Below are 54,875 nucleotides of genomic sequence, written 5' to 3'. Positions count from 1 at the left end.
GCGGTGTGATCAGCGCTTCTTAAACGGCTCCATGCCCTTGCGGGCCAGTTCGTCGGCGCGCTCGTTTTCGGGATGGCCGGCATGGCCCTTGACCCAGTGCCACTTGACCTTGTGGCGCTGGTTGGCGGCGTCGAGCGCCTGCCAGAGCTCGCCATTCTTGACCGGCTTCTTGTCGGCGGTCTTCCAGCCGTTCTTCTTCCAGCCGAAGATCCATTTGGAAATGCCGTCCATGACATATTTGCTGTCGGTGTGCAGATCCACCTCGCAGGCGTCTTTCAGCGCCGTCAGCGCCGAAATCGCCGCCAGAAGCTCCATGCGGTTGTTGGTGGTCTCGGCCTCGCCGCCGAAGAGCTCCTTCTCGGCCTCGCCATAGCGCAGCACCGCGCCCCAGCCGCCTGGGCCGGGATTGCCGGAGCAGGCGCCGTCCGTATAGATCTCGACATGTTTCATGCGTGCGCCTTCACTTCGAGGCCATATTCGCGGGCGTGCGCCACCTTCTGATGGAAGCGCAGCTTGCGCAGATATTCCTTCGGATCCTTTTTGGTGACCATGGCGCCCGCAGGCGTCATGATCCAGTCATAGAGGCGGGTGAGGAAGAAGCGCAGCGCCGAGCCGCGCGCCAGGATCGGTAGCGCCCCAATTTCCGACTCCGAGAGCGGCCGCACCGACTGGTAACCGGCGATCATCTCCATGCCCTTGGTGAGATTGAAGGAGCAATCCTTCTCGAAGCACCAGGCATTGATGCAGACGGCGAGGTCATAGACCAGATAGTCGTTGCAGGCGAAATAGAAATCGATCAGGCCCGAGAGCCTGTCGTTCAGGAAGAAGACATTGTCCGGGAAGAGATCGGCGTGAATGACGCCGGACGGCAAATCTTTTGGCCAATGCGCTTCGAGAAAATCGAGTTCCGCCGGAATTTCCGCCGTCAGCCCCGTCTCCACATCATCGGCGCCATCGACCGACTTTTCCCAAAGCGGCCGCCAGCCGGACACCGACAGCGCATTTTCGCGGCGGATCTGAAACCCCTCGCCGGCCAGATGCATGCGGGCGAGCGCCTCGCCGACATCGCGGCAATGCCGCGCCTCGGGCTTTCTCAGCCACATGCCTTCGAGGAAGGAGATGAGCGCGGCCGGACGGCCCGCCAATTCCCCCAGTTGCGCGCCGTCCTTGCGCGGCACCGGCAGCGGACAGGACAGACCACGATCGGCCAGATGCTGCATGAGGCCGAGGAAGAACGGCAGATCGTTGCGGTCCACCCGCTTCTCATAGAGCGTGAGAATATAGGGCGCCTTTGTGGTGTGCAGCAGGAAATTGGAGTTCTCGACGCCCTCGGCGATGCCCTTATAGGACATCAGCTCGCCAGCATCATATTGAGTGAGGAAGGACTTGAGTTCGTCCTCGGAAATATCGGTGTAGACGGCCACGGCGGCGTTCCCATGCTGAAGGCTCGGATGCCGCACGCATAGCGCGGGCGTGGGATGATCGCCAGTCCCGCTGCGACAATGCCAGCGATAAATCAGTGTATTGGCCGCCAATCGAGATATCGCCGTCAAGCGATGTTGACCAGGCAATCCAAGCCACTAAACTTATAAGTGCAATCACCCTGCATCAAGAGCACAAACAATGGAGCCAGAATTTCCAATCGAATTCATCGTGCAGGGAACACCTGTGTCATTTCAGAGAGCCAATCCCCGCGCCAAGGAGGAGTGGAGAGACCTTGTGCGGCGCGCAAGCGCGCCCCGGCTTCCGCAAATGCATTTTGCCAGCTCTCAGCACCTATCCGTCACGCTCTTTTACTATCCCGACGGGCTCATGATCGGCGATCTGGACAACATCATCAAACTGACGCTCGACGCTATGAGCCAGCATGTCTATGTGGACGACGAACAAGTCGAAAGGGTTGTGATACAAAAATTCGAGAAAGGGCGTATATTTGCGTTTCAAGCGCCTTCGGAGACACTGGCGGCGTGCATGTTGGGTCCGAAACCGGCGCTGTATATCCGGGTTTCCAACACCCCTTACGAGGATTTGTAGGAATGGCCTTGGCTCTGAAAACCGAGACGGACATCCTTGAGGCGACGGCTCGATCGCTGGAAGAAAAAGGGTATGACGTCTTCTTCGATCCAGCATCGCCGTTGCTGCCGCCGGAATTGAGGGCGGTGCGGCCGGATGGCGTCGCCACGGGTCGGGAGCCGAAGCTCGTCATCGAAATAGCCCAGGAAAGCGCGAGCGACGCGCAACGAATAGCGAATATCCAGCGGATATTGCGATCATTTCCAGAATGGAAACTTCATTTGGTCGTCGGGTTTGCGTCCCAAGCTGCTGACCTGCCGCAGATAAATGCGGCCGACATTTCGGCGGTTGTCGAACGGGCCGCTTTGCTGGCGCAGGATGAAACCCAAGCGGCACTGCTTATGGCGTGGGCGGCAATGGAAGCGGTCGCGAGGGCGCGAATGCCGGAAGCATTCTCCAAACCGCAGTCACCGGGTCGAATTATCGAAATCATGGCCTCTGAAGGCTCGATCGCCCCATCAGAAGCAGCATTTCTTCGGGAAATGGCGGCGAAGCGAAATGCATTCCTCCATGGCGGCCTCAAGCAGCGTGTGGCCACGTCGGAGATTCAAGCCTTTCTGACAATCGTGCGCAACCTGATAACCCAGCCGGACGAATGACGCCGGAGGGCTATAAGCACAGCTATCCGTTCACCCAAGCCATATCCTCATGCGTCAGTTCGATATGGCGGATCTCGCGGTTGACCGGGAAATGTTCGTTTTCCTCGGCCATTTCAGCGAGTTCCACCGTCGCGTCGTAACGCTCGCGGAAGGCTTCGATGATTTCGTTGACGATGACTTCGGGCGCCGAGGCGCCGGCGGAAAGGCCGACGGTGGTGAGCGGCCCATAGGCTGCCCAGTCGATTTCGCTGGCGCGCTGGACGAGCGCCGCGTGGCGGGCGCCGGATTTCAGCGCGACTTCCACCAGACGCTTGGAGTTGGACGAGTTGGGGGCGCCGACGATGAGGAACAGGTCGCAATCGGGGGCAGCCATCTTCACCGCGTCCTGGCGGTTGGTGGTGGCGTAGCAGATGGAATCGGCGGCCGGATCCTGCAGATTGGGGAAGCGCTCCTTGAGCTTGGCGATGACGCCTTCGGTGTCGTCGACCGACAGCGTGGTCTGGGTGACATAGCCGAGATTGTCGGGATCGGCGGGCTGGTATTTTTCCGCGTCCTCGACCGTGTCGACCAGCGACACGGCGCCTTCGGGCAATTGGCCCATTGTGCCGATGACTTCCGGATGGCCCTCATGGCCGATCAGGATGACATGGCGGCCGAGGCGGCGATGGCGCAGCGCCTGCTTGTGAACCTTCGACACCAGCGGACAGGTGGCGTCGAGATAGAACAGATTGCGCGCCCTCGCATCCGCCGGCACCGATTTCGGCACGCCATGGGCGGAAAACACCACCGGCTGGGCGCGATGCTCCTCGGGGATCTCGTCGAGTTCCTCGACGAAGATCGCGCCCTTGGCCTCGAGCCCCTCCACGACATAGCGATTGTGGACGATCTCGTGGCGGACATAGACGGGCTTGCCATAGGCTTTCAGCGCCAGCACGACGATCTGGATCGCGCGGTCGACGCCGGCGCAGAAGCCGCGCGGAGCGCAGAGGCGGATGGTGAGCGGCGTCTTGGTCATGTCGGGGCGTGCCTTAGAAATCTGTCGTTCAGCCGGAGACCGGCGCAACCGCCATATAGGGATTGGCGAAGGCCAAGGTAATAGCCAGCGCGACAAGAGCGGGCAAGCCTTGAATGATCAGGATGCGGCGGGAGACCGACCAGGCGCCGTATAGGGCCGCGACGATGACGCAGCCGAGGAAGAAGGCTTTCAACTGAAAAGCTATGACCGGATCGGGGTGAACGAGCGACCAAAAGAGGCCGGCGGCAAGGAAGCCGTTATAGAGCCCCTGATTGGCCGCCAGAACTTTGGTCAGCTCGGCTTTTTCCGGCGTATTGCGGAAGGCCTTGAGGCCCGGCGGCTTGGTCCAGAGGAACATTTCGAGGATCAGGATCCAGACATGCAGCAGCGCCACGAGCAAGACGAGGATGGTGGAGAGGTGGTGCATGCGGGGCCTTTCGTAAATGGATTCGGGTGGAACAGTGGTAAGCTGGGTCGCTTCGCTGTCCAGGTCGTGCGCCGCCCCTCATTTTGTCCCGCCCCGCCGCTTGCGCCAGCTCAGCGCCCCGATGACCAACAATACCGCAGCCAGTCCGTACCAGGTCAGCGCATAGCTCAGATGGTTGTTGGGAAGGTCCACCTGGGTGACGCCGCCTTTGGGCCAGCCGCCGGGATTGGGGCTCGCGTCGGCGTCGATGAAATAAGGTTCGAGCTTATCAGCCGCGACGCCGGCGGAGGCCGCCATGGCGTGGATGTCCTTCCAGAAATAGATGCGCTTGGCGGGCTCGTTTTCCGGCGTCACCCAGGAGGGCTTGGCCGATAGCGGAGCGCGGTAGAGGCCTGTGATGGTCACCTCGCCAGAAACCTGCCCCTCGGCGCGCTTGGCCGGATCTATCAGCGCTTCAGGCACGAAGCCGCGATTGATGAACACGACATGGCCATCGGGCCGGATCAGCGGCGTATAGACGTGATAGCCGACATCGCCATCGAGGGTCGCGAAGAAATATTGCTCATGGGCGTGATCGAAGCGCCCCGTCGCGGTCACGCGGCGATATTCGCCTTCGACATCCGGGTTCGGCAGAGCCCGGATCGTCTCGACCGGGACAGGCGCGGCGTTGCGGTTTTTCTCGATCTCGGCGAGCAGCGCCTGTTTCCATTGCAATCGCTCGACCTGCCAGGCGCCGAGGGCCAGCAGGGCTGCGAATGCGACGAGGAAGGCGGCGATCCAGCCGATCGGCGGGGAACGGCGCTCAGCCATGATCGATCTCGCCGGGGCGCGCCTTGTTCTTGTATTGCAGCGCAATCAGCAGGCTCTTCATCACCCGGAGCAGCCATAGGCTGAGGCCGATGGCCAGCGGAATCCACAAGAGGAGATGCAGCCAGATCGGCGGATTGTAGTTGACCTCCATCCATAGCGCGAGGCCGACCACGAGGAAGCCGATGATCAAGATAACGAAGACGGCGGGTCCGTCGCCGGAGTCGGCGAAGGAGTAATCCAGCCCGCAGGCCGTGCAGGCGGGTCGCACCTTGATCAGCCCGTCATAAAGCTTTCCCTGCCCGCAGCGCGGGCAGGCGCAGGAAATCCCCGCCTTGACGGGATCGATGGGCGCGAACAGGGCTTTGTCTTCGGTCATGTTTTGGTCTCCCCTCGCCTTGTCCTATGATAGCCGCGCGCCATCAGGAAGGCGGCAAATCGCATCATCGGCTGATGATGTCGGCCCAGTCCGGATGCCGCTCCACTTGCGCCTTGAAGAAGGGGCAGAGCGGTATGATCTTCCAGCCGCCGGCGCGCGCCGCCTCGACCGCGAATTCGGCCAGTTTCGCGCCGACGCCCTGGCCGCGATAGATGTCGGGCACGCCGGTGTGATCGATGATGATCAGGCGCGGCGAAGCGCGGGAGAAGCTCATCTCTGCTTCGGCGCCGGCCTCGCCGGTCACGTAGCGGCCGCCCTTCGGTCCGTCTTCGGTTCTGATATCCATGTCGAAATCCTCCAATGAAAAAGGCGTCCGGCATGTCCGGACGCCTCGATGGTCAGATGCAAGCGGCGCTCGCCCCTGATGTCTCAGCCATGCACCGGAGCGCCCCAGCCGCCCCAGATGTAGATCGAGAAGAACAGGAACAGCCAGACGACGTCGACGAAGTGCCAGTACCAGGCGGCGGCCTCGAAGCCGAAATGCTGCTGCGGCGTGAAGTGGCCCGCAGCGGCTCGGAACAGGCAGACCAGCAGGAAGATGGTGCCGACGAAGACGTGGAAGCCGTGGAAGCCGGTGGCCATGAAGAAGGTCGCGCCGTAGATCGACTCCGAAAAGGCGAACGGCGCATGCATATATTCATAGACCTGAACGAAGGAGAACAGAACGCCGAGCAGCACGGTGAGCACGAGGCCCTGGATGACGCCTTTTCGGTCATTGTGCAGCAGCGCGTGATGCGCCCAGGTGACTGTCGTGCCCGAGAGCAGCAGAATCACGGTGTTGTAGAGCGGGAGGTGCCAGGGATCGAGCACTTCCATGCCCTTGGGCGGCCACTGACCGCCGGTGAAGCCGACGCGGCTGGCCTGGATGGCTTCGGCGGGGAAGAGGCTGGCGTCGAAATAGGCCCAGAACCAGGCGACGAAGAACATCACTTCCGAAGCGATGAACATGATCATGCCATAGCGCAGGTGGATGGCGACCACGCGCGTGTGATGTCCCTGATGCGCTTCCTTGATCGTATCGGCCCACCAGGCGAACATCGAATAGAGCGTCAGGATCAAGCCCACCACGAAAGGCCAGTAGGCCGCCTTGGCGAAATCGACGCCGAACAGGTTGAACGGCGCATCATGCACCCAACGGAACAGGCAGACCGCGCCGAACATCATGACGAATGCGGCAAACGAGCTCAAGATCGGCCAGGGGCTAGGATCTATGATGTGATAGTCGTGGTTCTTCTGATGCGCGGTGGCCATGTCTCTTCCCCTCTTCCAGTCCCTCTGACGACTGCCTGCAACGGCAGTGGTCGATTACAATTTCGCGGGCGCCGTGTCCTTTACGGGCGTCATCTCGGCGACAGGCTTCGGCTTGTCGCTGGGATAGAAGGTGTAGGACAGCGTCAGCACCTTCAGGTCCTTGGTCTCCTGCGTCGTGACGATCTCCGGATCGACGAAGAACACCACGGGCATATCCCGCGTTTCGCCCGGCTTCAGCGTGATGTCCGTGAAGCAGAAGCATTCGAGCTTGTTGAAATAAGCGCCGGCCACCATGGGCGTGACGTTGAACACGGCCTTGCCGGTTTCCGTTTCGCTGTTGGTGTTGGTGACGCGGTAGTTGATCTGCACCGTTTCGCCGATTTTCGGCGTCACGGCCTTGTCGACGGGCACGAAATTCCAACCCAGCGTCTGGGCGGAATTGGCGTCGAATTCGACCCGGATGCTCTGGTCCAGGATGCGGTCGGACGCTTGTTCGACGCGCTGAGTCGTGCCGTTATAGCCGGTCACCCGGCAGAACATGTCGTAAAGGGGCACCGCGGCATAGGCCATGCCGACCATCGCCGTCACGAAAGCGCCGCAGGCGATCACCACCGTACGATTGCGCCTGGCTGCAGCTTTTGCCTCCGACCGAACCACGCTCTCCTCCTGCATGGTTCAGCCTCCCGCGCCGGGCGTCATCTTGATGATGGTGATGGCGTAGAAGATCACCACCAGTGCGGCGAGAGACACACCGAGCGCGATGTTGCGGTTTCGGCGCGATCGCCTCTGCAGTTCCGTCAGTTCAACTCTGTCCATTCTCATACCTCCCCGGTAAGACCTGAGATCAGCGACATCGCGAAATGATCGAGCATGAGACACGAGAAGATCGCGAAGAGATAGAGGATCGAATAAGCGAACAGCTTCTTGGCCGGCCGCATGGCGTCGTCGCCATCCGGCATGCGCCGACAGAGGACGCCATACCAGACGAGGCCCGCGCCCAGCAGGCCCGCTGCCACGCCGTAAACGGGCGTGGCGAGACCGGTGAGCGCCGGCCCGACGCCGACAGCGGCGGTGAGCACGGCGTAAATCAGGATCTGGTCCTTGGTGACTCTCTCGCCGGCGACATTCGGCAGCATCGGCACGCCGACCGCGCCGTAGTCGCGCATCTTGAACAAGGCGAGCGCCCAGAAATGCGCCGGCGTCCAGAGAAAGATGATCATGAACAGGATGACGCTGTCGAACGACACGTCGCCGGTCACGCAGGCCCAGCCGATCATCGGCGGGAAAGCGCCGGCGGCGCCGCCGATGACGATGTTCTGCGGCGTCCAGCGCTTGAGCCACATCGTGTAGATGACGGCGTAAAAGAAGATGGTGAAAGCGAGCAGGCCGGCGGCGAGCGTATTGACCGCCAGGCCGAGCACGGCGATGGAAAAGCCCGACAGCGTCACGCCGAAGGCGAAGGCTTCGCGCGGCAGGATGCGGCCGGCGGGAATGGGGCGGGTGGCGGTGCGGCTCATCACCGCGTCGATATCGGCGTCGTACCACATGTTGAGCGCGCCGGACGCGCCGGCGCCGACGGCGATGCAGAGAATGGCGATCAGCCCGATGATGGGGTTGATGTGTCCGGGCGCCGCAACCATGCCCGCGACCGCGGTGAAGATGACGAGCGACATCACACGCGGCTTCAGAAGCGCGAAGTAATCCCGGAACGTCGCCTCGGAGATGACGAGCGGTTCGCTACCAACCAGATTGTCGCCGTCGACAAGCGCCATTGTAATTCTCTATTCCTGACTTCGGGAGGCGGCCGCGCCTTCGAGGCGCGGCCAGCCTTTGGCGTTACTTGATGCGGGGAAGCTGTTCCCACTGGTGGTAGGGCGGCGGAGAAGACAGCTGCCATTCCAGCGTTTCCGCGCCTTCACCCCAGGGATTGTTCCCCGCCAGGCGCTTCTTCGCAAAGGCTTCGAAGATGCCGTAGAAGAAGATCACCAGGCTGACGGCCGAGACATAGGAGCCGATCGACGAGATGCGGTTCCAGTCGGCATAGGCGTCCGGATAGTCGATGTAGCGACGCGGCATGCCGGCGAGGCCGAGGAAGTGCTGCGGGAAGAACACCAGGTTGACGCCGATGAACATGACCCAGAAATGCAGCTTGCCGATGAAGTCGCTGTACATATAGCCGAACATCTTCGGGAACCAGTAATACCAGGCCGCGAAGATGGCGAAGACCGCGCCGAGCGACAGCACGTAGTGGAAGTGGGCCACCACATAATAAGTGTCGTGGATCACGCGGTCGAGACCGGCGTTCGCCAGCTGCACGCCCGTGACGCCGCCGACGGTGAACAGGAAGATGAAGCCGATCGCCCAGACCATCGGGGTCTTGAACTCGATCGAGCCGCCCCACATCGTGGCGATCCAGGAGAAGATCTTCACGCCGGTGGGCACCGCGATCACCATGGTGGCGAACACGAAATAGCGCTGCGCATTGAGCGACAGGCCGACCGTGTACATGTGGTGCGCCCAGACGATGAAGCCGACCGCGCCGATGGCCGCCATGGCGTAGGCCATGCCGAGGTAGCCGAAGACCGGCTTCTTGGAGAAGGTCGAGACGATATGGCTGACGATGCCGAAGCCCGGCAGGATCAGGATGTAGACTTCCGGGTGACCGAAGAACCAGAACAGGTGCTGGAACAGGATCGGATCGCCGCCGCCTTCAGGCGCGAAGAAGGTCGTGCCGAAATTGCGGTCGGTGAGCAGCATGGTGATGCCGCCGGCGAGAACCGGGAGCGACAGCAACAGCAGGAAGGCGGTGATCAGCACGGACCATGCGAACAGCGGCATCTTGTGGATGGTCATGCCGGGGGCGCGCATGTTGAGGATCGTGGTGATGAAGTTGATCGCGCCGAGGATCGAGGACGCGCCGGCGACGTGCAGCGCGAAAATGGCGAGATCGACCGCCGGACCCGGCGTGCCGCTGGTGGAGAATGGCGGGTAAAGTGTCCAGCCGCCGCCGACGCCATGGCCGCCGGGCGAGCCTTCGGCAAACAGCGACAGGAGAAGCAGCAGGAAGGCCGGCGGCACGAGCCAGAACGAGATGTTGTTCATGCGCGGGAAGGCCATGTCCGGCGCGCCGATCATGATCGGCACCATCCAGTTGGCGAAGCCGCCGATCAGCGCCGGCATGACCATGAAGAAGATCATGATCAGCGCATGCGCGGTGGTGAAGGCGTTGTACATCTGCTTGCCGGCGTCGAGCGCCGCGCCGTCGTCCACGCCATAGACCATCTGGGCCAGACCGTGGAAGATCTGGATGCCGGGCTCCTGAAGCTCGATGCGCATGGCGAGCGACAGCAGGAACCCGATCACGCCCGCAAAGATCGCGAAGATCAGATAGAGCGTGCCGATGTCCTTGTGATTGGTGGAGAAGAACCAGCGCGACACGAAGCCGGGCGTGTGGTGATGTTCTTCATGGGCGGCGTCATGATGAGCCGCATGTGCGTCGTGTGAGCTATGTCCAGCCATTGCTATAACTTTCCTCTGCGCGCTCAGTTTGCGGCGTTCTGCGCGACGTCGACGGACTTGTCGGCCTCGACGGCGGCCATCAGCGCCTTGTTGGCGCCGGGAAGGTCGGTCGCGGCGGCGGCGAGCCAGGCCTTGTATTTGTCTTCGGAAACGACGCGGATGGCGATCGGCATGAAGGCGTGGTCCTTGCCGCAAAGCTCGGAGCACTGGCCGTAGAAGATGCCTTCCTTCTCCGCCTTGAACCAGGTTTCGTTCATGCGGCCCGGAACGGCGTCGACCTTGACGCCGAAGGACTGCATGGCGAAGGAATGGATCACGTCGGTGGGATCAGCCGTCACGATGACGCGAACCGTTTTGTTGAGCGGCACGACCATTTCATTGTCGACGGCGAGCAGACGCGGATAGGCGTTCTTGTCGCTCTTGCCGAGCGCGTCGCGATCGGCGTCTTCGAGCATCAGCGAATCGAACGACACCGGGGTTTCGCCGGCATATTCGTAGGACCACTTCCACTGGGTGGCGATGGCCTTGACGGTGAGATCCGGATTTTCCGGCTGCGTCAGCTGGTTCGTCAGAAGCTGGAACGAGGGGATGGCGAAGAACAGAAGAATGATGACGGGCGCCACCGTCCAGACCACTTCGATCAGCGTGTTGTGGCTGGTCCGCGACGGGACCGGGTTCTTGCTGGCGCGGAAACGCACCATCACCACGAGCAACAGGCCGAGCACGAGAAGCGTGATCGGAATAATGAACCACAATGTATAGTGGTTGAACCAGCGCACCTGTTCCATGATCGGCGTAGCCGCCGCCTGCAGATCCATCTGCCAATCGACCGGCTTGTCTGCAAAGGCTGAGGACGCTGTCCCAAGACAGAAAAGCGTCGCCAACGCCCCAAGAGCTTTGTTGTTCACGGATACCTCTCCCCAAGCGTTTGATCGAGATCAAACAATACCGCAGAATCCCTGCTATGTTTGAATTTAAAACCATATATCGCGACTTGTCGCAACCTCGGGCTCGCGCGGATCATGCGTCATTTTTGCGCAACATCAAATCCGCCGTGAAAAAACCGAATTCCGCAGAGAAAAATTCGTTTTTTTAACCACAGCAAGGGCTTGCCGCGCTTTAGCCGGGTCGACCGAGAGGATCGAGGCTCACCGTTTACGGGGCCGGTTCTTTCCTCTAGAGACATCGGAAGGTGAACGTTTGGCTTGATTCGACACCGAGGTTTTCATGGATTTCCGCGTTATTTCGCGTCTTGCCGCCGCGACGGTTTTTGTTTCCGGCCTCGCCGCCGGATCGGCGGCGCTCGCCCAGACCGCCACCCCGCCGAGTGCGGCCCAGCCGCAGCAGAGCGGCCAGCAGCCCGGGGTGGTCAAGGCCAATCACGGCGCCTGGTCGACGGTCTGCGACAAGCCGGCCGGCGCCAATGAAGAACAATGCGCGCTGATGCAGAACGTGATCGCCGACGATCGGCCGGAAGTCGGCCTGTCGGTGGTGATCCTGAAGACCGCCGACCGCAAGGCGAAAATTCTGCGCGTGCTCGCGCCGCTCGGCGTGCTGCTCCCCAACGGCCTCGGCCTCAATATCGACGGCAAGGATATCGGCCGCGCCTATTTCGTCCGCTGCTTCACCGACGGCTGTTATGCCGAAGTGGTGCTGGAGGATAATCTCCTGAAGGCCTTCCGCGCCGGCAAGACCGCCACATTCATCGTCTTCCAGTCTCCCGAAGAAGGCATCGGCATCCCGGTCGACCTCGCCGGCTTCGGCGAAGGGTATGACGCGCTGCCGTGAGGCCTTGACGCGGTATAGCCGACGCCTCCCTTCAATGGCATAATCCCTGCTGGAGGCTTTGATGAACGACATGACCGTGACATCGCCTGGAGACCTCAAGGAGCGGCTGAAGCTGCGGGCGGACGCCCATGGTTTTTCGAGGCCAGAGAATTATGTTGTCGATCTTCTCGCGCGCGATCTCAAGTTCACCGATGCCGAGAGCCGATTGCGCGCACTGGACGCCGCCATCGCAGAAGGGCGCGCCGATGTGGCCGCCGGTCGGACCATGGACATGGACGACGTGTTTGACGCTCTAGAAGCAAAGCTTGCCGGCATGGGCGCACGGCGAAGGTTGTGCTGACGCTCAAAGCTGCGTCCGACCTTCGAGCGATCAACGACTATATTTCCCTGACGGATCCAAACGCCGCGCTTTCCGTCATTCGCCGCCTCAGAGCGTCGATGCGCTCGCTGGGCGACATGCCCGAGGTTTTCAGTCCTTCCTGGCTATGAGGAGACTGGCCTGCGCAGGCGCGTCGAAGGCAACCACCTCATCATCTATGAGATCTTCCTGGGCCGCGTATACATCGTTCACGTCGTCCATGGCGCAACCGATCTCGAGACATTGCTGCGTGGAAAGGGCCCAGAGCGGCCCAGTGGCGCATGAACAGGCGTTGAAACCGCCCCTGCCCTTGCCCCGGACCCCGCGCATGCCTAGTTTACACTCCTGATTCAAATCGTAGAAAAGCTCCCTATGACCCACAGCCTCCTTTCCAAATTCGATCTGTCCGAAGCCGGCGCGCAGGCGCTTGTGTCCGAGACGCTGGCCCAAGCCGACGATGGCGAACTCTTTCTCGAATATGGCGAGGCCGAGAGCCTGAGTTTCGACAATGGCCGACTCAAGGGCGGAAGCTTCAACACCGACCAGGGGTTTGGCCTGCGCGCCGTGGCGGGCGAGGCTGTGGGCTATGCGCATTCCGGCGAGATGACCGAAAGCGCGTTGAAGCGGGCGGCCGACGCCGTCTCAGCCGTCACCCGCGGCTATTCCGGAACGATGGCGGCGGCGCCTATGCGCTCCAATTCCCGTCGTTATGGCGAGGAAAACCCGATCGGCGCGCCGTCCTTCGAGGAGAAAGTCGCGCTGCTCGGCGAGATCGACGCCTATCTGCGCGCCAAGGATCCCAAGGTGCGCCAGGTGACGGCCTCGGTGTCCGCCGGCTGGAAGATCGTCGAGATCCTGCGCGGCGACGGCGAGACATTCCGCGATGTCAGGCCGATGACCCGTCTCAATATCTCCGTCGTCACAGGCGACGGCGACCGGCAGGAAACAGGCTCCTATGGCATCGGCGGCCGGCGCGGCTTCGGCGATTTCATCTCGACCGAAAACTGGCGCTTCGGCGCCGATGAGGCGCTGCGGCAGGCGCTGGTCAATCTCGAGGCGCGCGATGCGCCGGCGGGATCGATGGATGTCGTGCTCGGAAACGGCTGGCCGGGCGTGATGCTGCATGAGGCCGTGGGCCATGGCCTGGAAGGCGATTTCAACCGCAAGAAGACGTCCGCCTTCGCCGGCCTGATGGGCGAAATGGTCGCCGCTCCCGGCGTCACTGTCGTCGATGACGGCACGATCGACCAGGCGCGCGGCTCTATCAATATCGACGACGAAGGCACGCCGGCCGCCTATAACGTGTTGATCGAAAACGGCAAACTGGTCGGCTACATGCAGGATCGCCAGAACGCCCGGCTGATGGGCATGAAGGCCACGGGCAACGGACGCCGCGAATCCTATGCGCATACGCCGATGCCGCGCATGACCAACACCTATATGCTCTCGGGCGACAAGACCAAGGACGAGATCATCGCCTCAGTCAAGCGCGGCCTCTACGCCGTCTCCTTCGGCGGCGGCCAGGTCGACATCACCTCCGGCAAATTCGTGTTCGGCTGCACCGAAGCCTATATGATCGAGGACGGCAAGATCGCCTATCCGGTCAAGGGCGCCATGCTGATCGGCAACGGCCCTGAAGCAATGAAGCGCATCACCATGATCGGCAATGATTCCAGCCTCGACACCGGCATCGGCAATTGCGGCAAGGGCGGCCAGTGGGTCCCCGTCGGCGTCGGCCAGCCGCATCTGAGGATGAATGACGTGACGGTGGGCGGGACGAAGGCGTAATTGCGTAAGCGGCAGTAAAGCAAGGACTAGCCGAGTGTATGGCCACCCCCCTCTGCCCTGCCGGGCATCTCCCCCTCAAGGGGGGAGATGCCCGGCACGGGACGGAGGACGGCAACCCTTGCCCTCCCCTACCCCGCCAGCAACCACCGCGCCAGAAGCTGGGCGGCGTCGCGCGCAGCGATGCGGGGCGACGAGACGAGGTAGAACGCATCGCGCGGAATGAGCGCGTGAGGGGCGGCCTCGATGAGGCGGCCGTCGCGAACCAATTGGCCGGTGATGGATTCCCAGCCGAGCATGACCCCCTGCCCGTCGAGCGCCGCCTGCGTCGCCTGGACATAATTGGTGAACTGGCGGCGGCCGATGGCGGCGTTTTCGGGCAAACCCGCGCGCTTCAAGAAAGTCGACCAGCCGATCCAGCTCGTATCCTCGACATTGACATGGATGAGGGGCGCACGCTCCAACTGCAGAGGCTCTGACCGGCGGGCGAGAAAATCGGGGCTGCAGACCGGCACGACCCGTTCGTCAAACAGTTTCGCCACCTCGCCATCGGTCCAGAGACCCGCGCCGTAGCGGATGGCGAGATCGAGCGTCGGCGTCAGACGCGGCGCGCCCTGAGCCGTGGTCATGACATTGACGGTGACATGCGGATGATCGGCTGAAAAACGCGCGAGCCGCGGCATCAGCCAATAGGTGGCCACCCCGACCGAGCAGGCGATGGTGACCGAATCGGCGGCGGCCTGCAGGCCGCGAATTTGCTCGACGGCGTCGGCGATGCGGCCGAGGCCGTCGACGACGGCCGCCTCCAGAATTTCGCCGGCGGCGGTGCGGGCGGCCGGCCGCGTGCGGCGGTCGAGAAGTCGGGCGCCGACATGCTCCTCCAATTGCCGCAGCGCCTGGCTGATCGCCGGCTGGGTGACGTTGAGTTCCTGGGCGGCGGCGCGCACGCCGCCGGTGCGCAGCACCGCCTCGAACACGCTGAGAAGACGCAGAGGGGGAAGATATTTCGCCAAGAATATAACCTAAAGCTTATCTTATGATTAGAGCTTCCACGCTTCCAGAAAACGCGCTTGCTTGCTAAAAATCAAGCCGTAAGCCGCTCCCAAGGCTCGAAAAAACACCCTACACAAGTTAATTCCAGAGGATAGGATAATACCAGATGGACGCTCATCTCAGCCATAGCGTGAGCCTGACCGCGACCGGCGTCAACGTGCCGATGCTCGATGGCACGGTGGCCTATTTCAACAATTACTGGCTGCGCGACAACTGCCCGACCTCGTTCGACAGCCAGACGCGCGAACGCACCTTCGATATTTTCCACGAAGCCGACGCGCCCACGCCCGCCAAGGCGACCATCCAGGACGAAGCGCTGGTGATCGAATGGGCCGGCTCCGGCCATGTGACGCGGCATGCGCTGTCATTCCTGGCGCTCTACGCCAAGGGCGAGAAGCGCCGCGACCCGGCCGACCTGCCGCGCCGCGCCTGGTATTCCGACCATTACCCGACCATCGCCCGCTTCTCGCAGCCGGCCTTGAAGGCCGACAAGGGCCTCGTCGCCCAATGGATCGAGGCGATGCTGGTGGAAGGCGTCGCGATCGTCACCGACATGCCCGACAGCAATGAAGGTCTCGACGATCTCGTCAAGCTGATGGGTCATGTGCGGCCGACCTTCTTCGGCGAATATTTCGACGTGCGCACCCATATCAAGCCGACCAACCTCGCCTACACCGCCAAGGCGCTGGAAATGCATACCGACACGCCGGCCGAAGACGAGGCGCCGGGCGTGCAGTTCCTGCATTGCCGCGCCAATTCCGTCTCCGGCGGCCAGAACCTGTTTCTCGACGGCGTGGCTGTGGCCAACGACCTGAAGAAGGAGTTCCCCGAGGACTTCGCGCTGCTTGCGGGCACCGACATTCCCTATTATTGCGAGCATGACCACTACGACATGCGCTCGCGCCAGCGGGTGATCGAGCTCGACCAGCACGGCGAAGTCTCGGGCGTCACCATCAGCCAGCATATGGCCGACATCTTCGACCTGCCGCAGGAGTTCCTGGACACATATTACCCGGCCTTCTGCCGCTTCGGCCGCATGCTGCAGTCGGACAAATATCTGATGCGCTTCCGGCTGGAAGCCACCGAATGCATCGTGTTCGACAATCACCGCATCGTGCATGGCCGCTCGGCCTATTCGGCCACCGAAGGCGACCGTTATCTGCGCGGCTGCTACGCCGATCGCGGCGAAATGCGCTCGACCTATCGCGCGCTGGTGTCGGAAGGCCGCTTCAAGGCCTGATCAGCCCCTCGTTTCACCGAATGCCGCCGCCTCGAAATTCCAGGCGGCGGCGCGGTTGCGAATGCGCCGGAACGCTGGCGACAGATCCGCGAGCGCCCGGTCCCATTCGGGATCGGGCGTTTGACTGTCCGCCAGCCGGAAGAAGATCGGGGTCAGCGCGGCGAGCGCGAAGGGATCGAAAAAGGCGCTCTTGATCGCCCAGGCGAACAAGGCGGCGCCGAGCAGTGACCAGGCCGACACGCTGTCGGGAAAGGACGAAAACAGTCCGCCCATCGGCGGCGTCAGGATCAGGAGCACGAGCAGCGAGGCTGCCCAGACCACCGCGCTCGCCGCCAGCCCATTGACGATGAGGCGTCGGGAATTCTGACCGTAGAGAACGAGCCCCTGTCGCGCCGCCTGCCAGGGGTTGGCGGCGCGCAGATGAATGATATAGGCATGGACGAGATCGACTATCGGGGCCATGGCGAGCGCCATCAGCCAGGTCAGCATGGCGGCGAGCCCATCCATGCCCCGCATGGTGACGAACAGCCGCGCGCCGCCGATGGAGCCGGGAATGGCGCCGGCGGCCTCGCGGATCTGCGGATCCAATTCCGACAACAGCACGGGGCCGGTAAAACGGTCCGAGACGAGCGCCTGCGCCTCGGCGACCTGCTCCTCGCCTTCCGACAGCAGGGGATCGCGCAGGCTCTCGCCGAAAGCGGCGACATGCGGCATCCCGACGGCGAGCCGCACGCGCCAACGAATGCGGCTGAGACCGAAAGCTGCCCCCCACAGCCCCATCAAGCCGCCCCAAGCGCCCAATATGCCGCTCTGCCCCGCCACGGCTTCCAGCAGCCATGCGCCTACGACCAGGCCGAACAGACTGGCGACGGAGACGGCCAGACCAGCGGCCAGGCGCAAGAGGAGAAAGGGCCAGGCGCGCTTGTAGATCAGCCAGGCGCGCTCGATGGAAAGTTCCAGCATCGGCGCCCCTCCCCCGATCCCGCTTACAGACCGAGACGGCGCATGATTGCGCGCAGTCGCGCCGCGAGGCCGGTTCTCCCCCAGCGAAAAGGCTGGCGCCCGAGCTTTCGTTTCGACATTTCGACCAGAGCGACGATCTCCGGATGATTTTCGAACCGGGCGATGTCGTAACTCACCGCCTCGACATCCTCGCCGGCGAAGAGCGGCCGTCGCGATGTCGGCGGCGCGATCCGGCCGTCGAGCGCCGTCCGCGCCTGTTCATCCAAAGCCGAGAACCACGGCGCGGACCGCTCGAAGCGCAAGAAGCTGCGACTGTCGGCGCCGAGGCGCGCCACCGTTTCAGCGATCTTCGCCATATCCGTCGCATCATGCGAGCGCAGGAATCGTCGCCAATAGAGGATGTCGCGGGGTCCTGAATCGGCTCCGCCCGCCTTGGAGAGGATGCGCAGATAGTCATAGATCTCCGGGGCAAGCCGTTCGTTGCGCGTCGCCGGCGCCGCCGGTCGGAGACCCTCGATATCGAGAATTTCGGCGCAGAACGCCGTGAAGATGTCGATCTTTTCTCTCCGGATTTGCTCGAAATCGAGCACGGTCAGCTTAAGGCGCGGCTCGGCCAGGATGGGACCGAGCTCCACCAGGCAGTTGAAGGCCATGGACGTTTCGGGAGACGCGACCTGCCGCTCGGCATAGGCCGACAACGACCGCGTGGCGCCGCCCTTGACCGTTTCCGCCCAGAGGGACGGCATCAACGACAACGGGTCGCGCAAAACATAGGCGATGCGGATATCGTTCTGTCCGAACAGCGCCCCGAGCGCCAGAAAATCCGCCGGGCTCCAGCGAAAGAAACTTTCGGTCGAGACGAGAATATTCGCGTCGCGCGCGGCGGCGCGGCGGCCCGCCTTGCGAATCGCCTCCACCATCGGTCCGCGACCGGAGCGGATATCCCCGACGCTGGAGCCGATTTCGTGATGGGCGTTGCGAACCTTCAGCGACAGGACGGGATAGAGCCAACCCTTCCGCCAGAGCAGCTTGCGGCTGCGGTAGAAATTGGCCTGCAGATAGGTCGAAGCCGTCTTTCTCGGACCGACATGGATGACCAGCATGGCTCAGCCTCGCAGGCGCTTGACGAGGCGGCGCCAGCCTATCAACCCGCCCCGGGCGGCGTTGGCGAGCACGACCCGCGGCCCTGACGGGCGAAACACATGGCTCATGCGATCCAGAAGCGCGGCGACGCCGGGATCGGCCAGCAATTTATCCTCCCGGTAGAAATCGCAGACCTGCACTCCGTCGAGAAACAACCGATCGCCGGCGGGCTGGGGGATCAACCGGTGGCGATGCTCGGCCAGCAATCGTTTTTCAACCCGCCTGAATACGAGATGCCGGCGCGGCACCTTTGTGCTCATACGCGCTTTGGGAACGGCGCTCACCGTGGCGATGATGTCGCGCCGCACGTCTTCGTTGAGGAAATGCTGGAACATCCGGCCGATATTGACGCTGGAGAAGGCCCGCCAGTCGCCGGCGCGGATCAGCATCAGCCGCATGAATTCGGCGAGTTCCAACGGCAGTCGATCATTGCTCGTCGCGCCCTCCTCGACATGCGGCAGGGCCGGAAGCCCGAGGATCTCCGTTACGAAGACATCGAAGATATCGAGGTCGCGGCGGCGGATTTCATCATAGGCGAGCAGGGTCAGACGGGAGTCCGGGATTTTGACGAGCCTCGCGACCTCGACCAACGGATTGAGAAGACGCGATTTCATCGGCGCCTTGAAATGCTGCTTCCGAAAGGCGGGGAAGGACAGTTTCTGGCCTGTCTTGATCTGTTGCGCCCAGAAGGAATAGAGAAGCGACGCCGGATCGCGCAGGCAGTAGACGATCCGCATCTCCTGTCCCACGACGTCGCGAAGCCGGATGATCTGCTCCGGTTTCCAATTGCGAAATCCTTCCGACGACAGAAGCAGGTTCAAGCCCTGCGCTTTGGCCTTCTCGGCGATGCGGCGGATCTCCGCGACCTTGGCGGAGCCGTCGTCGAGGATGTCGGCCGCGTTGTCGGAGAGGTCGTGATGGGCGACGCGAACGCGTTCGCCCGTCTGCGGATAGAGCCAGCCCGCGGCTTCGAGCGCGCGGGCGTTGGCGTGGAAATTGTGCTGCAGCCAGGTCGTCGCGGTCTTGTGCGGACCGACATGCAGCACGAACATCAGGTGAGCTCCGTGCGCGCGATCTTGATGCCGAAGCCTTCCAGGCCGACATAGTGACGCTCGCGCGAGGCCATCAACTGGATCGAACTGATGCCGAGATCCTTGAGGATCTGCGCGCCGAGGCCGATTTCCAGCCATTCGCTGTCGCGCGCCTGGGCCTGTTCATGGCCTTCGCGGCCATGGCCCAGCTTGCGATTGTGCTCGGCGGCGCCGACGCCCACGGAACCTTCGCGCAGATAGACGATCACGCCGCGGCGGGCGCTGGCGATCTTTTCCATGAACTTGCGCACAGGCCGGGCGGCGCTGAACACGTCGCCGGCGACATTTTCGGTGTGCAGGCGGACCAGCACGTCCTCGCCGTCGCGGATATCGCCGAAAACAACGGCGAGATGCTGCATCGGATCCCAGGGAAGCGTGAAAGTATGGGCCTTCGCCGGACCGAATTCGGTGTCGACGTCGAAGCTCGCGACGCGCTCGACCAATGTTTCCTTGCGCTGGCGATAGGCGATGAGATCGGCGACAGAGACCTGCTTGAGGCCGTGCTGCTCGGCGAAGGAGGCGACCTGCGGGCCGCGCATCACCGTGCCGTCGTCATTGACGAGTTCGCAGATCACGCCGATCGGCGGCAGGCTGGCGAGCTTGCAGAGGTCGACGGCCGCTTCCGTGTGGCCCGAGCGCATGAGAACGCCGCCCTCGCGCGCCACCAGCGGAAAGATGTGGCCCGGACGGACGAAATCGAAAGCCGAGGCGTTGGGATTGGCGAGATTGCGCACGGTCAGCGTACGGTCCTCGGCCGAAATGCCGGTGGTCGTGCCATGCTTGAAATCGACGGTCACGGTGAAAGCCGTCGTGTGGGCGCTGTCGTTCTCCGCCACCATGGCGTTGAGGTTCAGGCGCTTGGCTTCCTCGCGCGGCATCGGCGTGCAGACGATGCCCGACGTATGACGCACGATGAAGGCCATCTTTTCCGGCGTGCAGTGGACGGCGGCGACGATCAGGTCGCCTTCGTTCTCGCGATCGTCGTCATCGGTCACGACGACGATCTCACCTTTTTCAAACGCCCGGATGGCGTCGACGACGCGCTTCTGGTCATAGGCCATTGGATACTCCCTATTTCAAACGGCCCGTCTGGCCCCTGTCCCGCAGATAATGATCGGCAATCGCGCAAGCCAGCATCGCCTCGCCGACAGGCACCGCCCTGATTCCGACGCAAGGGTCATGACGGCCCTTGGTGCGGACATTGACCTCGCGGCCCTCGGCGTCGATCGAAGCGCGCTCGGTGAGGATCGACGAGGTCGGCTTGACCGCGAAACGCGCCACGATCGGTTCGCCGGTGGAAATGCCGCCCAGCACGCCGCCGGCATTGTTGGACAGGAAGACCGGCTTGCCGTCGGCGCCGATGCGCATTTCGTCGGCGTTTTCCTCGCCGGTGATTTCGGCCGCGCCGAAGCCGTTGCCGATTTCCACACCCTTGACGGCGTTGATCGACATCAGCAGCGAGGCGATGTCCTGGTCGAGCTTGCCGTAGATCGGCGCGCCGATGCCGGCCGGCACGTTTTCGGCGACCACTTCGATGACGGCCCCGATCGAGGAGCCCTTCTTGCGGATATCGGACAGATAGTCCTCCCAGACCGGGACCATGGCCGGATCGGGACAGAAGAAGGGATTGCGGTCGACCTCGGCCCAATCCCAATTGGCGCGATCGATCTTGTGGACGCCGATCTGCACCAACGCGCCGCGCACGATCACGCCCGGGACGACCTTGCGGGCCAGACCGCCGGCGGCGACGCGGGCGGCGGTTTCGCGGGCCGAAGAGCGGCCGCCGCCGCGATAATCGCGAATGCCGTATTTGACGTCATAGGCGTAATCGGCGTGGCCCGGACGATATTGCCGGGCGATCTCGCCGTAGTCCTTGGAGCGCTGGTCGGTATTCTCGATCATCAGCGAAATCGGCGTGCCCGTCGTCACATAGGTTTCGCCGTCGGCCTCGGGCATGACGCCGGAGAGCACCTTGACCAGATCCTCTTCGCGACGCTGGGTGACGAAACTCGACTGACCGGGTTTGCGCTTGTCCATCCAATGCTGGATCTCGGCGAGCGTGAAGCGAATGCCGGGAGGGCAGCCGTCTACGACGCAACCGAGCGCCGGACCATGGCTTTCTCCCCAGGTGGTGACGCGAAACAGGTGGCCGAAAGTGTTGTGCGACATGAACTGATTTCTTCCGAACGAGGCGGCTTTGTCCGCCACAGCGGCGCCGTCGGCACACATAGAGCGTCATTTCAGAAATTTGAAGCTTTTTCGACGGCCAAAAACGGCAAATCGGCAGATGCGCCCAGAAGCGCCTGCTTGCATCCGCCCCTCCGCATGCTAACGCTTTCCCCTAGAAATATTCAGATCAAGGAAAATTTTCGCCACATTTCCGGGAGACATAAAATGTATCTGTTGATGAAGACCATATTCGTGGGGACGAACATGCGCATTCTGATCGCCATGTTGATGGGAGCGGCCTTCTTTTTGTTTCCGCAGGCGAGTTCCGCCGAAAGCGCCGATGTCGAAGCCGTGATCGACAGCGTCGATGAAAACGACCTCACGCTGAAGCTCGGCGATGGAAAGACCTATATCGCGCCGGAAGAATTCAACTTCGACGGTCTCAAGAAGGGCGTGAAGGTCGTGGTCTTCTATACCGAAACCGACGGCAAGCGCGTCATCAACGATCTGCAGATCGTCGAGTGAGACTTTCAATCTTCAATTAACGGCCGTGCGATAAAACCAAGAGCAATCGCTCATTTTTAAATGGAATTTTCATGACGGACGGAATCGTACAAAGGTTCAGGCCCGTCGCCCGACAGGCCGCCATCACTGCGGGGCTCGAGCTCGCGGCCATTATGTCGCGCTTCGGCGTCGGCAAGGATGCGGCGGGCGACGGCCTGATTTTCACGCTGCATCATGTGCGGCCGGCCACCGCCACCGCGTTCCAGCCCAACCGCATCCTCGATGTGACCCCCGGATTTCTCGATGCGGTTCTCGTGGCGCTTCGCGAGTTGGACTATGACTTCATTTCGCTCGAGGAGGCAGCCGACCGGTTGAGGGCGCCGCCCACAGGAAAGCGCTTCGCCTGCTTCACGCTCGACGACGGCTTCCGCGACAACGCCGTTCACGCCAAGCCGGTCTTTGCGGCGCATGGCGCGCCTTATACGATCTTCATCGCCAAAGGCCTGAGCGAAGGCAGCCATAGCGCGTGGTGGGAAACGCTGGCGGCGCTGCTGCAGTCCGTCGACCGCATCGAGTTCGATTTCGGTCGCGGCAACGAAAGCTTGCCGACCGCCACCACGGCGCAGAAGATGGTTGCCTTCGAGAGGCTGTCCCAATTCGTCAACCGCATCGACGAGGCTCAGGCGGTGGCGGCGATCGATGCGCTGGCGGCGCGCCATGGCGTCGATCCGCTTGTCGTCTGCCGGGATCTCGTCATGACGCCGGCGGAATTGCGGGTCCTCGCCGAAGACCCGCTCGCTCATTATGGCGCGCATACCATCAGCCACCGCGGGCTGGCGCGGCTGGACGACGCGGAGGCCGAAGCGGAAGTGGCGGACTCGGCCGCCTATGTCGCCGAAATCACCGGCCGCGCCTGCCGCACCTTCGCCTATCCCTATGGCGACGCCCGGTCCGTGTCGACGCGCGAGCGTGAACGACTGAAGCGGCGCGGGCTGATCGGCGTCACCACCCGTCCAGGCATGCTGCGGGCGGGCGGGGTGGCCGACATGCAGGCGCTGCCGCGCGTGTCGCTGAACGGGCTTTACCAAAAGGCGCGCTATGTGCGCGCCCTGGCGTCGGGTCTGCCGTTCAAGCTGATGGGCTGAATGTCACGGATATTTCCGCACCTTCTCCCAGCCGGCCTCCGCCCGCTTGAACTCCACCCGGTCATGCAAGCGGAAGGGGCGGTCGTGCCAGAATTCGATCGACACCGGCTTCAGCCGGAAGCCCGACCAGTAATCGGGGCGCGGGATGGAGCCGATGCCGAACTTGGCGGTGTATTCGGCGACCGCCTTTTCAAGCGCGAAGCGGCCTTCGAGCGGGCGCGACTGCTTGGACGCCCAGGCGCCGATTCGCGAACCCCGCGGACGGCTGTCGAAATAGGCGTCCGCCTCGGCTGCGGAGACCGGTTCGATCGGGCCGCGAATGCGGATCTGCCGGCGCAGCGACTTCCAGTGAAACACCATGGCCGCCTTCTTCTGGCCCAGAAGCTCCCTACCCTTGGCGCTCTCATAATTGGTGTAGAACACGAAGCCGTCGGCGTCGAAGCCCTTCAGGAGAACCATGCGCACATTCGGCAGACCATCCTCGTCGACGGTGGCCAGCGCCAAGGCGTTGGGATCGTTGATTTCGGCGGCTTCGGCGTCCTTCAACCATGCGCCAAAGAGAGAAAAGGGCTCATTTTCTTCGGTGAAGTCACCGCTTCTTAACTCATTGTCGCTCATAGTTCGCCAAATGCCTTATCATAAGTTTGAGTAATCGGGCCGTAGCTGTTGCGACACATATCAAAGCGAACCGGCGCCCAAAAGGGTCATTTTGCCGCCGTCCTCCGGGCGGCAGCGGTGATTCTGGCGCCTGTCTGCCTGTCGGGCTGCTTCGGCGGCGGCATGATGCCGGGCCTCGACAGCGCCGATCGTTCTCTCACCACCAGTTCCGTGACGTCCGCCTCTCCAGCGCCGACGGAAAAGGAATCGGACGAAATCACCGTCCGCAACGCCGTGAGTTCGGTCGACATGTCCAAAATGGGAACGGCGTCCATACCCTGGGCGAATGCGAGCACCGGCAGCGCCGGCGTCATCAGTTCGATCACGGAAGAAGCGGAAGGCGATTACGCCTGCCGGACATTCACGACGACGCGCCATTCCTATCGCGGCATCTCCAATTTCTCCGGCAAGGCCTGCCTGGTCGGCGAGGGAGAATGGCGCCTGGTGAGTTTCAAAGAAGCCGGCTGACCGCCCGTCGAAAGGAGCGGCGAAGGCGGCGGCGTTAGTCAGGGTGGAAAGTCATGCGTGATCCCTATTCGGTTCTCGGCGTCAGCCGCAACGCCGACCAAAACGAAATCAAGGCCGCCTGGCGCGCCGCCGCCAAGGCGTTGCATCCCGACCAGAATCCGGACGATCCCACCGCCGCGAGCCGCTTCAGCGAAGTCGGACGCGCCTATGACATCCTGCGCGACCCGGACAAGCGCCGCCGCTTCGACCAGGCCCGCGCCCGCTCCTCCGGCCAGAGCACGGCGGCAAAGGAAAAGACCTTCATGGAACAGCGCGCCGAGCGCGCCCGGATGGAGGCCGAAGCCCGCGCCGCCCGCGCCCGCGCGGCGGCGGCCGCTGCGGCGCTGGACGCCGAACTGGCGGAAAAGGGCGCCGACAAACATGAAAGCGCCGAAGATGTGCTCGCCAAGATGTTCGGCGGCAAGAAGGCGCCCGAACAGGCCGCCGCCGCTGCCGACAGAAAGGCTGAGCCGCGCGCCGAGCCGAAGACGGAGCCGCGGGCCGACCAACGCGCGGCGACCCGGGCGCAGCCTTACGCGGAGCCCGAGCCCGACGGCGGCGAACCGAAAGTGTCGCCGGCGCTCGATCTCATCTCCTACGTGTTCAAGCGGTTGATCCGGCCGGCGGCGGCGCCCGAGCGCGCGCCGGACCTGGTGCTGGACGCCGCCGTCAGCGTCGAGGACCTGCTAAAGCGCCTCAACCCGACCGTGACGCTGCCCGACGGCAAGATGATCAGCATCCCCCTGCCCGAGGACGCCCGCGACGGCAGCGTGGTCCGGGTGGAAGGCTATGGCCATCGCCTGCCGGGCATGAAACGCGGCGACGTGGTCGCCACGCTGCGCATCAAGCCGCATAAATGGTTCCGCTGGGACGGCGGCGATCTGTTGACCTATGTCGACATCGACATCGAAAACGCCGTTCTCGGCTGCGAGGCGACGGTGACGACGCCGGACGGCGACACGAAAGTGACGATCCCGCCCTGGTCAGGCTCGCAATACAAGGCGCGCATCGCCGGCAAGGGCCTGCCCAAAAACAAGACGGAGCGCGGCGACCTGATCGCCGAAGTGCGGGTGCTGCTGTGGGACCATCCGGACCAGAAAGTCATCGATCTCATGCGTTCGATGAAGAACGGCCTGTATCTGTGACGTTTTTGTGAAAGAATTCAGCGTTCGCAACGCGAAGCTCGCACGTGGCGGCATGTCTAAGCCGGGAAATAGCCAATTCTTACATTTGCAAACAATTGATGAACCGGGCGGCGCTTGAACCGCCTGCCTCCCTGTGCCATAGGCCTTCGACATTCGTCTTATGTGGAGAGGTCTTCATGGTACAATCTGCCGGACTGATGGCGGGCAAGCGCGGCGTCATCATGGGCGTCGCCAACAACCGTTCGATCGCCTGGGGCATCGCCAAGGCCATCCATGCGCAGGGCGGCGAAATCGCGCTCACCTATCAGGGCGAAGCGCTGAAGAAGCGCGTCGAGCCGCTCGCCGCCGAAATCGGCGCGATCGTGGCCGGCGACTGCGACGTCTCCGACGAAGCCAGCATCGACGCCGCCTTCGCCGAAATCGAGAAGATCTGGGGCAAGATCGACTTCCTGGTGCACGCCATCGGCTTTTCCGACAAGGACGAACTGACCGGCCGCTATGTCGACACGTCGCCCGACAATTTCGACAAGACCATGCGCATCTCGGTTTACTCCTTCACCTCCGTCGCCCGTCGCGCCGAAAAGCTGATGACCGACGGCGGCGCCATGGTGACGCTGACCTATTACGGCGCCGAAAAGGTGATGCCGAACTACAACGTCATGGGCGTCGCCAAGGCCGCGCTCGAAGCGTCGGTGAAATATCTCGCCGTCGATCTCGGGCCGAAGAACATCCGCGTCAACGCGATCTCGGCCGGCCCGATCAAGACGCTCGCCGCCTCGGGCATCGGCGATTTCCGCTATATCCTCAAGTGGAACGAGTATAACGCGCCTCTGCGCCGCACCGTGACCATTGAGGAAGTCGGCGATGTCGGCCTTTACCTGCTGTCGGACCTGTCGCGCTCGGTGACCGGTGAAACCCACCACGCCGATTCCGGCTATCACGTCGTCGGCATGAAGGCGGTGGACGCGCCCGACATCAGCGTCGTCAAGGACTGATCCTTTTTCGGGAGCGCCTGTGAGCCTCTACATCATCCGCCACGGCCAGACGGCCTGGAACGCCGAGTGGAGGCTTCAGGGCCAGAAGGATATTCCGCTCAACGATCTCGGTCGCCGGCAGGCGGCCGAAAACGGGGTGGCGCTCGCCCGCCTGGAGGCCGATCTGACCGGCTTTCACTTCGTCTCCAGCCCGCTCGGCCGGGCGCGCGAAACGATGGAAATCCTCCGCCGCTCCGCCGGCGTCGACCCAACAGCCTACGAGATCGAGGACCGCCTCAAGGAAATCTGCTTCGGCGATTGGGAAGGCCGCACATCGGCTGAGATTTCCGTCGACACGCCCGACAGGGTGAAGGCCCGCAAGCGGCAGAAATGGGATTTCATCCCGCCGGGCGACAATGCCGAAAGCTATGAGATCCTCTCCTGGCGGGTCGGCTCCTGGTACCGCGCCATCACCCGCCCCACCGTCGCCGTCTGCCATGGCGGCGTGATCCGCTGCCTGTTCAAGCTGTCCGGCACACTGGACAAAGACGCCGCCGCCAAGATGGAGGTCCCGCAGGACAAGATCCTGCGCCGCGCGGATGACGGCACGCTGGAGTGGGTTTGATCAGCAGGATCACCTAATCTCGCCCCAACAGATCCCGCGCCGTTGCCTGCGCCATCTCCGCCAGCACCTCGTAATGCGGTTTGCGGGCGCTCGAGGCGCGCCAATAGAGGCCGACGTCGCGCCAGATCGGCCAGTCGCGGATGCGGGTGAGCGCGACATTCTGCTCCTTGGCGAATTCAGAGCGAACATAGAGTTCGGGAAACAGCGACATGCCCATGTCGATCGCCACCATCTGGCGGATGGCGTCGAGGCTCGTGCCTTCGTAATTCTCCGCGAAAACGGCGCCCGACGCCTCCGCCAGGCTGCGGACGTTTTCGAACAGCCTGTGGCCGCGGCCCAGAGTCAGAAGGGTTTCGCCGGTAAGTTCGGCGAGCGCAACCTCGTCTTGGCCGGCCAGCCTGTGGCCGCTCGGCAGGCCGAGCATGATTTCCTCCCGGCAGATCGGCGCATAGGCGAAACTCGTCTCGTCGGCGGGACGAGGACCCAGAGCGCAATCGATTTCCCCTGCGCGGATGCGGTCTTCGAGCGCCGTCGGCCGGTCTTCGCGCAGATGGACTTTCAGCGCTGGAAAACGGGCGTGCAGCGGCGGCAGAAAGTAGGGCATGAGATAGGGGCCGACCGTCGGCGCGATGCCGAGGCGGATGAGACCGCCGAGATTCTTGCGTCCCGACGAAGCGAGCGAGACGATCTCGTCGAGACCGAGCAGCAGGGTTCGCGCTGCGGCGATGACGTCCTCGCCGATGGGCGTCGGGACGATCTGGGAGGCGGAGCGATCGATGAGGGTGACGCCCAATTGCTTCTCCAGCAGCGCCACCTGCACCGAAAGGGTCGGCTGCGAGACATGACAGCGCCGGGCCGCTTCGCCGAAATGCCTGATATCGCCCAGAGCAACCAGATACTCCAACTGCCGATGGCTGGGGCGATAGGGCATTCGATAGCTCCTCTCTATCGAATTCATATAATCAATCAATTGGCGCAATCAAGCAACGCGACCCATATTCATAGTCGTAACCAAGGAGACCGATATGAACCCGCTGATGAAAGCGTTGCGCGTGCGTCACGAAATCCTTCAGAGCAAGATCGAGGGCGAGATGAAAGCCAAACAGCCCGATACGCTCAGGATCACGGCGCTCAAACGCATGAAATTGAAGCTGCGCGATCAGATCGCCGCGCTGGAGCGCGCGGGCGCGGCCTTCCAACAGGATCGTCTGAACCGCCGCCACGTAAGGACGATCCCGATCAAGGCGTAAGCCCTCGGCCCGGTTCCTTGCCCGGGCCTTCCCCCCAGCATACCAAGGCGCCTTGGTATCAGGCTACGCCTGCCGCCCCTCGCCTCCAAAGCGAGGGGCGTTTCTTTTGTGAGGCGTCACCGCTCCAACAGCGCCACCGCCTCGACATGCGACGACCACAGGAACTGGTCGATGGGGGCCACGCTTTTCAGCTTGAAGCCGCCGTCGATGAGAATGGCGAGATCGCGCGCGAGCGTGGTCGGGTTGCAGGACACGGCGGCGATGCGGGCCACTTTCGAACGCGGCAGTTCACGCACCTGGGCTTCGGCGCCGGCGCGCGGCGGATCGAAGACGAGCGCGTCGATCTGCTTGAGATCCATTGCCTGCATCGGCCGGCGGAAGAGATCGCGGCGCTCGATGGAGACCGGCTTGAGGCCCTGCGTGTTGCGGGCGGCGTGGTCGAGCGCAGCAAGCGCCGGACCGTCGAATTCCACCGCATGCACATGCGCCTTGCGCGCCAGACGCAGCGAGAATGTGCCGCAACCGGCGAACAAATCGGCGACGCGCTTGGCCTTGCCGACATGGGCGACAACCAGTTCGGCCATCGCCTGTTCGGCGCGTTCGGTGGCCTGCATGAAACCGCCCGGCGGCAGCACCACCGGGATTTGGTCGAACATGACGACCGGCTTATGCGGCTCGACCAGAATCTCGTCGGCGACGGAGATGCGGGCCACGCCCTTTTCCTTGAGACAGAGATCGATGGCGACCTGGCGCTTTTTCTGGTCCGGCTTCTTCATATCGTCGAAAGCGAGGTCGAGGCCCGACGCCGTCAGCTGGATCGTCACCCGAAAGGGATCGGCGCCCGAGGCCAGCGCGCCGGCGATACGGCGGATAGACGGCAGGCGATTGACGATGCCCGCTTGCGCGATGGGACATTCCTCGACGGCGACGATGTGATGGCTGCCGGCCTGCATGAAGCCGAGCATCAGCCCCTTGTCGGTCGGCCTTCCCGACATGGTCACCCGGCGGCGTTCGCCCGGCGCGCAGGCGAAGAGCGGCAGCACCTCGGTTTCGATCCGCTGCTGGCGCAGCGCCTGGATCACCAGATCGCGCTTGTAAGCCTGATAGGGTTGATCCGCCCAATGCTGCAGGGAACAGCCGCCGCAGGCGCCGCCCTGGCCCTCCGGACCGAAATGCTTGCAGGCCGGCTCGCGTCGGTCCGCCGACAGTTTCGACCAGGACAGAGCCGTCGCCTGGTTCTTGACGCGCGCCACCGCCACGTCTTCGCCGGGCAGGGTGAAGGGCACGAAGACGGGACCGGCTTCGCCGCGGGCGATGCCGTCGCCTTCCGCGCCGACAGCGTGAATGGTCAATTGTTCTGTGCTCATGTTTTCCGTCCGGCCAGGAGATATTCGGAATTTCCGTCGCCGCCGGAAATTGGAGACGGGCTTACACCGAGGCTTTCCCATCCGCCAAGCGAATTCAGCCATACGGCCATATCCGCGGCGGTTTTCTCGGCCAGTCGCTTGTCGCGCACGATGCCGCCCTTGCCGACGCCGTCGCGACCGACCTCGAATTGCGGCTTGACCAGCAGCAGGCACCAGGCCCCCGGCGCGGCGAGATCGAGCGCCGGCGGCAGCGCGAGCCTCAGCGAAATGAAGGAAACGTCGGAAACGACGGCGCCGATCGAACGCCCGCCGAGTTGCGCCGCCTCGAGCGCGCGGGCGTTGACGCCTTCGAGATTGGTCACGCGGGGATCGTCCGCGATGCGCGGATCCATCTGCCCGTGACCGACATCCACGCCGATGACATGGCGCGCGCCTTCCTCGAGCAACACTTGGCTGAAGCCGCCGGTCGAGGCGCCGATGTCGAGGCAATCGAGGCCCGCAGGCGTGAGCCCGAAGGCGTGCAACCCCGCCTTGAGCTTGAGGGCCGCGCGGGAGACATAGGCGCGGGCAGGGTCGTCGACGGTGATCTCCGCCTCATCGGACACCAGCGCGCCCGGCTTGGCGACGATCGCGCCATCCACGGCGACCGCCCCGCGTTTGACGGCGTCGGCGGCGCGGGAGCGGCTGTCGAACAGGCCGCGTTCGATGAGAAGTTGGTCGAGGCGCATCTATGAACCTGTGGCGTTGGTCGACATCGATCCTGGCGCTCATCGATATCGGTGAAAGCAGGCAGATACACGCTCGTACTTTTCGACGCTACAATTTTGCGGCGCCGGCCCGTCGTTCGCAATGTCTTCAGCAAACTTCTTTCGTCAGCCTACCCTTAGATAAGCGCCTATTAATTTATTATCGCTAAATCTAACGGCCGTTGAAATTCTTTGGAAATGCAGGATGGTTCGCGTCACGGGCCATCGAACAAGGGGCCGGGAATGAAGAGACCATCTGTCAAAACCGCGATGATCGGCATGCTGTGCGCCATCATGGCGTCCGTCGCCACCCTTTCGGCGGTGTCGCTGTCCAGCGTGTCCTCGGTAGGCGCTGCGACGGAAACGATCGGCAATTACTGGTTTGAACGGTTGCTGACGGCGCGGGAGATCAAGGGCGCCTTCGCGAATGTCCGCTTGGTGCTGGCGCGTCATGCGATGATCGTCAACACCAGCGACTTCGAAGCGGAACAGAAAAACTACAGCGAGGCGCAAGCGGCGCTGGACAAGGCGATAGCCGCCTATGAGGCCGGCGCGCGCACCGAAGAGGGTCGAGCGCTGATCGCCGACATCAAACCGCTGATCGCCGATTATTACGCTGCTGCGGCTGATTTCGCCGAATTGATCAAGAACGACAAGAAATCCCAGGCTTTCCCGGTCTTTAAGACGGCGTTGAAGCCGAGGGCGGACGCGGTCAACGAAAAGATCGGCCAACTCGTCGACTTCATCGCCATGAGCGCCAAGCAGAACGTCGACGGAGCCAATGACGCCGCCCGCTCCGCATTCGCCTGGACGCTGGCAATCGCCCTGGCCGCCTTGGCCATGGCCGCCGCCGGCATCTATTTCGCTGTTTTCGGGGTCGCCAATCCCATCCAGCGGATTACCGTGTCGATGCGCAATCTCGCGGGCGGCGACGCGGTGTCCGAGATTCCGTTTGCAGGCCGCGCCGACGAAATCGGCGCCATGGCGGGCGCAGTCGAAGTGTTCCGGCAGAACGCCATCAACAATCGCCGGCTCGAAGAGGAAGCTTCCGCCAACCGCAACCAGACGGAGCAGGCTCGTCTCGCAGAACAGCAGCGCATCGCCCGGGAAGCCGAGCAGTTGCGCATCGCCACATCGACGCTCGGCGAGAGCCTGAAGCGCCTCGCCTCCGGCGACCTGACCTGCCGGATCGAAACCGCGTTCGCCGCCGAATATGAAAGCCTGCGCGGCGACTTCAACGCCACGGTCCAGCAGCTGTCGCAAGCAATCTCTTCCGTGTCGATCGCGGTGCGGAATATGGACAGCGGCACCCGTGAGATTTCCTCCGGCGCCTCCGATCTCTCCAAGCGCACCGAACAGCAGGCCGCGTCGCTCGAGGAGACCGCAGCCGCGCTCGATCAGATCACCGCCAACGTGTCGAGCTCCAGCAAGATGACCGACGAGGCGCGCGGCGTGGCGCAGTCGGCCAATCAGAGCGCCGCGCAATCGGCGCAGGTGGTGGCGCATGCCGAAGAGGCCATGCAGCGCATCGAGCAATCGAGCCAGCAGATCTCCAACATCATCGGCGTGATCGACGAGATCGCGTTCCAGACGAACCTGCTCGCGCTGAACGCCGGCGTCGAGGCGGCGCGGGCCGGCGAGGCCGGCAAGGGTTTCGCCGTCGTCGCCCAGGAAGTGCGCGAGCTCGCCCAGCGCTCGGCCCAGGCCGCCAAGGAAATCAAGGGCTTGATCCAGAACTCGACCTCGGAAGTGGAAAGCGGCGTCAAGCTGGTGCGCGACACCGGCGAGGCGCTGAAGACCATCGGCGGATATATCGGCACGATCAACCGCCATATGGAATCCATCGCCACCTCGGCGCGGGAACAATCGACCGGCCTGGCCGAGGTCAACGTCGCCGTCAACCAGATGGACCAGACGACGCAGCAGAATGCGGCGATGGTGGAACAGTCGACGGCCGCCGCCGCGTCGCTCGCCCAGGAGGCCGGCAAGCTGCGCGACCTCGTCGCCCAGTTCCGCCTGGAGCATGGCGCGGCCGTGCAGACGGCGGCGCTGCGGCAGACGGCGACAGCCATGGCGCGGCCCGTTACGGCGCCCCGCCCCGCCGCCGCCCGCCCGGCTCCGGCTCGCGCCGCCGCCAAGGCCGTGTCGCACGGCAATGCGGCGATCAAGGACGAGTGGGAAGAGTTCTGAGTTCACCCATCACGCGACTTCACGACATGGCGCGGGGCTCGGGTCCCGCGCCATGCTTTTTCGCGGCCGTGACTCGGCGGTGTTGCAAGGCCGTCGCGCCTAGCGCACGAAAGCTGATCATGTGCAATTTTATATTGTTTTTACAATAAGTTGCTCGGTTAGCAAGAAAAGTAAATTCACATGACGAACCAACTATTCCTTAATTTTCTATGGTTATTACTTAGTCAGTTTTGACAGGTTTTGCGCTTTGTCAAGCAAGTCATTCGTGTTGGGGCGGAGCCATCGTGAAATCCATCATCAATTCTCTTCCGTTGTCGGTGCAGATCATCGGCAGCGTCGCAGCCGTTCTGGTTCTCGTCGGCGCGGCCAATCTCGCCTATGAGATTTCGCAGCAAAACGCGTCGATCGAAGAAAACGCTCAAAAGCGTGGGAACGCGGCGTTGGACATGCTCGAATCCGTCCATGTCAGCGCCATGCTGAACCGGGACAAGGTGGCGGACGGCGACCCCGCGATCGGCACGCTCGACGGCACGATGGAACGCTTCTCGTCACAGAGCCAGGGCGTCGATCTGTGGCTGGTGATGGGTCCGAAGATCGTCGCCTTCCAGAAATCCGAAGGCGCCGAAGAATTTGAGGGGCCGAAAGACGCCGTCGACGAAAAGACGATTTCGGACAAATCCCCACAAGTCACGGTCACAGGCGACCATATGCGCATCACCCGCCCGGTCATTCTGGGCCAGGGCTCGGCCGCCGACCCGGCCTGCGCCGCCTGTCACACCGCCAAGATGAACATTCAGGCCGGCGAAATCGTCGGCGCCTATAGCGCCGCGGTCGACCTGGCGCCCGATCGGGCGGCCGTGTTCGACGCAATCAAAGCAAAGCTTGCGATCGGCTTCGCGGTTCTGGCCGTGGCGCTCGGCGCCATAACCGTTCTGCTGCGGCTGACCGCGATCCGTCCGTTGCGCAGACTCGCCGACGCCACCGAACATCTCGCCAAGGGCGACATTTCCGTGGATGTGGACGGCCAGAACCGCTCCGACGAAATCGGAGCCATGGCGCGTGCGCTCGACGTGTTCCGCGACGCCTTCCAGCGCAATCGAAAACTCGAGTCCGAGGCGGAGGGAAATCGTCAACTGATGGAGCGCAATCGCCTGGAGGCGCAGGCTCGCGCCGAAGCGGACGCGGCCGCTCGACTGAAGCAGGCGACGTCGGGTCTCGCCGGCGGCCTCAGACGTCTCGCCCGTGGCGATCTGGCCTTTGAACTCACCGAACCCTTCTCGCCCGATTTCGAACCGCTGCGCCACGACTTCAATTCGTCGATCAAGCAACTCGGCGACGCGCTGTCTGCGATCCAGGCGAGCGTCGGCGTAATCGACGCCGGTTCGCGCGAAATCGCCACCGGCGCCGCCGACCTCGCCAAGCGCACGGAATCGCAGGCGGCCTCCCTGGAAGAGACCACGTCCGCGGTCGAGCAGATCACCGTCAACGTCTCCAATTCGACTCATCTGACCCAGGAAGTGCTGGACGAAGCGACAGTGGCCAACACCGACGCCGGCAAGTCGGGCGCGATCGTCGCCAATGCCGAAGCCGCGATGCAGCGCATCGAAGACTCCTCGGGCAAGATCGCCAGCATCATCAGCGTGATCGATGAAATCGCCTTCCAGACCAATCTTCTGGCGCTGAACGCCGGGGTCGAGGCGGCGCGGGCGGGTGAAGCCGGCAAAGGCTTCGCGGTGGTGGCCCAGGAAGTGCGCGAACTCGCCCAGCGTTCCGCCAACGCCGCCAAGGAGATCAAGGGGCTCATCCAGAACTCGTCCAACGAAGTCGGCAACGGCGTGAAACTGGTGCGCGACGCCGGCGCCGCGCTCAACGCCATCGGCGGACATATCCAGACGATCAACCGCAAGATGGAGGAAATCTCCACCGCCTCGCGCGAACAGTCGATCGGGCTCAAGGAAGTCAACGCCGCCGTCTCGACGATGGATCACTCGACCCAGCAGAACGCCGCCATGGTCGAGCAATCGAGCGCCGCAGCCGCCACGCTCGCCCAGGAAGCGGCCAAGCTGCGCGATCTCGTAGCGCGGTTCTCGCTGACCCAGGGGGCGCCCCCCGCCAGCCTGTTGCGCCAGACCGCTTCGCGGATGGCGAGCCCGACCTTCGGCGCCCCGCAACGGAGCCGCAGCGCGGCGTCGCGGCCGGCAAGCGGCAACCTCGCGGCGAAGGACAACTGGGAAGAATTCTGACCGGCGCTCCCTGCCCCAAAACGCCTCCCCCGGACGGTCCGCCGTCCGGGGGGGTCATTTTGAACGCTGGTCAATTCGTCGATCCTCGGCCATAGTCGTCGCGTCACAAGGAGCCCGCCCATGTCCTTCTTTCCCGGCCACGACCCCGAGCCCGGCGATGCGCATGCCGTCGATCAGGTCGAACTGCTGATCGTTCCGCGCTCCTCGGACATCGGCAGTTTCGAAGTGCGCCGGGCGCTGCCCTCCGCCAAGCGTCGCATGGTGGGGCCTTTCATCTTCTTCGACCGGATGGGGCCGGCCTTGTTGCGGGCCGGCCAGGCGATGGATGTTCGGCCGCATCCGCATATCGGACTGTCCACCGTCACCTATCTGTTCGACGGCGAGATCCATCATCGCGACAGCCTGGGCACCGGCATGGTGATCAAGCCGGGCGACATCAATCTGATGACTGCGGGGCGCGGCATCACCCATTCCGAGCGGACGCCGGACAAGCTGCGGGGCAAGCCCTTCTCGATCTCCGGCCTGCAGACCTGGCTGGCGCTGCCGGAAAGCCATGAAGAAATCGATCCGGTGTTTGCCCATACCAGCGTCGACGCGCTGCCGACATTCGAAGACGGGGCGACGCGCGGCCGGGTGGTCATCGGCGGCTGGCAAGGCCTCGTCTCGCCGGTGAAGACGCCGACCGACACCCTCTATGTCGACCTGACGATCGGGGCAAACGAGACTTGCCCCTTCCCTGCCGGCGCCGAAGAACGCGCGGCCTATGTGCTCGAAGGGTCTGTGTTCATCTCGGGCATGGAACATCCCGCCGACCAGTTGCTGGTGTTCCGGCCCGGCGATGCGATCGACCTCACAGCGGGCCCGACGGGTTGCCACATCATGCTGTTCGGCGGCGAGACCATGGCGCAAAAGCGTTATATCTGGTGGAATTTCGTCTCCTCCTCCAAGGAGCGGATCGAGCAAGCCAAGGAAGAATGGCGCACGGGCAAATTCGACATCGTGCCCGGCGACGAAGAAGAATTCATTCCCCTTCCCGCGTCGTGAACGAACGAATGCCGGCATAGCTTGGCGGATGCGCCCGAAAGGTCTAGTATCTGCTGAAGGACGCCTCATTTTCAGCGTTGTTTGCTGTTGAAAAAGGCTTAAAGAGCGATAATAAGGCCGGCTCGAACTTTGTCCGGTGACAGGATCAGCCCGTGAACGCATTGCCCCAGACGCCGCTCCTCGACAAGGTCAGCTTTCCGGCCGATCTGCGCAAACTCGACGACAAGGAGATGCCGCAGCTCGCAGCCGAACTGCGCGTCGAGATGATCGACGCGGTGTCCAAGACCGGCGGCCATCTCGGGGCCGGGCTCGGCGTGGTCGAGTTGACGATCGCGCTTCACAAAGTGTTCGACACGCCCGACGACCGCATCATCTTCGATGTCGGCCATCAGTGCTATCCGCACAAGATCCTCACCGGCCGGCGCGAGCGCATCCGCACGCTCCGTCAGGAGAACGGTCTGTCCGGCTTCACCAAGCGGGCGGAAAGCGAATATGATCCGTTCGGCGCGGCGCATTCTTCGACCTCGATTTCCGCAGGCCTGGGCATGGCGGTGGCGGCCGATCTCGACGGCCGCAGGCGCAATGTGATCGCGGTGATCGGCGACGGTGCGCTGTCGGGCGGCATGGCGTTTGAAGCGCTCAACAATGCCGGATCGCTCGACGCAAGGCTGATCGTCATCCTCAACGACAACGACATGTCGATTGCGCCTCCGACAGGGGCGATGAGCGCCTATCTCGCCCGCCTCGCCTCGGGCCGCACCTATCTCGGCTTCCGCGAACTCGGCAAGAAGCTCACCGCCTATCTCGGCAAGAAAGTCGACCGCGCCATCACCCGCGCGGTGGAGCATGCGCGCGGTTATGTGACCGGCGGCACGCTGTTCGAGGAGCTCGGCTTCTACCATATCGGCCCGATCGACGGTCACTCCTTCGACCATCTCCTGCCGGTGCTGCGCAATGTGCGCGACAATTCCACCGGCCCGGTGCTGATCCATGTGGTGACGCAGAAGGGCAAGGGCTACGCGCCCGCCGAAGCCGCCGCCGACAAATATCACGGCGTCAACAAGTTCGACGTCATCACCGGCGCGCAGGCGAAAGCCAAGCCGAACGCGCCGTCCTACACTTCGGTCTTCGCCGATGCGCTGATCCAGGAGGCCGAACACGATTCGAAGATCGTCGGCATCACCGCCGCCATGCCGACCGGCACCGGCCTCGACAAATTCGGCGAACTCTTCCCGAAGCGCTGTTTCGATGTCGGCATCGCCGAACAGCACGCCGTGACTTTCGCGGCCGGCCTCGCGGCGGACGGCTACAAGCCGTTCACCGCTCTTTATTCGACTTTCCTGCAGCGCGCCTATGACCAGGTCGTGCATGACGTGTCGATCCAGTCGCTGCCGGTGCGCTTCGCCATCGACCGCGCCGGCTATGTCGGCGCCGACGGGCCGACCCATGCCGGATCGTTCGACACGGCCTTCCTCGCCACGCTGCCGGGCATGGTGGTGATGGCCGCCGCCGACGAAGCTGAGCTGAAACATATGGTGCGCACCGCCGCCGCCTATGACGACGGCCCGATCTCCTTCCGCTATCCGCGCGGCGAAGGCGTTGGCGTCGATCTTCCCGAGCGCGGCGAGATCCTGCAAATCGGCAAGGGTCGGGTCGTCAAGCAGGGTTCGAAAGTGGCGCTGCTTTCCTTCGGCACCCGCCTTTCCGACTGTCTTATGGCGGCGGAAGATCTCGACGCGGCAGGACTGTCGACGACCGTGGCCGACGCCCGCTTCGCCAAGCCTTTGGATCTCGAGCTGATCCGGCAGCTGGCGCGGCATCATGAGGTGCTGGTGACGGTGGAGGAAGGCGCGATCGGCGGTTTCGGCGCACATGTGCTGCATGCGCTGGCGACCGAAGGCCTGCTCGACGGCCGCCTTAAGGTGCGGCCGCTGGTGATGCCCGATATTTATATGGACCAAGCCAAGCCGGAGGCGATGAATGCGTATGCGGGTCTCGACCGCAAGGGCATCGTGAGCGCGGTGTTTTCGGCTCTCGGCCGCGAGATGGCCGAACGCCTCGCCTGAGCGGAGACGGCAACGCGCCGTCAAATGGGGCGCCTGCCCCATTCTTGCCCGACTATGGTGAAATTTGGGGTGCGCATCGCACGCTTCGATGCGCCGATCGTCGCTCGACGACCCCTTGCCGTCGCTTTGCCGACCGCTTTTCAGCAGACTGAACGAGGATGAACATCGGAATGAACATTTGCAGAATGGCAGCTTTGGCCGCCAGTCTCCTCGCGCCCGTGCCGGCCCACGCCATTGACCAGAAAATGCTCAGCCAGATCAAGCGGCTGGCGCCACGCGACCAACTGGAGCAGCGCTGCGACACGGAAGGCATGGCCAAGGTGAAAGGCGACAAGGTGATCGCCTACACTTTTTCGGACCCGCATTACCGCAAGGCCCATATCGACGCCCCCGGCGCCGTCTTCCGCCGCAACGGCGAGTGGTACCGGCTGTCCTACAGCTGCACCACCAGCGCCGATCATATCGATGTCGTCCGGTTCGACTACAAGATCGGCAGCAGGGTTCCACGGGAAGAGTGGGAGCAGTATCAGCTTTATGATTGAGAGGATTCTGCCGGTCGCGGAGCTTCTTGCGGACACGCCGGCAAGCGTGGCATAATTCCTGGACGGAGAAAAATGATGCCGCGCAGTGACAACCTCGGCCCCCAGTTGGAAAGCTATGTGGCTGACCTCGTGAAGTCAGGACGCTACACATCCCGGAGCGACGTTCTCAGGGAGGGTGTTCGTTTGCTCGAAGAACGCGACACCCGGCTAAGCGCCCTGGACGCGGCAATCGCTCGTGGCCTGGCCTACGCCGACGCTGGACGGGTTAAATCCGTTGACAACGTTGCGGACCGCCTGAGCGAGAAATACGTCTAGAGACGTTTAGCGAGAGCCCCTCATCCCCCAGCCGGATTTTCACGCTCAAACGATCAACCCGGATTGGCTGCAGGATCGTTGTAGTTCAGGATCAGCACATCGAGATCCTTTTCCGGCCAGAAGTCCGTCGCCTTCATCTCGAAGGTCGTGGGGCCGATCTTCTTGACGCCGGTTCCGCAGAAGCTGACATAATTGTCCTTGGAGCCCTTGTCGACGATGAGGGTGAAATCCTTGATCGGCCCCGCCCAGTTTGCGCCGGTGGTCAGCACATAGGAAATCCAGGATTCATAGTGGTAGGCCTTGCCGTCCATCATGGCTTTCAGCGATTTCTGCGCTGCGCGCACGAAAGCGTCGTCGACGCAGTATTTCGCCTTGTATTCCTCGTAATACTGGCCCTTGGGCTCACGATTTTCATCGAGAAACGCCGGCTGCACCGTGCCGCCGACGCTGGGTTTGTAGGTATGGGAGACCTTGATATCGACGCCTGGCTCATAGCGCGCGCGCCAGTAATAGGCGGATTTTAGCGTCCACACCGGAATGTAATGGGTCTCTTCGCCATTGCCCTGGTCCCAGCTGTCGATGCGCACCAGACCATCGGCCACCCATTGGTCGAGCGTTTCCTTTGGCAGGTTGTCGACCATCTTCTGGGTCGCTTCGCTGTTGGGCAGCAGCGGCACGCCGGCCGCCTTGATCTGTTCGGTCACGTCGAGCGCATTGGCCCAGGCGCGCTGCTGCAGCTGAGGCTCGATCGCCGCGCCATCCTGGGTGACGGTGAAATCGAGGAAATTGTCGCGGTTTTGATCGCCGGAGGAGACGTCCGACATCGGCCCGCCCTCGATGTCCGGCATCGGGAAGGCGACCAGCGTGTCGATCGCCTGGTCGGAGGAGTTGCGGAACACGTAATCGACGCGAATTTCGTTCATGGAGATGAAGAGAACCTCCTTCTCCATGGAGATATCGGCGCTGCGGGTAAATTCCAGCCCGCCGGTCTTCAACACGGCAGTGGTGTCGTTTGCCAGAGCGGCGCCGGCGCCGAGGGCGACAAGCCCGGCGGCCATGGCGAGGTGTTTTGTCATAGGGTCCCTCCTGATCATGAGGCGGGACGCTAGCGGGCTTGGCTTCGGGGGTCAACGCCCCCAAGACTATGAAGACAGACGCGATTCCCGGCTCAAGCCGGATCGAGCGGCTCTACGCCCGCGGGCTTGCCCGCGCGGTCGAGGCGGATCTTCTCGATGCGGGATTCGGCTGCGCCGAGCAGCGTTTCGCAATGCTTCTTGAGCGCCTCGCCGCGCTCATAAATGGCGATCGACTGGTCGAGCGGCACATCGCCTCGCTCCAGGCGGGCAACGATCGATTCGAGTTCCTGCACGGCCTGTTCGAAGGTGAGGCCGGAAAGTTCTGTCGTGTCGGTCATCGTCATCCCCTCATCAGTCTCGCGATATGCAGGCCTGCCGATTCCGCCAAGCCTTCGAGGTCATAGCCGCCTTCGAGCACGCTGACGAGACGGTTTGAGGCATATTTCCCCGCGATTTCCATCAGCCGGCCGGTGATCCAGTCGAAATCGTCGCCGACCAGATTGATCTGGGCGAGCGGATCGCGGTGATGAGCGTCGAAGCCTGCCGAGATGAGCAGGAAATCGGGCCGGAAATTTTCGAGCGCCGGCAGCACGCGGCTCTTCATCGCCTCGCGGAAATGATCGCCGGCGGAATTGGGGCTGAGCGGCGCGTTCACGATCGTGCCTTGCGCGCCCGTCTCGTCCTTGGCGCCCGTGCCGGGATAGAGCGGCATCTGATGGGTCGAGCAAAACAGCACCGACGGGTCGTTCCAGAAAATATCCTGGGTGCCATTGCCGTGATGCACGTCGAAATCGACGATGGCGACGCGTTCGACGCCATAAGTCTTCTGCGCATGACGGGCGGCGATCGCCACCGTATTGAAAAAGCAGAAGCCCATGACCTTGTCGTGTTCGGCGTGATGACCCGGCGGACGGCCCGCGACGAAGACATTGTCGGCCTTGCCGGCGAAGACGTCGTCGACGCCGGCCATGGCGCCGCCGATCGCGGTGAGCGCCGCCTTCAGGCTTTCGGGGCTCGCATGGGTGTCGGCCTCGATCTGTTTGATCCCCTCTTCGGGCATCGAGCGCATCACGGAGAACAAATGCTCCTCGGGATGGGCGAGCAGCACCGCGTCCTCATTGGCGATGGGCGCTTCCTTGCGGTCGAGCGTGGAGAAATGCGGATGCTCGAGCGCCGCATTCAGGGCGCGCAAGCGATCGGGACGTTCCGGATGGCCCTCCGGAACATGATGGGCGAGAAAGACCTGGTGTTCGTAGAGGCGTGTCGTCATGGGGCCTGATATAGCCTTTCGGGGCCTGCGGGTCCACCTTCACCGACGCTGCAGCGCGGGATAAAAAGCGTTAACCCAACCGAAGGACGGATTGACAAGGCGTGACCGGTTTGTGACAGAGGAAGCACCATATCTCGCAGGAAGGGAAATTTCCGATGGCAAATCTCGCTCTCTCCTCGGGCGCCCAGACGCTCGATACGCTGTTCGGCTCGACGTTCGCCCGCAAGGCGGCCATCGCTTTCGGCGGCAGCCTGTTCCTCGCCGCCATGTCGCAGATCGCGATCGGCTGGCCGGTGCCGACCACGCTGCAGACGCTCGCCGTGATCCTGATCGGCCTGACCTTCGGCCATCGCCTCGCCGCAGCCTCGCTCGGCCTCTACCTGCTCGAAGGCGCGATGGGCCTGCCGGTCTTCGCCCAGTTCAAGTCGTTGATGCCGCTCGGCCCCTCGGCCGGCTATCTCGCCGGTTTCTTCCTGCAGGCCGTGATCATCGGCTGGATGGTCGATCGTGGCTTCGCCCGCGGCTTCGTCGGCGCTGCGATCGCCGTGGTCATCGGTGAAGCGGTGATGTTTGCCTGCGGCGTCGCCTGGCTGTCGACCTTCATGGGTCAGGCCTCGCTGATTGAGAACCTCCAGGCCGCTTTCGCAGTCGGCGTGGTTCCCTTCATCGCCATCGACCTCGTCAAGGCCGCGCTTGCGATCCTCATCGCCAAGGGCGTGATCTCCGGCGCTTCGCGCCTCATCCGTGGCTGATCGAGCCGACACAGGTTTGAATGACATGATGCCCGTGCGTTTGCGCGGGCATCATTTTTTGTGCGTGCTCACCTACCGCGGCTATGGCTATACGCCCGCCTTCGTCGCCAATATGAGCCGGGTGGTCGCGGCGATCAAAGCCGGCGCAGCGGTGGAGCTCACCGAAGGTCCCGACGACATCTGCAACGGTTTCACCGCCGCCTGCCGCGAGATCTCCGATCACGACTGTTCGCGCGCGTCCACGATGGAGATGGATCGGACGGCCATCGCCTCGGTGTCTCGCCTGCTTCCCGATCTCGCAGACAAGGGCTCCGCCATCGTGCTGACCGCGGAGCGGGTCGAAGCGTTGCGCGCCGCCTTCGCGAGCGGAGACATCCGTCGGGCCTGCAAGGACTGTTCCTGGGCGGATTTCTGCACGGCGATCGCCGCCGACGGCTTTTCCGGCACGAAGCTCTGACCCGTCACCCCTTCTTGGCGAAGAAGCCAGCATAGACACCGGCGGCCTCTTTGGAGCGCAACTGGGCAAGGAAGTGTTTCATCTCCTCATCCATGTGATCGCGCAGCACATCGACGTCGCCCTTCAGCAGCCGGCGCGAGATCATCAGCGAGTCGCGCGGCTTGGCGGCCAGTCTGGAGGCTGCGGCGAGCGCGGCGCCTTCAACCTCGTCCTCCGGCAGAACCTTCCAGATCAGGCCGGCCTCACGCGCCTCTTCGGCGGAGAAACCCTCCCCCATCACCAGCATGGCGAACGCGCGCTGATAGCCCATGATGCGCGGGCCGAGCAGCGACGAGCCCGCCTCCGGCACAACGGCGAGATCGGTGAACGGCGTCTTGAACACGGTGCGCGTCGAGGCGAAGGTCAGGTCGCAATGCATATGCATGGTGACGCCGACGCCGATGGCGATACCGTCGACCGCCGACAGAAGCGGCTTGGTGAAGCGCGCGAGTTCATGCAGGAAAGCGATGACATTCTTGGCTTCGCCTTCGGCGGCGGCGATCTGGATGAAATCGGCGAGATCGTTGCCGGAGGAAAAGCAGCCGGGGCCGCCTGTTAGGACCACCGCGCTGACGGCGTCATCGGCATCGGCTTCAGCCAGCGCCAGGGCCATCTGGCCGTACATGTCGCGGGTGATGGCGTTTTTCTTGTCGAGCCTGTTCATGCGGATCACGGTGACGCCGGGATGCGCCTCGGGGCGTTCGATCAGGATATTGTCGGTCATGTCAGTCTCCTCAGGCAAGGGCGGCGCGAACGGCGGCGAGGCTTTCGGCGCCGTGCATCACACGATCTTTCAGCGCCGTCGTTTCGGCGATCAGATTTTCGGCGGCGAAGCGGGCGAGCGCGACGCGCGTCTCGGCCTTGCCATCGTCAACAGGGGTGATGGCGGCTTTGGCAAGGTAGACGCCCGTCAGCGTGAGCCCGAACTGGCGCTGATAGGGCGTGGCGCCGGCCAAGGCTTCTGTCATTTTGCCCTCACCCATGCTGGCGAGCAGCCAGGCGGTAGCTTCGCGGAGATCGGCGAGCGCGGCGTCGAGCTTATCTGCGGTGCGGCCGAAGGCGGGATCGTTGGAGGCGCGGACCAGATCGACCGTCACGGCGAGCTCGTCGATGAAGCCGAGCACATGCGCGCCGTTCGATTGCGGCAGCTTGCGGCCGATGAGATCGATGGCCTGGATGCCGTTGGTGCCTTCATAGATCGGTGTGATGCGTGCATCGCGATAGAGCCGGGCCGCGCCGGTTTCCTCGATGAAGCCCATGCCGCCATGCACCTGCACGCCGAGCGAGGCGACTTCGACGCCGCAATCGGTGGGAAAGCTCTTGGCGATGGGCGTGAGCAGATTGGCCCGCTCCTGCCAGTGGCGGCTTTCGTCGCCTTCGGTCACATGCGCCATGTCTATGGCGTGGGCGCAGGCATAGGCGATGGAGCGCGAGCCCGCGGTCAGCGCCTTCATGGTGGCGAGCATGCGCTGGATGTCGGGATGTTCGATGATCGGGCTCATGCCGGCGCCGGGCCAGCCGGGCGTGCGGCCTTGCGTTCGCTCTTTCGCATAGGCGGCGGCTTTCTGGGTCGCAGCTTCGCAGATGGCGACGCCCTGCATGCCGACGGCGAGACGGGCGTTGTTCATCATGGTGAACATGCAGGCGAGACCTTTGTTCTCCTCGCCGATCAGATAGCCGATCGCGCCCTTCTCCTCGCCGTATTTGCCGTCGCCGAAAATCATGGTGCAGGTGGGCGAGCCGTGAATTCCGAGCTTGTGTTCGACGGAATGGCAATAGACGTCGTTGCGGGGGCCGAGCGAACCGTCCTCGTTGACCAGGTATTTCGGCGCCAAGAACAGCGAGATGCCGCGCGAGCCGGCCGGCGCATCCGGCAGGCGGGCGAGCACGAGATGGACGATGTTGTCGGTGAAATCATGCTCGCCGAAGGTGATGTAGATCTTCTGGCCGAAGATGCGGTAGCTGCCGTCGTCGCGGCGCTCGGCGCGCGTGCGCATGACGCCGAGATCGGACCCGGAATGCGGCTCGGTGAGGTTCATCGAGCCGGTCCATTCTCCCGAGATCATTTTGGGCAGATATTTCGCCTTGAGGTCGTCGGTCGCATGCGCCTCGATTGCCTCGATCGCGCCGATGGTCAGCGTCGGGCAGAGCGAGAAAGCGAGCGAGCCGCCGTTCCACATTTCGAGCGTCGCCACGAGCAGCATATGCGGCAGCGCCTGGCCGCCATAGGCTTCCGGCGCGGTGAGCGAATTCCATCCGGCGGCCGACCAGGCCTTGTAGAGATCGGCCCAGCCGTCGGGCGTCTTGACCGCGCCGTTGATCAGGCGCGACCCCTGCCTGTCGCCGACCTCGCCCAGAGGCGCCACTGCGTCGCTTGCGAATTTTCCGGCCTCTTCGACGATGGCGTCTGCGACATCTGCTGTGAGCTCCGCATAGACGCCGCGTCCCAGCGCGCTGTCCAGCCCCTGCGCCTTGAGCGCAGCCAGAATATCTCCCACGGGCGCCTTGTACATTCCGCTCCTCCAAGCTGATCGTCCCGCCGCAGCCTAGCGCACGCCGCGGCCCTTCGGAAGCAGGTCTAATTGATTTTTACGTAAACGTCAATTAAGCCTAATTGTGGAATGCGCCCTTCCGCATAGTTCACCGCCGTCGACAAGTTTTCCTGCGACCGCTAACGCTCTCGGCGTTAACTCCATCGCGGGACGACCATGAAGCTCGAGCGCAGAATATCCGTCATCGCCAGCCTGATCCTCGGCGCCACTTTGGCGATCGGCGGCTGGATCCTCTATTCCGACGGGCGCGCGGCGCTTTCCGACAGCGAGAAGAAGGAGATCGAGGCCACCAGCCTGGTGCTGACCACCGCCATGAGCCAGGCGGAAAACCTGACCGTGAGCCATTCGGAGCTGATCGCCCAGAACCCCGATGTGGTGGCGCTTCTGAAAGCGGGCGACCGGCCGGCGCTGCTCGAAAAGATGAAGCCGGTGCTCGCCAGCCTGAAGCTGGAAGCCGGCGTGGACGTGCTGCATTTTCAGACCGCGGACATCAAGTCCTTCCTGCGCGTCTGGGCGCCGGAGGATTTCGGCCAGGACCTGTCCAAGATCCGGCCGATGGTGCTGGCCGCCAATCGCAGCGGCAAGCCGCAGAAGGGACTGGAGATCGGCCTCAAGGGCCTGAGCCTGCGCGCCGTCTCGGCGGCGATCGATGGCAATCGGGTGATCGGCACGGTGGAAGTCGGCGTCAGCCTGAAAATGCTGATGGAAGCGTCGAAATCCTCCAGCGGCGCGGATTTCGCGATCTTCCTCGATCCGCAATATATTCCCACCGACAAAGGCGGCTTCGGCGACGGCGGCGGGAAGCTGCGGCTCGACGCCTCCACCAACAGCGTGCTCTTCGACGGGCTGCAGCAGGCGGGACTGATCAAGCTGTCGCGCGGACCGGAACTCGCCATCACCAAGCGCGATGCGGCCACCATCGGCGTCATGACCCGGCCGCTGCTCGACTATTCAGGAAAGGTGATCGGCGCGATGATCGTCGCCCGCGATTTTTCGGCGGAAGAAGGCGCGTTCCGCGCCACGCTGGTGACCGTGATAGTGGTGGCCCTGTCCGGCCTGATGATCGCCTTCGGCGTGATCATGGCGACGCTCAGGGCCTTCGTCTTCCGCCCGCTCGAAGAGCTGGCCGATGATCTGCAGGGCGGCCGCATCGGCGCGCCCACCACGGCGCTTGCCGCATATCTGAAAATCCGCGATGGCGCAGGCCGGACGCTGCGCAGCGGCGGAGACTCCTGATGATCCGGCTGGGAACGCTTGTTTCGCTCCTCCTGTTGCTCACGTGCCTGGCGCCGCACGCCTTTGCCGCCGCGCCGCCGCCATCCCTGCCCGGTCGGGTGCATCTGCCGATCGAAACCCATCTCTCGGTCCGGCTTCTCAACATCACCCGGCTGGAAGAGACCAAGGGTGAGATTTCGGCGCGGGTAGAATATACCCAAGGCTGGAAAGACCCGAACCAGGCCTTCGATCCTTTGGCCGCCGGCGTCTATCGCCATGACTATTTCGGCGAGGAAGCCGAGGCCAAGATCGCCGCGATCTGGACGCCCGACGTCACCATCGCCAACCAGATCGACGAGCCCCGATCGCGCTCGGTGGCGCTGTCGATTTCCGCCGATGGGACGATGTCGCTGATTCGGCAGCTGGACGCCGATTTCCGCATTTCCGTCGATCTCGCCGCTTTTCCCTTCGACCGACAGAACATCGATTTCGTCTTCACCGCCCCGCGCTATTCTGCGAGCGACCTGATCTTCGTGGTCGACGATCGCGACCGCGAGATCTCCGCCATCGCCGACCAGATCTCGATTTCGGACTGGCGTCCGGAGCGGCTGTCCTTCGCGCTGACGCAATTCTATGGCTGGAACGCCAAGCCTTTCGTGCGCGCCACGGTGACCGCGACCGTGAGCCGCGAATGGCCGCGCTATCTGCTCCGCATCTTCATCCCGTTTGCGGCGGTGGTGTCGGTGTCGCTGTTCATTCTCTGGGCGCCGGATAAGGTCAAGGTCGATCACGCCGGCATCACTTATTCGGCGCTTCTGGCGCTGGCGGCGCTGTCCTTCACTTTCGAATCGAGCTTTCCAGGGTCGATGTCGGTGAATTCGCCGATCGCCTTCATGATCTCGCTCGGCTATTTCTATCTGGTGCTGACATTGCTCGTGCATCTCGGTCTACAGCATGCGGAGTTTCCCGCCGCGCGCCGCAACGCCTATCTCATCGAGGAAATCCATCGCAGCGTCCGCTTCACGCTGCCGGCGATCTTCACGCTGATCTGCATCTGCTCGGTCGTGCGCTCGCTGTCATGATTGTGTAGCAAAACTGTCATGTCGGCGACCTAATGCTGTCCGAGCGCATTTTCGGACAGAAGGACGTCGCCAGCATGGAGCTTCCCGTCTCCGCCATTCCCGGTTTCGTCTGGGCGACGCGTTTCGAACCGGAAAGCGGCGCGAGTATACGATTGCCGCCTGAGACCGAGCTCGACGCACTCCTGTCACAAAGCGGATTTCATTGGCTGCATCTGGGTCTGTCCGATGCGCGCGTGCCGCATTTGCTGGAGCGCATCCCGGATCTTCCCCCGGAAGCGGTGCAGGCGCTGACCAGCCGCGATGCGCATGCGACGCTCTCGGTGTTGCCGGAGATCGTCTGCGGCACGATCATCGATCTGCAGCGCGGCTTCGACGAGATGACATCCGAGATCGGCTGGCTGCATTTCGCCATCACCGACCGGATGATCATCACCACACGCCTGCATCCGTTGCGCAGCATCGACCGGGCGCGGCAGGCGCTGGAGAAGAACAGCGCCCGGATCTCGGGCCCGATGGATGTGTTCTCGACCCTGGTGATCGAATTCCAGCGCACCGTGATGGCCATGGCGCAGGAGATCAACGAGGAGCTCAACCGGATCGAGGATTTCGTCTATGAAAACGCCGAGAGAGACGAGCGCCACCGGCTTGCCCCCGCCCGACGCTCGATCGTCAAGCTCTATCGCCATCTGCGCACGGAACTGGCGCTGCTCCGCCGCGCCGCGGCCTCCGACGACGACGAGGCGCCGGAAGGCTTTCAGGAAATCGCCCAGAAATTGACCGAGCGGATCGAGGTGGTGGAGCGCGACGTCTTCTCGCTGCAGGAACGGGCGAGGCTTCTGCATGAAGACATCGATTCCCGGGCGCAGGCCGAGACAAACCGCCACCTCTATATCCTGTCTCTGCTCACAGCCTTCCTGATGCCGCCGACGCTGGTGACGGGCTTTTTCGGCATGAACACCGAGAACCTGCCTTTCGCCCATACCGAAGGCGGCACCTTTTTCGCGGGCGTGCTGATCACGCTGTCGATCGGCGCCGCCTGGATGCTGCTCAAGAAAGCGCGAATCCTGTAACCCTCAGACCCGATAGATCTGTCCCGTCTGGGCGCCTTCGACGCTCTTCGAATAGGCGAGCGCGGCGTCGGCCACGGGAACCGGCTTATAGCCGCGGAAGAACGGGCCATAACCTTCCATGGATTCCTCGAAGACGGTCGGGCTGATCGCATTGATGCGGATGCCGCGCGGCAGTTCGATGGCGGCGGCCTTGACGAAAGAATCGATCGCGCCATTGACCATGCTGGCGCTGGAGCCGGCGCGGATCGGATCATGGCCGAGAATGCCGGAAATCAGCGTGAAGGAGCCGCCGTCGCGCACATAAGACACCCCTTCGAGCACGAGATTGACCTGGCCCATCAACTTGTCCTTGATGCCGACCGCCATCAGGTCGGCGGTCATGTCCTTGAGCGCGCCGAAATGCACCTTGCCGGCGGCGGAGACCACGGCGTCGACCTCGCCGACCGTCTTGAACATCGCCCGGATGCTGTCGACATCCTTGACGTCGACCTTGACGTCGCCACTCCGCGAAGCGGAAATCACTTCGTGACGCACCGACAATTCGCGCGTCACCGCCGAGCCCAACACGCCGCTCGCGCCGATCACCAAAATCTTCATGCCGCTTTCTCCCTTGGCATTGTCTCATTCGCCCCATGGGTAGCGAAAGCCGGAAGCCGGGGCAAGCTGATCCATTTCAGCACAGACCGGGGCGCTTTGGATCGATCTGCTCGGAAATAATGCGAAACCCGTAAAAGTTTAGCGACGGCGTCAAAGGTTCACCCATGCTTCTGTGCGATGACGGTTCAATCGGGAGAAAGGGAATTTGGCGATGGTTCAGGCGAGCGCAGGCGTATTGAAAGCATTGGACGGGTCGTTCGTGGCGGGCCGTCCCGAGGACGTGGCGCTCGTGGACGCGCCGATCGATCCCGCCTGGATCGTATCCGGCGCGCCCAAGGCGCGCGCCGGCCTCCATTCGCCGAGCGTCGACGGCCGCGCCGAAACCAAGATCTGGGACTGCAGCGCCGGAAGCTTCTGGTGGACCTTCCATGACGAGGAAACGGTTGTCATCCTCGAAGGCGCAGTGCGGGTGACGACGGAAGACGGCGCGGCGCGCCTGCTCAGATCCGGCGACATCGCCTATTTCGCCCAAGGCAGCCGCGCTCTCTGGGAGATCGAGGACTATGTGCGGAAGATCGCCTTCTGCCGCCGCAAATATTCGGCGCAGGTTCTGATGCTCCGCACCATGCTCGGAAAGTTGAGGCGCAAGAGCGTGCCCTACATCCTGCCGCCGGCGATCATCGGCTCGATGGCGCTGATGATGACGCCCGACTTTTTCTAAAGACGGTCGCATTCTCACCACTTGTTAACCTTACTGGCGCACGCTTTGCTTTCAACACAACGGCAAGGCGAGCATGAGATTGTTCCGAACGATCACCCTGGCGACAGCCCTTCTGGCAGGCATCCCCGCCGCGCGCGCGGCCGACGACGAGCCCTGGAAGGACCCGCGACAGGCGATCGTGCTCGACGCTTACGAGCTGAATATTCTCGACTGGGAGAAGCTGTTCGCCAACAAGCGCATCGCCGGCTTCATCTCCAAGGCGTCGGACGGGCTGCCGGAAGTCTATGACTGCTCCAAGCCCCACAAGGGCGACACCACCGCGCATTGCAAGACGATGTGGCGCAAATATGCTGTCAGCCGCGAACTCTACCAGACGCGCCGGCTTCTCGCGCGCCAGAACGGCCTGCTCTGGGGCGCCTATCATCTGGCGCGACCCGGCAATCCGATCGACCAGGCCAATCACTTTCTCGACTACGCCCGCCCCGAGCCAGGCGACCTGATGGCGCTCGACATCGAAGGCCTCGACGACGAGAAGTTCATGTCTTTGGACGACGCGGAGATCTTCGTCCGCCACATCAAGACGCGGACCGGGCGCTATCCCGTGCTCTATACCAATCACGATACGGCCAAGCTGATCGCGCTGAAGCGCGAGGATTATCCGCTCTTGTCGCGCCTGCCGCTCTGGTATGCGCGCTACAAGCCGGAGATCAAGGGCGTGTTCCCAATGGGTCATTGGGAGAACTATTTTCTCTGGCAATTCTCCTCCATCGCCAATTGCGACGAAAAAGCCTGCCCGATGCGCATCGACGGCGCCGAGGAGGATATCGACGTCAATGCGACCGGCGGCGACCGGGCGACGCTGGCGCGCGCCTGGAGCCGCGGCGATCTACTGCCGGAACGGCCGCCCGTGCTGCAATATCTGGTCAGCGCCACGGGCGCCCTTGGCGTCAGCCATATCGGCGGGGCGACATATACCCTCTCGGGACGCGAACAGGCGGCTTCGGAGACCCGGACGGCGCAATATTTTCGTTGAGTTTCACGGCTTTGGGGCAAGCCTCGCGTAATCATGCGCCTCTAGGCTGCGAGCTCAGTAACAGAGCGTAGAGCGAGCGAATGCAAGCGCAGGACCAACAAACAGCCAAGACCGAGATGATTGCGCAACTGCGCTATTTCGAGGAAAAGAAGACGGTGGAGCAGGCTCCCAAGAAGCCTGCAGTCCATTCCGAATTCCTGCGCACCGGCCGCATCGACCGAAACCGCCCCAATTGGGACGGCGTGCAGAAGCGCTATCTGTCCTATGAAGAAGTCGCCGAACGCGCGGGCAAGCAATTGACGGCGGCGGGCGAGCGTACGCATGAGCGGCTGAACGGCTTTCATCGTTCGATCCGCTTTCCCAAACTGGTCTTCCATCGCACGCTCAAGGGCACGCCGCATCTCGGCTATTGTCACGTCACCGCGGCCAAGACCAGTTTCGCGGAATTCAAGGACGTGAAATGGGCCTTCTACATCGCCAATTTCTTTGCCGACATCGAAGCCGAGCATCTGACTTTCGAAAAGATCAACATGCGCGCCGAACGCATGTATTTCGCCGTTGCGGTCGAGAAGGATGAAGAGCAGCAGAAGCTCACCATTGACACCAGCGTGCGCGGCAACGGATTGCTGTTCCGCACGCAGGACCCCAAGGTCGCCTTCAAGAATGTGCTGATGCTGGGCGCCAAGCAGGACCAGCTACGCCGGATCATCCAGGCGCTTTGACGCCGGCGAACTTGGCAAGCCGTTCCGCCCGCGCTATAGGCGGGGCCTGACGAAAGACGGCTTCATGGCGGATATTATCGACATCGGCACCCAGAGGGACGCGGCGCTCGCCCGCGCCGTCGAGATCCTGTCTGCGGGCGAGCCGGTGGCGATGCCGACCGAGACCGTTTACGGGCTCGCCGCCGATGCGACCAATCCCGACGCCATCGCCCGCATCTACGAAGTCAAGGGAAGGCCGCGCTTCAATCCGCTGATCGCCCATGTCGCCGATCTCACCATGGCGGAGCGGCATACGCGTTTCGATCCGCTGTCCCGGAAGCTGGCCGAAGCCTTCTGGCCCGGGCCGCTGACGCTGGTGCTGCCGCTGACGGCTGAGAGCGATATCCATGATCTCTGCACCGCAGGCCTGCCGACCGTGGGTCTGCGCTGCCCACGCGGCTTTGCCAGCGAGCTGATCGCCGCCTATGGCAAGCCGCTCGCCGCGCCCTCGGCCAATCGCTCCGGACGGATCAGCCCGACCTCGGCGGCGCATGTGGCGGACGATCTGGGCGACCGTATCCAACTGGTGCTCGACGGAGGCTCGGCCCCGGTCGGCGTCGAAAGCACGATCGTCAAGATAGAGGATGGCGAAGCCAGGCTCTTGCGTCCCGGCGGGCTCGACGCCGCCGAGATCGAGGCCGTGCTGGGCATGCCGCTCATCCGCGCCGATCATGGCGCGGCGATCGAGGCGCCGGGCATGCTGGCCTCGCATTATGCGCCCGACGTCGGCGTGAGGCTCGATGTCGACTGCGTCAAGCCCGGCGAGATCCTGATCAATTTCGCCGGCCAGGACATCGCCGGACGCGACATGGCCGTAGAAGAACTGGATCTCAGCCCGCGCGGCGACCTGCGCGAAGCGGCCGCCAATCTCTTCGCGATGATGAAGCAGGCGGATGCGCTCGCCCCTGCCGCCATCGTCTTCGCGCCCATTCCGACGGAGGGATTGGGCGAGGCGATCAACGACCGGCTTTCCCGGGCGGCGGCGCCGAAAGGCTGATTGAGGCGAAAGCCGAAAGGACAAGGCATGCTCGACCAGACGCTTCTCGACCGTCTCAAGGCCATCGTCGGCGAGGCCTATGCGATCACCGATCAGACGGAGATCGCCCCGCATCTGAAGGAGACACGCGGCCTCTATTTCGGCGCCTCCCCTCTCCTGCTCAAGCCGGGCTCGGTCGAGGAGGTCTCGGCGATCATGGCGCTGGCCAGCGAGACCGGCACGGCCATCGTGCCGCAATCGGGCAATACCGGCCATGTCGGCGGCCAGACGCCGCGCGAGGGCGGTTCGGACGTGCTGCTGTCGCTCTCACGCCTCAACCGCATTCGCGAAGTCGATGTCCCCGCCAATACGATGACGGTCGACGCCGGCTGCATTCTCCAGACGATCCAGGAAGAAGCGGAGCGCCATGACCGGCTGTTTCCGCTGTCTCTGGGCTCGCAGGGTTCCTGCCAGATCGGCGGCAATCTCTCCACCAATGCCGGCGGCACGCAGGTTCTCGCCTATGGCAATATGCGCCAGCTCTGCCTCGGGCTCGAAGTGGTGCTGCCCACAGGCGAGATCTGGAACGGGCTGCGCAAGCTGAAGAAGGACAATACCGGCTATGATCTGCGCGATCTGTTCATCGGCGCCGAGGGCACGCTCGGCGTGATCACCGGAGCGGTGCTGAAGCTGTTTCCGCGGCCGCGCGGCCATCAGGTGGCGTTCGCCGGGCTCGACAGCGCCGAAGCCGCGCTCTCGCTGTTCGAACGGGTCTCGGCCGTCTGCGGCTCGTCGCTGACCGGCTTCGAGCTGATGGCGCGGATCGGGGTCGAGTTCACCGTCAGGCATATCCCAGGCGTTCGCGAGCCGCTGGATGTGGCCTATCCCTGGTATGCGCTGATCGACATTTCGACCTCCGACAGCACCGAAGCCGCCGCGACCATGATGCAAAGCTTGATGGAGGAAGCATTCGAGGCCGGACTCATTCGCGATGCAACGATCGCCGCCTCGACCCAGCAGGCGCGCGATTTCTGGCGTCTCCGGGAAAGCATGTCCAACGCCCAGAAGCCTGAGGGCGGCTCGATCAAGCATGACGTCTCAGTGCCGGTCTCGGCCATTCCCGCCTTCATGGCGAAGGCGGAACAGGCGGTGATGGCGGCGATCCCCGGCGCGCGGATCTGCGCTTTCGGCCATCTGGGCGACGGCAATATCCATTACAACATCTCCCAGCCGGTGGGCGCCGACAAGCAGGACTTCATCGACCGCTGGCGGGAAATCAACGCCATCGTGCATGCGCTGGTGCTGGATTTCGGCGGCTCGATCTCCGCCGAGCACGGCATCGGACAATTGAAGCGCGACGAGCTGGCCGAGATCCGCCCGGACATCGAAATCGACCTGATGCGGCGTATCAAGACAGCGTTCGATCCGGCCCTGATCATGAATCCTGACAAGGTGATCCGGACGCCATGACGGGCCGCATCCGCACCAATCTGCGCTTCACTTTCCCCGGCGGGGCGCCGCTGAGCCATGGCAAGGCGCAACTGATGGAGCTGATCCGTGAAACCGGCTCGATCCGCCAGGCGGCGCTGCGCATGAACATGTCCTATCGGCGCGGCTGGCTGCTCGCGGATGAGCTCAACCATCTTTTCATCGAGCCTGTCATCGCCACCAAGCATGGCGGTAAATCGGGCGGCGGCGCGTCGCTCACGACCTTCGGGCAAGAGCTGTTGACGCGCTTTCGGGCGATGGAAGCCCGCACCGCCGCGGCGTTGCGCGACGATCTCGCCTGGATGGAAGAGAATATGCGCAATGAGGATGCAGCGTGCGGCGCTTCGGATCGCGACGAGCCGGATCAGACCTCCCTATAGACGCCCGCAGCCTCGCCCGTCACCGCCTTGAAGACTGCGTGGATCACCTCGCCCGGCGCGAGCTCCAGCCGCTCGGCCGAGAGAAGCGTGATGCGCGCCAGTAGCGTCTGCCCATGACAATCCAGCGTGACGAGAACCTGGCGCCCCTCCGCCGCGATGGTTTTGATCGTGCAAGGGAGAATGTTGAGCGCACTCAACCCTACCGGCCGCGATTGCGAAAGCACGACGTCCGTGGCGGGAATGCGAAGCCGGAGCATCGCGCCGATCGGCGCTGCGACTTCCTGTATGGTGATCAGATGCGCGCCGATCTCGGCGATGCTGACGCCGTAATAGGGATCGTGGCCGACCAGGCGCGCCTCGATCACC

At 63.2% G+C, this 54,875-nt stretch carries 62 protein-coding genes (2 of these 62 cut by a window edge); 32 read left to right on the top strand and 30 right to left on the bottom strand.

Annotation, left to right across the window (positions count from 1 at the left end; genetic code table 11):
- A protein-coding gene (locus OCK01_RS12485) for a putative bifunctional diguanylate cyclase/phosphodiesterase (RefSeq protein ID WP_263824186.1) crosses the window boundary here: on the top strand, nt 1-9 show its final stretch. 2,082 nt of this gene lie to the left of the window's left edge; 9 of the gene's 2,091 nt are visible here — the last part of the coding sequence; its start codon lies off the left edge, out of view; it ends in the stop codon at nt 7-9.
- On the opposite strand, the gene rnhA is transcribed toward OCK01_RS12485, so the two are convergent.
- Together rnhA and OCK01_RS12475 are read right to left on the bottom strand one after the other, a co-directional pair.
- Complete coding sequence (rnhA, locus tag OCK01_RS12480) at nt 10-450, bottom strand: ribonuclease HI (protein ID WP_263824185.1); 441 nt, start codon at nt 448-450, stop codon at nt 10-12.
- Nucleotides 447-1,424: a homoserine kinase gene (locus OCK01_RS12475; protein ID WP_263824184.1), complete on the bottom strand. Its 978-nt coding sequence runs from the start codon at nt 1,422-1,424 to the stop codon at nt 447-449. The genes rnhA and OCK01_RS12475 overlap by 4 nt, the downstream gene beginning before the upstream one ends.
- Before the next feature lie 199 nt (nt 1,425-1,623).
- Here OCK01_RS12475 and OCK01_RS12470 point away from each other — a divergent pair, with 199 nt between their 5' ends.
- Nucleotides 1,624-2,034, top strand: coding sequence for a RusA family crossover junction endodeoxyribonuclease (locus OCK01_RS12470; RefSeq protein ID WP_263824183.1), 411 nt, complete (start codon nt 1,624-1,626; stop codon nt 2,032-2,034).
- A gap of 2 nt (nt 2,035-2,036) precedes the next feature.
- Nucleotides 2,037-2,672, top strand: coding sequence for a hypothetical protein (locus tag OCK01_RS12465; protein ID WP_263824182.1), 636 nt, complete (start codon nt 2,037-2,039; stop codon nt 2,670-2,672).
- A gap of 22 nt (nt 2,673-2,694) precedes the next feature.
- On the opposite strand, the gene ispH is transcribed toward OCK01_RS12465, so the two are convergent.
- From ispH to coxB, 11 genes are all read right to left on the bottom strand, one after another.
- Complete coding sequence (ispH, locus tag OCK01_RS12460; protein ID WP_263824181.1) at nt 2,695-3,687, bottom strand: 4-hydroxy-3-methylbut-2-enyl diphosphate reductase; 993 nt, start codon at nt 3,685-3,687, stop codon at nt 2,695-2,697.
- Nucleotides 3,688-3,715: 28 nt separating this feature from the next.
- Nucleotides 3,716-4,114, bottom strand: a complete 399-nt coding sequence (locus OCK01_RS12455) for a DUF1304 domain-containing protein (RefSeq protein ID WP_263824180.1) — start codon at nt 4,112-4,114, stop codon at nt 3,716-3,718.
- Nucleotides 4,115-4,192: 78 nt separating this feature from the next.
- Nucleotides 4,193-4,924 (bottom strand): SURF1 family protein, encoded by a 732-nt coding sequence (locus tag OCK01_RS12450; protein WP_263824179.1) that lies wholly within the window; start codon nt 4,922-4,924, stop codon nt 4,193-4,195.
- Nucleotides 4,917-5,300 carry a DUF983 domain-containing protein gene (locus tag OCK01_RS12445; protein ID WP_263824178.1) on the bottom strand — a complete coding sequence of 128 codons (384 nt, stop codon included), beginning with the start codon at nt 5,298-5,300 and terminating at the stop codon, nt 4,917-4,919. The genes OCK01_RS12450 and OCK01_RS12445 overlap by 8 nt, the downstream gene beginning before the upstream one ends.
- 64 nt (nt 5,301-5,364) lie before the next feature.
- Entirely contained in the window at nt 5,365-5,646 is a 282-nt protein-coding gene (locus tag OCK01_RS12440) for a GNAT family N-acetyltransferase (RefSeq protein WP_182827150.1), read from the bottom strand.
- Nucleotides 5,647-5,729: 83 nt separating this feature from the next.
- Nucleotides 5,730-6,611: a cytochrome c oxidase subunit 3 gene (locus OCK01_RS12435; protein ID WP_182827151.1), complete on the bottom strand. Its 882-nt coding sequence runs from the start codon at nt 6,609-6,611 to the stop codon at nt 5,730-5,732.
- Between the two features lie 54 nt (nt 6,612-6,665).
- Entirely contained in the window at nt 6,666-7,283 is a 618-nt protein-coding gene (locus OCK01_RS12430; protein ID WP_263824177.1) for a cytochrome c oxidase assembly protein, read from the bottom strand.
- Between the two features lie 3 nt (nt 7,284-7,286).
- Nucleotides 7,287-7,427: a hypothetical protein gene (locus OCK01_RS12425; RefSeq protein WP_263824176.1), complete on the bottom strand. Its 141-nt coding sequence runs from the start codon at nt 7,425-7,427 to the stop codon at nt 7,287-7,289.
- A gap of 2 nt (nt 7,428-7,429) precedes the next feature.
- Nucleotides 7,430-8,383: a heme o synthase gene (locus OCK01_RS12420; RefSeq protein ID WP_263824175.1), complete on the bottom strand. Its 954-nt coding sequence runs from the start codon at nt 8,381-8,383 to the stop codon at nt 7,430-7,432.
- 64 nt (nt 8,384-8,447) lie between these two features.
- The gene (gene ctaD, locus OCK01_RS12415) at nt 8,448-10,130 is read right to left on the bottom strand and encodes a cytochrome c oxidase subunit I (RefSeq protein WP_182827153.1); all 1,683 of its coding nucleotides are present in this window, start codon (nt 10,128-10,130) and stop codon (nt 8,448-8,450) included.
- Nucleotides 10,131-10,153: 23 nt separating this feature from the next.
- Nucleotides 10,154-11,038: a cytochrome c oxidase subunit II gene (coxB, locus tag OCK01_RS12410; RefSeq protein WP_182827154.1), complete on the bottom strand. Its 885-nt coding sequence runs from the start codon at nt 11,036-11,038 to the stop codon at nt 10,154-10,156.
- Between the two features lie 319 nt (nt 11,039-11,357).
- Between coxB and OCK01_RS12405 the strand changes: the two genes are divergently transcribed.
- The 4 genes from OCK01_RS12405 to tldD all read left to right on the top strand — a co-directional run bounded on the left by OCK01_RS12405 (nt 11,358) and on the right by tldD (nt 14,064).
- Nucleotides 11,358-11,918 carry an invasion associated locus B family protein gene (locus OCK01_RS12405; RefSeq protein ID WP_263824174.1) on the top strand — a complete coding sequence of 187 codons (561 nt, stop codon included), beginning with the start codon at nt 11,358-11,360 and terminating at the stop codon, nt 11,916-11,918.
- A 61-nt stretch (nt 11,919-11,979) separates the two neighbouring features.
- Complete coding sequence (locus tag OCK01_RS12400; RefSeq protein ID WP_182827156.1) at nt 11,980-12,258, top strand: hypothetical protein; 279 nt, start codon at nt 11,980-11,982, stop codon at nt 12,256-12,258.
- Nucleotides 12,252-12,407 (top strand): type II toxin-antitoxin system RelE/ParE family toxin, encoded by a 156-nt coding sequence (locus OCK01_RS26565; protein ID WP_412179007.1) that lies wholly within the window; start codon nt 12,252-12,254, stop codon nt 12,405-12,407. Before OCK01_RS12400 ends, OCK01_RS26565 begins: the two co-directional genes overlap by 7 nt.
- A 241-nt stretch (nt 12,408-12,648) precedes the next feature.
- Nucleotides 12,649-14,064 (top strand): metalloprotease TldD, encoded by a 1,416-nt coding sequence (gene tldD, locus OCK01_RS12395; RefSeq protein WP_263824173.1) that lies wholly within the window; start codon nt 12,649-12,651, stop codon nt 14,062-14,064.
- A gap of 128 nt (nt 14,065-14,192) precedes the next feature.
- On the opposite strand, the gene OCK01_RS12390 is transcribed toward tldD, so the two are convergent.
- Complete coding sequence (locus OCK01_RS12390; RefSeq protein WP_263824172.1) at nt 14,193-15,074, bottom strand: LysR substrate-binding domain-containing protein; 882 nt, start codon at nt 15,072-15,074, stop codon at nt 14,193-14,195.
- Nucleotides 15,075-15,220: 146 nt separating this feature from the next.
- Between OCK01_RS12390 and OCK01_RS12385 the strand changes: the two genes are divergently transcribed.
- Nucleotides 15,221-16,354, top strand: coding sequence for a TauD/TfdA family dioxygenase (locus OCK01_RS12385; protein ID WP_263824171.1), 1,134 nt, complete (start codon nt 15,221-15,223; stop codon nt 16,352-16,354).
- On the opposite strand, the gene OCK01_RS12380 is transcribed toward OCK01_RS12385, so the two are convergent.
- The 5 genes from OCK01_RS12380 to aroC are packed head-to-tail and all read right to left on the bottom strand — an operon-like array spanning nt 16,355 to nt 21,720.
- Nucleotides 16,355-17,317, bottom strand: coding sequence for a hypothetical protein (locus OCK01_RS12380; protein WP_263824170.1), 963 nt, complete (start codon nt 17,315-17,317; stop codon nt 16,355-16,357).
- A gap of 23 nt (nt 17,318-17,340) precedes the next feature.
- Complete coding sequence (locus OCK01_RS12375) at nt 17,341-18,420, bottom strand: hypothetical protein (protein WP_263824169.1); 1,080 nt, start codon at nt 18,418-18,420, stop codon at nt 17,341-17,343.
- Nucleotides 18,421-18,423: 3 nt separating this feature from the next.
- Nucleotides 18,424-19,512 (bottom strand): hypothetical protein, encoded by a 1,089-nt coding sequence (locus OCK01_RS12370; RefSeq protein WP_263824168.1) that lies wholly within the window; start codon nt 19,510-19,512, stop codon nt 18,424-18,426.
- The gene (gene ribB, locus OCK01_RS12365; RefSeq protein ID WP_182827166.1) at nt 19,512-20,612 is read right to left on the bottom strand and encodes a 3,4-dihydroxy-2-butanone-4-phosphate synthase; all 1,101 of its coding nucleotides are present in this window, start codon (nt 20,610-20,612) and stop codon (nt 19,512-19,514) included. Before ribB ends, OCK01_RS12370 begins: the two co-directional genes overlap by 1 nt.
- 10 nt (nt 20,613-20,622) lie before the next feature.
- A complete protein-coding gene (gene aroC, locus OCK01_RS12360) occupies nt 20,623-21,720 on the bottom strand; it encodes a chorismate synthase (RefSeq protein ID WP_263824167.1) in 1,098 nt (365 codons plus the stop codon).
- 264 nt (nt 21,721-21,984) lie between these two features.
- Between aroC and OCK01_RS12355 the strand changes: the two genes are divergently transcribed.
- A complete protein-coding gene (locus tag OCK01_RS12355) occupies nt 21,985-22,245 on the top strand; it encodes a DUF1344 domain-containing protein (RefSeq protein WP_182829300.1) in 261 nt (86 codons plus the stop codon).
- 83 nt (nt 22,246-22,328) lie between these two features.
- Nucleotides 22,329-23,369 (top strand): polysaccharide deacetylase family protein, encoded by a 1,041-nt coding sequence (locus OCK01_RS12350; RefSeq protein ID WP_412179011.1) that lies wholly within the window; start codon nt 22,329-22,331, stop codon nt 23,367-23,369.
- A gap of 3 nt (nt 23,370-23,372) precedes the next feature.
- Here OCK01_RS12350 and pdxH read toward each other — a convergent pair whose 3' ends face one another.
- Nucleotides 23,373-23,987: a pyridoxamine 5'-phosphate oxidase gene (gene pdxH / locus OCK01_RS12345; protein ID WP_182827168.1), complete on the bottom strand. Its 615-nt coding sequence runs from the start codon at nt 23,985-23,987 to the stop codon at nt 23,373-23,375.
- A gap of 117 nt (nt 23,988-24,104) precedes the next feature.
- Between pdxH and OCK01_RS12340 the strand changes: the two genes are divergently transcribed.
- The 4 genes from OCK01_RS12340 (at nt 24,105) to OCK01_RS12325 (ending at nt 27,277) form a co-directional block, all read left to right on the top strand.
- On the top strand, nt 24,105-24,494 hold the full coding sequence (locus OCK01_RS12340; RefSeq protein WP_263824165.1) for an RT0821/Lpp0805 family surface protein: 390 nt from the start codon (nt 24,105-24,107) through the stop codon (nt 24,492-24,494).
- A 53-nt stretch (nt 24,495-24,547) separates the two neighbouring features.
- Entirely contained in the window at nt 24,548-25,678 is a 1,131-nt protein-coding gene (locus tag OCK01_RS12335; protein ID WP_263824164.1) for a J domain-containing protein, read from the top strand.
- A gap of 176 nt (nt 25,679-25,854) precedes the next feature.
- Nucleotides 25,855-26,673: an enoyl-ACP reductase FabI gene (gene fabI, locus OCK01_RS12330; protein ID WP_263824163.1), complete on the top strand. Its 819-nt coding sequence runs from the start codon at nt 25,855-25,857 to the stop codon at nt 26,671-26,673.
- A 19-nt stretch (nt 26,674-26,692) separates the two neighbouring features.
- Nucleotides 26,693-27,277, top strand: a complete 585-nt coding sequence (locus tag OCK01_RS12325) for a histidine phosphatase family protein (RefSeq protein WP_263824162.1) — start codon at nt 26,693-26,695, stop codon at nt 27,275-27,277.
- 13 nt (nt 27,278-27,290) lie between these two features.
- Here OCK01_RS12325 and OCK01_RS12320 read toward each other — a convergent pair whose 3' ends face one another.
- Complete coding sequence (locus OCK01_RS12320) at nt 27,291-28,208, bottom strand: hydrogen peroxide-inducible genes activator (RefSeq protein ID WP_263824161.1); 918 nt, start codon at nt 28,206-28,208, stop codon at nt 27,291-27,293.
- Nucleotides 28,209-28,302: 94 nt separating this feature from the next.
- Between OCK01_RS12320 and OCK01_RS12315 the strand changes: the two genes are divergently transcribed.
- The gene (locus OCK01_RS12315) at nt 28,303-28,527 is read left to right on the top strand and encodes a YdcH family protein (protein WP_182827172.1); all 225 of its coding nucleotides are present in this window, start codon (nt 28,303-28,305) and stop codon (nt 28,525-28,527) included.
- 116 nt (nt 28,528-28,643) lie between these two features.
- Here the strand turns inward: OCK01_RS12315 and OCK01_RS12310 are convergent, their stop codons facing one another.
- A complete protein-coding gene (locus OCK01_RS12310; RefSeq protein WP_263824160.1) occupies nt 28,644-29,894 on the bottom strand; it encodes a class I SAM-dependent RNA methyltransferase in 1,251 nt (416 codons plus the stop codon).
- On the bottom strand, nt 29,891-30,622 hold the full coding sequence (locus tag OCK01_RS12305) for a TlyA family RNA methyltransferase (RefSeq protein ID WP_263824159.1): 732 nt from the start codon (nt 30,620-30,622) through the stop codon (nt 29,891-29,893). The genes OCK01_RS12310 and OCK01_RS12305 overlap by 4 nt, the downstream gene beginning before the upstream one ends.
- Before the next feature lie 261 nt (nt 30,623-30,883).
- On the opposite strand from OCK01_RS12305, the gene OCK01_RS12300 reads away from it, so the two are divergent.
- The 6 genes from OCK01_RS12300 to OCK01_RS12275 all read left to right on the top strand — a co-directional run bounded on the left by OCK01_RS12300 (nt 30,884) and on the right by OCK01_RS12275 (nt 39,040).
- Entirely contained in the window at nt 30,884-32,830 is a 1,947-nt protein-coding gene (locus OCK01_RS12300; RefSeq protein ID WP_263824158.1) for a methyl-accepting chemotaxis protein, read from the top strand.
- 284 nt (nt 32,831-33,114) lie between these two features.
- Complete coding sequence (locus OCK01_RS12295) at nt 33,115-35,073, top strand: methyl-accepting chemotaxis protein (RefSeq protein ID WP_263824157.1); 1,959 nt, start codon at nt 33,115-33,117, stop codon at nt 35,071-35,073.
- Between the two features lie 120 nt (nt 35,074-35,193).
- Nucleotides 35,194-36,117, top strand: a complete 924-nt coding sequence (locus OCK01_RS12290) for a pirin family protein (protein ID WP_263824156.1) — start codon at nt 35,194-35,196, stop codon at nt 36,115-36,117.
- Nucleotides 36,118-36,269: 152 nt separating this feature from the next.
- On the top strand, nt 36,270-38,183 hold the full coding sequence (gene dxs / locus OCK01_RS12285; protein WP_263824155.1) for a 1-deoxy-D-xylulose-5-phosphate synthase: 1,914 nt from the start codon (nt 36,270-36,272) through the stop codon (nt 38,181-38,183).
- A gap of 170 nt (nt 38,184-38,353) precedes the next feature.
- Nucleotides 38,354-38,725 (top strand): DUF930 domain-containing protein, encoded by a 372-nt coding sequence (locus OCK01_RS12280; RefSeq protein WP_263824154.1) that lies wholly within the window; start codon nt 38,354-38,356, stop codon nt 38,723-38,725.
- A gap of 72 nt (nt 38,726-38,797) precedes the next feature.
- Nucleotides 38,798-39,040, top strand: coding sequence for a type II toxin-antitoxin system ParD family antitoxin (locus OCK01_RS12275; protein ID WP_412179006.1), 243 nt, complete (start codon nt 38,798-38,800; stop codon nt 39,038-39,040).
- A gap of 53 nt (nt 39,041-39,093) precedes the next feature.
- Here the strand turns inward: OCK01_RS12275 and OCK01_RS12270 are convergent, their stop codons facing one another.
- The 3 genes from OCK01_RS12270 to OCK01_RS12260 form a co-directional block, all read right to left on the bottom strand.
- Nucleotides 39,094-40,116: a DUF4424 domain-containing protein gene (locus tag OCK01_RS12270; RefSeq protein ID WP_263824152.1), complete on the bottom strand. Its 1,023-nt coding sequence runs from the start codon at nt 40,114-40,116 to the stop codon at nt 39,094-39,096.
- Between the two features lie 92 nt (nt 40,117-40,208).
- Complete coding sequence (locus OCK01_RS12265; RefSeq protein WP_412179005.1) at nt 40,209-40,460, bottom strand: exodeoxyribonuclease VII small subunit; 252 nt, start codon at nt 40,458-40,460, stop codon at nt 40,209-40,211.
- Nucleotides 40,457-41,386, bottom strand: coding sequence for a histone deacetylase family protein (locus OCK01_RS12260; protein WP_263824151.1), 930 nt, complete (start codon nt 41,384-41,386; stop codon nt 40,457-40,459). The genes OCK01_RS12265 and OCK01_RS12260 overlap by 4 nt, the downstream gene beginning before the upstream one ends.
- A gap of 155 nt (nt 41,387-41,541) precedes the next feature.
- Between OCK01_RS12260 and OCK01_RS12255 the strand changes: the two genes are divergently transcribed.
- Both OCK01_RS12255 and OCK01_RS12250 read left to right on the top strand, forming a co-directional pair.
- Nucleotides 41,542-42,138, top strand: a complete 597-nt coding sequence (locus OCK01_RS12255) for a biotin transporter BioY (protein WP_263824150.1) — start codon at nt 41,542-41,544, stop codon at nt 42,136-42,138.
- A gap of 64 nt (nt 42,139-42,202) precedes the next feature.
- Entirely contained in the window at nt 42,203-42,595 is a 393-nt protein-coding gene (locus OCK01_RS12250) for a DUF1284 domain-containing protein (RefSeq protein WP_263824149.1), read from the top strand.
- Nucleotides 42,596-42,599: 4 nt separating this feature from the next.
- Here OCK01_RS12250 and OCK01_RS12245 read toward each other — a convergent pair whose 3' ends face one another.
- Nucleotides 42,600-43,358, bottom strand: a complete 759-nt coding sequence (locus OCK01_RS12245) for a crotonase/enoyl-CoA hydratase family protein (RefSeq protein ID WP_263824148.1) — start codon at nt 43,356-43,358, stop codon at nt 42,600-42,602.
- 10 nt (nt 43,359-43,368) lie between these two features.
- Nucleotides 43,369-45,147 carry an acyl-CoA dehydrogenase gene (locus OCK01_RS12240; protein WP_263824147.1) on the bottom strand — a complete coding sequence of 593 codons (1,779 nt, stop codon included), beginning with the start codon at nt 45,145-45,147 and terminating at the stop codon, nt 43,369-43,371.
- 195 nt (nt 45,148-45,342) lie between these two features.
- Between OCK01_RS12240 and OCK01_RS12235 the strand changes: the two genes are divergently transcribed.
- The 3 genes from OCK01_RS12235 to OCK01_RS12225 all read left to right on the top strand — a co-directional run bounded on the left by OCK01_RS12235 (nt 45,343) and on the right by OCK01_RS12225 (nt 48,553).
- On the top strand, nt 45,343-46,422 hold the full coding sequence (locus OCK01_RS12235) for a cache domain-containing protein (protein ID WP_263824146.1): 1,080 nt from the start codon (nt 45,343-45,345) through the stop codon (nt 46,420-46,422).
- Nucleotides 46,422-47,483, top strand: coding sequence for a neurotransmitter-gated ion-channel ligand-binding protein (locus OCK01_RS12230; protein WP_263824145.1), 1,062 nt, complete (start codon nt 46,422-46,424; stop codon nt 47,481-47,483). The genes OCK01_RS12235 and OCK01_RS12230 overlap by 1 nt, the downstream gene beginning before the upstream one ends.
- Nucleotides 47,484-47,557: 74 nt before the next feature.
- A complete protein-coding gene (locus OCK01_RS12225; protein WP_263824475.1) occupies nt 47,558-48,553 on the top strand; it encodes a transporter in 996 nt (331 codons plus the stop codon).
- 3 nt (nt 48,554-48,556) lie between these two features.
- Here OCK01_RS12225 and OCK01_RS12220 read toward each other — a convergent pair whose 3' ends face one another.
- Nucleotides 48,557-49,150 carry a short chain dehydrogenase gene (locus OCK01_RS12220; protein WP_263824144.1) on the bottom strand — a complete coding sequence of 198 codons (594 nt, stop codon included), beginning with the start codon at nt 49,148-49,150 and terminating at the stop codon, nt 48,557-48,559.
- A 211-nt stretch (nt 49,151-49,361) separates the two neighbouring features.
- On the opposite strand from OCK01_RS12220, the gene OCK01_RS12215 reads away from it, so the two are divergent.
- From OCK01_RS12215 to OCK01_RS12190, 6 genes are all read left to right on the top strand, one after another.
- Nucleotides 49,362-49,871 carry a cupin domain-containing protein gene (locus OCK01_RS12215; RefSeq protein WP_263824143.1) on the top strand — a complete coding sequence of 170 codons (510 nt, stop codon included), beginning with the start codon at nt 49,362-49,364 and terminating at the stop codon, nt 49,869-49,871.
- Nucleotides 49,872-49,944: 73 nt separating this feature from the next.
- Nucleotides 49,945-50,904 carry a glycoside hydrolase family 25 protein gene (locus tag OCK01_RS12210; protein WP_263824142.1) on the top strand — a complete coding sequence of 320 codons (960 nt, stop codon included), beginning with the start codon at nt 49,945-49,947 and terminating at the stop codon, nt 50,902-50,904.
- Between the two features lie 119 nt (nt 50,905-51,023).
- On the top strand, nt 51,024-51,626 hold the full coding sequence (locus tag OCK01_RS12205) for a DUF6656 family protein (RefSeq protein ID WP_182829304.1): 603 nt from the start codon (nt 51,024-51,026) through the stop codon (nt 51,624-51,626).
- A 64-nt stretch (nt 51,627-51,690) separates the two neighbouring features.
- Nucleotides 51,691-52,662: an L-threonylcarbamoyladenylate synthase gene (locus tag OCK01_RS12200; protein ID WP_263824141.1), complete on the top strand. Its 972-nt coding sequence runs from the start codon at nt 51,691-51,693 to the stop codon at nt 52,660-52,662.
- Between the two features lie 27 nt (nt 52,663-52,689).
- Nucleotides 52,690-54,111, top strand: a complete 1,422-nt coding sequence (locus tag OCK01_RS12195; protein WP_263824140.1) for an FAD-binding oxidoreductase — start codon at nt 52,690-52,692, stop codon at nt 54,109-54,111.
- Entirely contained in the window at nt 54,108-54,509 is a 402-nt protein-coding gene (locus OCK01_RS12190) for a winged helix-turn-helix domain-containing protein (protein ID WP_263824139.1), read from the top strand. The genes OCK01_RS12195 and OCK01_RS12190 overlap by 4 nt, the downstream gene beginning before the upstream one ends.
- On the opposite strand, the gene modC is transcribed toward OCK01_RS12190, so the two are convergent.
- A protein-coding gene (gene modC, locus OCK01_RS12185) for a molybdenum ABC transporter ATP-binding protein (protein WP_263824138.1) crosses the window boundary here: on the bottom strand, nt 54,494-54,875 show its 3' portion. It continues 698 nt past the right edge of the window; only the last 382 of its 1,080 coding nucleotides appear in the window; its start codon lies off the right edge, out of view; it ends in the stop codon at nt 54,494-54,496. The two genes, OCK01_RS12190 and modC, sit on opposite strands and share 16 nt — an antisense overlap.

Origin of the sequence: Rhizobium sp. TRM95796 (genome assembly GCF_025779995.1) — a bacterium.
Taxonomy (GTDB): Bacteria; Pseudomonadota; Alphaproteobacteria; order Rhizobiales; family Rhizobiaceae; genus Rhizobium_E.
Note: the sequence above shows the minus strand (reverse complement) of the source record. Positions and strands in the feature narration are given on the sequence as shown.

Bases quoted from the DNA above. Each gene is read 5' to 3' on its own strand.
- OCK01_RS12405 (WP_263824174.1), top strand. From the start codon at position 11,358: ATGGATTTCCGCGTTATTTCGCGTCTTGCCGCCGCGACGGTTTTTGTT.
- OCK01_RS12385 (WP_263824171.1), top strand. From the start codon at position 15,221: ATGGACGCTCATCTCAGCCATAGCGTGAGCCTGACCGCGACCGGCGTC.
- OCK01_RS12265 (WP_412179005.1), bottom strand. From the start codon at position 40,460: ATGACGATGACCGACACGACAGAACTTTCCGGCCTCACCTTCGAACAG.
- OCK01_RS12355 (WP_182829300.1), top strand. From the start codon at position 21,985: ATGCGCATTCTGATCGCCATGTTGATGGGAGCGGCCTTCTTTTTGTTT.
- OCK01_RS12280 (WP_263824154.1), top strand. From the start codon at position 38,354: ATGAACATTTGCAGAATGGCAGCTTTGGCCGCCAGTCTCCTCGCGCCC.
- OCK01_RS12335 (WP_263824164.1), top strand. From the start codon at position 24,548: ATGCGTGATCCCTATTCGGTTCTCGGCGTCAGCCGCAACGCCGACCAA.
- OCK01_RS12290 (WP_263824156.1), top strand. From the start codon at position 35,194: ATGTCCTTCTTTCCCGGCCACGACCCCGAGCCCGGCGATGCGCATGCC.
- OCK01_RS12190 (WP_263824139.1), top strand. From the start codon at position 54,108: ATGACGGGCCGCATCCGCACCAATCTGCGCTTCACTTTCCCCGGCGGG.
- OCK01_RS12220 (WP_263824144.1), bottom strand. From the start codon at position 49,150: ATGAAGATTTTGGTGATCGGCGCGAGCGGCGTGTTGGGCTCGGCGGTG.
- OCK01_RS12200 (WP_263824141.1), top strand. From the start codon at position 51,691: ATGGCGGATATTATCGACATCGGCACCCAGAGGGACGCGGCGCTCGCC.
- OCK01_RS12255 (WP_263824150.1), top strand. From the start codon at position 41,542: ATGGCAAATCTCGCTCTCTCCTCGGGCGCCCAGACGCTCGATACGCTG.
- OCK01_RS12425 (WP_263824176.1), bottom strand. From the start codon at position 7,427: ATGGACAGAGTTGAACTGACGGAACTGCAGAGGCGATCGCGCCGAAAC.
- pdxH (WP_182827168.1), bottom strand. From the start codon at position 23,987: ATGAGCGACAATGAGTTAAGAAGCGGTGACTTCACCGAAGAAAATGAG.
- OCK01_RS12470 (WP_263824183.1), top strand. From the start codon at position 1,624: ATGGAGCCAGAATTTCCAATCGAATTCATCGTGCAGGGAACACCTGTG.
- aroC (WP_263824167.1), bottom strand. From the start codon at position 21,720: ATGTCGCACAACACTTTCGGCCACCTGTTTCGCGTCACCACCTGGGGA.
- OCK01_RS12370 (WP_263824168.1), bottom strand. From the start codon at position 19,512: ATGTTCGTGCTGCATGTCGGTCCGCACAAGACCGCGACGACCTGGCTG.
- OCK01_RS12240 (WP_263824147.1), bottom strand. From the start codon at position 45,147: ATGTACAAGGCGCCCGTGGGAGATATTCTGGCTGCGCTCAAGGCGCAG.
- OCK01_RS12235 (WP_263824146.1), top strand. From the start codon at position 45,343: ATGAAGCTCGAGCGCAGAATATCCGTCATCGCCAGCCTGATCCTCGGC.
- fabI (WP_263824163.1), top strand. From the start codon at position 25,855: ATGGTACAATCTGCCGGACTGATGGCGGGCAAGCGCGGCGTCATCATG.
- ispH (WP_263824181.1), bottom strand. From the start codon at position 3,687: ATGACCAAGACGCCGCTCACCATCCGCCTCTGCGCTCCGCGCGGCTTC.
- OCK01_RS12230 (WP_263824145.1), top strand. From the start codon at position 46,422: ATGATCCGGCTGGGAACGCTTGTTTCGCTCCTCCTGTTGCTCACGTGC.
- OCK01_RS12375 (WP_263824169.1), bottom strand. From the start codon at position 18,420: ATGCTGGTCATCCATGTCGGTCCGAGAAAGACGGCTTCGACCTATCTG.
- OCK01_RS12210 (WP_263824142.1), top strand. From the start codon at position 49,945: ATGAGATTGTTCCGAACGATCACCCTGGCGACAGCCCTTCTGGCAGGC.
- OCK01_RS12320 (WP_263824161.1), bottom strand. From the start codon at position 28,208: ATGCCCTATCGCCCCAGCCATCGGCAGTTGGAGTATCTGGTTGCTCTG.
- OCK01_RS12435 (WP_182827151.1), bottom strand. From the start codon at position 6,611: ATGGCCACCGCGCATCAGAAGAACCACGACTATCACATCATAGATCCT.
- OCK01_RS12300 (WP_263824158.1), top strand. From the start codon at position 30,884: ATGAAGAGACCATCTGTCAAAACCGCGATGATCGGCATGCTGTGCGCC.
- rnhA (WP_263824185.1), bottom strand. From the start codon at position 450: ATGAAACATGTCGAGATCTATACGGACGGCGCCTGCTCCGGCAATCCC.
- OCK01_RS12450 (WP_263824179.1), bottom strand. From the start codon at position 4,924: ATGGCTGAGCGCCGTTCCCCGCCGATCGGCTGGATCGCCGCCTTCCTC.
- OCK01_RS12400 (WP_182827156.1), top strand. From the start codon at position 11,980: ATGAACGACATGACCGTGACATCGCCTGGAGACCTCAAGGAGCGGCTG.
- OCK01_RS12195 (WP_263824140.1), top strand. From the start codon at position 52,690: ATGCTCGACCAGACGCTTCTCGACCGTCTCAAGGCCATCGTCGGCGAG.
- OCK01_RS12305 (WP_263824159.1), bottom strand. From the start codon at position 30,622: ATGCGCCTCGACCAACTTCTCATCGAACGCGGCCTGTTCGACAGCCGC.
- OCK01_RS12215 (WP_263824143.1), top strand. From the start codon at position 49,362: ATGGTTCAGGCGAGCGCAGGCGTATTGAAAGCATTGGACGGGTCGTTC.
- OCK01_RS12430 (WP_263824177.1), bottom strand. From the start codon at position 7,283: ATGCAGGAGGAGAGCGTGGTTCGGTCGGAGGCAAAAGCTGCAGCCAGG.
- OCK01_RS12270 (WP_263824152.1), bottom strand. From the start codon at position 40,116: ATGACAAAACACCTCGCCATGGCCGCCGGGCTTGTCGCCCTCGGCGCC.
- ribB (WP_182827166.1), bottom strand. From the start codon at position 20,612: ATGGCCTATGACCAGAAGCGCGTCGTCGACGCCATCCGGGCGTTTGAA.
- OCK01_RS12260 (WP_263824151.1), bottom strand. From the start codon at position 41,386: ATGACGACACGCCTCTACGAACACCAGGTCTTTCTCGCCCATCATGTT.
- tldD (WP_263824173.1), top strand. From the start codon at position 12,649: ATGACCCACAGCCTCCTTTCCAAATTCGATCTGTCCGAAGCCGGCGCG.
- OCK01_RS12445 (WP_263824178.1), bottom strand. From the start codon at position 5,300: ATGACCGAAGACAAAGCCCTGTTCGCGCCCATCGATCCCGTCAAGGCG.
- OCK01_RS12275 (WP_412179006.1), top strand. From the start codon at position 38,798: ATGATGCCGCGCAGTGACAACCTCGGCCCCCAGTTGGAAAGCTATGTG.
- OCK01_RS12440 (WP_182827150.1), bottom strand. From the start codon at position 5,646: ATGGATATCAGAACCGAAGACGGACCGAAGGGCGGCCGCTACGTGACC.
- OCK01_RS12310 (WP_263824160.1), bottom strand. From the start codon at position 29,894: ATGAGCACAGAACAATTGACCATTCACGCTGTCGGCGCGGAAGGCGAC.
- OCK01_RS12465 (WP_263824182.1), top strand. From the start codon at position 2,037: ATGGCCTTGGCTCTGAAAACCGAGACGGACATCCTTGAGGCGACGGCT.
- OCK01_RS12245 (WP_263824148.1), bottom strand. From the start codon at position 43,358: ATGACCGACAATATCCTGATCGAACGCCCCGAGGCGCATCCCGGCGTC.
- OCK01_RS12380 (WP_263824170.1), bottom strand. From the start codon at position 17,317: ATGCTGGAACTTTCCATCGAGCGCGCCTGGCTGATCTACAAGCGCGCC.
- OCK01_RS12225 (WP_263824475.1), top strand. From the start codon at position 47,558: ATGGAGCTTCCCGTCTCCGCCATTCCCGGTTTCGTCTGGGCGACGCGT.
- OCK01_RS12420 (WP_263824175.1), bottom strand. From the start codon at position 8,383: ATGGCGCTTGTCGACGGCGACAATCTGGTTGGTAGCGAACCGCTCGTC.
- ctaD (WP_182827153.1), bottom strand. From the start codon at position 10,130: ATGGCTGGACATAGCTCACACGACGCACATGCGGCTCATCATGACGCC.
- OCK01_RS12315 (WP_182827172.1), top strand. From the start codon at position 28,303: ATGAACCCGCTGATGAAAGCGTTGCGCGTGCGTCACGAAATCCTTCAG.
- OCK01_RS12455 (WP_263824180.1), bottom strand. From the start codon at position 4,114: ATGCACCACCTCTCCACCATCCTCGTCTTGCTCGTGGCGCTGCTGCAT.